Source organism: Micromonospora sp. CPCC 205554 (genome assembly GCF_036902745.1).
Lineage (GTDB): Bacteria > Actinomycetota > Actinomycetes > Mycobacteriales > Micromonosporaceae > Micromonospora > Micromonospora tulbaghiae.
This window is the reverse complement of the sequence record NZ_JBAKHP010000005.1, coordinates 1-57,671: the sequence shown is the minus strand read 5'-3', so window position 1 is coordinate 57,671 and position 57,671 is coordinate 1. Positions and strand designations below refer to the sequence as shown.

At 72.9% G+C, this 57,671-nt stretch carries 54 protein-coding genes (1 of these 54 running past the window's edge); 32 read left to right on the top strand and 22 right to left on the bottom strand.

Annotated features, from left to right (window positions below; genetic code table 11):
* The 7 genes in view from V6U82_RS09450 to V6U82_RS09420 are tightly spaced (at most 30 nt apart) and all read left to right on the top strand, a layout consistent with a single transcriptional unit that may run on beyond the window.
* On the top strand, nt 1–184 hold the 3' portion of the coding sequence (locus V6U82_RS09450; RefSeq protein WP_128136433.1) for a Na+/H+ antiporter subunit A. Its footprint begins 2,651 nt before the window's first position; only the last 184 of its 2,835 coding nucleotides appear in the window; its start codon lies beyond the left edge, outside the window; the stop codon is at nt 182–184.
* Nucleotides 181–642, top strand: coding sequence for a Na(+)/H(+) antiporter subunit C (locus tag V6U82_RS09445; RefSeq protein ID WP_334460533.1), 462 nt, complete (start codon nt 181–183; stop codon nt 640–642). Before V6U82_RS09450 ends, V6U82_RS09445 begins: the two co-directional genes overlap by 4 nt.
* Entirely contained in the window at nt 639–2,210 is a 1,572-nt protein-coding gene (locus tag V6U82_RS09440) for a Na+/H+ antiporter subunit D (RefSeq protein WP_013477154.1), read from the top strand. Before V6U82_RS09445 ends, V6U82_RS09440 begins: the two co-directional genes overlap by 4 nt.
* Nucleotides 2,207–2,809: a Na+/H+ antiporter subunit E gene (locus V6U82_RS09435; protein WP_334460530.1), complete on the top strand. Its 603-nt coding sequence runs from the start codon at nt 2,207–2,209 to the stop codon at nt 2,807–2,809. The genes V6U82_RS09440 and V6U82_RS09435 overlap by 4 nt, the downstream gene beginning before the upstream one ends.
* Nucleotides 2,806–3,069: a monovalent cation/H+ antiporter complex subunit F gene (locus tag V6U82_RS09430; RefSeq protein WP_091425167.1), complete on the top strand. Its 264-nt coding sequence runs from the start codon at nt 2,806–2,808 to the stop codon at nt 3,067–3,069. Before V6U82_RS09435 ends, V6U82_RS09430 begins: the two co-directional genes overlap by 4 nt.
* Nucleotides 3,066–3,464: a monovalent cation/H(+) antiporter subunit G gene (gene mnhG / locus V6U82_RS09425; protein WP_128136430.1), complete on the top strand. Its 399-nt coding sequence runs from the start codon at nt 3,066–3,068 to the stop codon at nt 3,462–3,464. The genes V6U82_RS09430 and mnhG overlap by 4 nt, the downstream gene beginning before the upstream one ends.
* Before the next feature lie 30 nt (nt 3,465–3,494).
* On the top strand, nt 3,495–5,087 hold the full coding sequence (locus V6U82_RS09420; RefSeq protein WP_334460528.1) for an amidohydrolase: 1,593 nt from the start codon (nt 3,495–3,497) through the stop codon (nt 5,085–5,087).
* A gap of 43 nt (nt 5,088–5,130) precedes the next feature.
* Here the strand turns inward: V6U82_RS09420 and V6U82_RS09415 are convergent, their stop codons facing one another.
* A complete protein-coding gene (locus tag V6U82_RS09415) occupies nt 5,131–6,885 on the bottom strand; it encodes an exo-alpha-sialidase (RefSeq protein ID WP_334460526.1) in 1,755 nt (584 codons plus the stop codon).
* A 332-nt stretch (nt 6,886–7,217) separates the two neighbouring features.
* Nucleotides 7,218–7,949, bottom strand: a complete 732-nt coding sequence (locus tag V6U82_RS09410; RefSeq protein WP_091425177.1) for a FadR/GntR family transcriptional regulator — start codon at nt 7,947–7,949, stop codon at nt 7,218–7,220.
* A 138-nt stretch (nt 7,950–8,087) separates the two neighbouring features.
* Between V6U82_RS09410 and V6U82_RS09405 the strand changes: the two genes are divergently transcribed.
* From V6U82_RS09405 to V6U82_RS09370, 8 genes are all read left to right on the top strand, one after another.
* Nucleotides 8,088–9,713, top strand: coding sequence for an ABC transporter substrate-binding protein (locus V6U82_RS09405; protein WP_128136428.1), 1,626 nt, complete (start codon nt 8,088–8,090; stop codon nt 9,711–9,713).
* Nucleotides 9,714–9,815: 102 nt separating this feature from the next.
* Nucleotides 9,816–10,772, top strand: a complete 957-nt coding sequence (locus tag V6U82_RS09400) for an ABC transporter permease (protein ID WP_120570310.1) — start codon at nt 9,816–9,818, stop codon at nt 10,770–10,772.
* Complete coding sequence (locus V6U82_RS09395; protein WP_334460521.1) at nt 10,772–12,730, top strand: dipeptide/oligopeptide/nickel ABC transporter permease/ATP-binding protein; 1,959 nt, start codon at nt 10,772–10,774, stop codon at nt 12,728–12,730. The genes V6U82_RS09400 and V6U82_RS09395 overlap by 1 nt, the downstream gene beginning before the upstream one ends.
* On the top strand, nt 12,727–13,794 hold the full coding sequence (locus tag V6U82_RS09390) for an ABC transporter ATP-binding protein (RefSeq protein ID WP_334460519.1): 1,068 nt from the start codon (nt 12,727–12,729) through the stop codon (nt 13,792–13,794). The genes V6U82_RS09395 and V6U82_RS09390 overlap by 4 nt, the downstream gene beginning before the upstream one ends.
* Complete coding sequence (locus tag V6U82_RS09385; protein WP_128136425.1) at nt 13,791–14,729, top strand: dihydrodipicolinate synthase family protein; 939 nt, start codon at nt 13,791–13,793, stop codon at nt 14,727–14,729. The genes V6U82_RS09390 and V6U82_RS09385 overlap by 4 nt, the downstream gene beginning before the upstream one ends.
* A 2-nt stretch (nt 14,730–14,731) precedes the next feature.
* Entirely contained in the window at nt 14,732–15,661 is a 930-nt protein-coding gene (locus tag V6U82_RS09380; protein WP_334460518.1) for an ROK family protein, read from the top strand.
* Nucleotides 15,658–16,347: an N-acetylmannosamine-6-phosphate 2-epimerase gene (locus V6U82_RS09375; RefSeq protein ID WP_334460517.1), complete on the top strand. Its 690-nt coding sequence runs from the start codon at nt 15,658–15,660 to the stop codon at nt 16,345–16,347. The genes V6U82_RS09380 and V6U82_RS09375 overlap by 4 nt, the downstream gene beginning before the upstream one ends.
* Nucleotides 16,338–17,306, top strand: coding sequence for an acetylxylan esterase (locus V6U82_RS09370; RefSeq protein ID WP_334460516.1), 969 nt, complete (start codon nt 16,338–16,340; stop codon nt 17,304–17,306). Before V6U82_RS09375 ends, V6U82_RS09370 begins: the two co-directional genes overlap by 10 nt.
* Here the strand turns inward: V6U82_RS09370 and V6U82_RS09365 are convergent.
* From V6U82_RS09365 to V6U82_RS09350, 4 genes are read right to left on the bottom strand one after another with little or no spacing between them, the layout of a single operon-like run.
* Nucleotides 17,303–18,346 carry a polyprenyl synthetase family protein gene (locus V6U82_RS09365; RefSeq protein ID WP_128136423.1) on the bottom strand — a complete coding sequence of 348 codons (1,044 nt, stop codon included), beginning with the start codon at nt 18,344–18,346 and terminating at the stop codon, nt 17,303–17,305. The genes V6U82_RS09370 and V6U82_RS09365 overlap by 4 nt on opposite strands.
* A gap of 7 nt (nt 18,347–18,353) precedes the next feature.
* The gene (locus V6U82_RS09360) at nt 18,354–18,764 is read right to left on the bottom strand and encodes a hypothetical protein (protein ID WP_013477142.1); all 411 of its coding nucleotides are present in this window, start codon (nt 18,762–18,764) and stop codon (nt 18,354–18,356) included.
* A 34-nt stretch (nt 18,765–18,798) separates the two neighbouring features.
* The gene (locus V6U82_RS09355) at nt 18,799–18,960 is read right to left on the bottom strand and encodes a hypothetical protein (protein WP_334460513.1); all 162 of its coding nucleotides are present in this window, start codon (nt 18,958–18,960) and stop codon (nt 18,799–18,801) included.
* Nucleotides 18,957–19,550: a DUF11 domain-containing protein gene (locus tag V6U82_RS09350; protein ID WP_334460511.1), complete on the bottom strand. Its 594-nt coding sequence runs from the start codon at nt 19,548–19,550 to the stop codon at nt 18,957–18,959. Before V6U82_RS09350 ends, V6U82_RS09355 begins: the two co-directional genes overlap by 4 nt.
* Before the next feature lie 105 nt (nt 19,551–19,655).
* Between V6U82_RS09350 and V6U82_RS09345 the strand changes: the two genes are divergently transcribed.
* From V6U82_RS09345 to V6U82_RS09325, 5 genes are all read left to right on the top strand, one after another.
* Nucleotides 19,656–21,218 carry a phenylacetate--CoA ligase family protein gene (locus V6U82_RS09345; RefSeq protein WP_334460510.1) on the top strand — a complete coding sequence of 521 codons (1,563 nt, stop codon included), beginning with the start codon at nt 19,656–19,658 and terminating at the stop codon, nt 21,216–21,218.
* 3 nt (nt 21,219–21,221) lie between these two features.
* On the top strand, nt 21,222–21,662 hold the full coding sequence (locus V6U82_RS09340; RefSeq protein WP_128136421.1) for a DUF4188 domain-containing protein: 441 nt from the start codon (nt 21,222–21,224) through the stop codon (nt 21,660–21,662).
* Nucleotides 21,659–22,741: a hypothetical protein gene (locus V6U82_RS09335; protein ID WP_334460509.1), complete on the top strand. Its 1,083-nt coding sequence runs from the start codon at nt 21,659–21,661 to the stop codon at nt 22,739–22,741. Before V6U82_RS09340 ends, V6U82_RS09335 begins: the two co-directional genes overlap by 4 nt.
* Nucleotides 22,742–22,743: 2 nt before the next feature.
* Nucleotides 22,744–23,760 (top strand): nitroreductase, encoded by a 1,017-nt coding sequence (locus tag V6U82_RS09330; protein ID WP_334460508.1) that lies wholly within the window; start codon nt 22,744–22,746, stop codon nt 23,758–23,760.
* Nucleotides 23,761–23,912: 152 nt separating this feature from the next.
* Entirely contained in the window at nt 23,913–26,723 is a 2,811-nt protein-coding gene (locus tag V6U82_RS09325; protein WP_334460507.1) for a glycosyl hydrolase family 95 catalytic domain-containing protein, read from the top strand.
* 55 nt (nt 26,724–26,778) lie between these two features.
* Here the strand turns inward: V6U82_RS09325 and V6U82_RS09320 are convergent, their stop codons facing one another.
* The gene (locus V6U82_RS09320; protein WP_334460505.1) at nt 26,779–27,492 is read right to left on the bottom strand and encodes a hypothetical protein; all 714 of its coding nucleotides are present in this window, start codon (nt 27,490–27,492) and stop codon (nt 26,779–26,781) included.
* Nucleotides 27,493–27,565: 73 nt separating this feature from the next.
* Here V6U82_RS09320 and V6U82_RS09315 point away from each other — a divergent pair, with 73 nt between their 5' ends.
* A complete protein-coding gene (locus V6U82_RS09315; RefSeq protein ID WP_334460504.1) occupies nt 27,566–28,393 on the top strand; it encodes a PIG-L family deacetylase in 828 nt (275 codons plus the stop codon).
* Between the two features lie 34 nt (nt 28,394–28,427).
* Here the strand turns inward: V6U82_RS09315 and V6U82_RS09310 are convergent, their stop codons facing one another.
* A complete protein-coding gene (locus V6U82_RS09310; protein WP_334460503.1) occupies nt 28,428–29,570 on the bottom strand; it encodes a carboxylate-amine ligase in 1,143 nt (380 codons plus the stop codon).
* 147 nt (nt 29,571–29,717) lie between these two features.
* Here V6U82_RS09310 and V6U82_RS09305 point away from each other — a divergent pair, with 147 nt between their 5' ends.
* Complete coding sequence (locus tag V6U82_RS09305; protein WP_334460502.1) at nt 29,718–30,689, top strand: hypothetical protein; 972 nt, start codon at nt 29,718–29,720, stop codon at nt 30,687–30,689.
* A 119-nt stretch (nt 30,690–30,808) separates the two neighbouring features.
* Here V6U82_RS09305 and glnA read toward each other — a convergent pair whose 3' ends face one another.
* Nucleotides 30,809–32,233, bottom strand: a complete 1,425-nt coding sequence (gene glnA, locus V6U82_RS09300) for a type I glutamate--ammonia ligase (protein WP_334460501.1) — start codon at nt 32,231–32,233, stop codon at nt 30,809–30,811.
* A gap of 233 nt (nt 32,234–32,466) precedes the next feature.
* Here glnA and V6U82_RS09295 point away from each other — a divergent pair, with 233 nt between their 5' ends.
* A complete protein-coding gene (locus tag V6U82_RS09295) occupies nt 32,467–34,251 on the top strand; it encodes an N-acetylglutaminylglutamine amidotransferase (protein ID WP_334460714.1) in 1,785 nt (594 codons plus the stop codon).
* 19 nt (nt 34,252–34,270) lie between these two features.
* The gene (locus V6U82_RS09290; RefSeq protein WP_128137076.1) at nt 34,271–34,531 is read left to right on the top strand and encodes a hypothetical protein; all 261 of its coding nucleotides are present in this window, start codon (nt 34,271–34,273) and stop codon (nt 34,529–34,531) included.
* Nucleotides 34,532–34,578: 47 nt separating this feature from the next.
* Here V6U82_RS09290 and V6U82_RS09285 read toward each other — a convergent pair whose 3' ends face one another.
* The 12 genes from V6U82_RS09285 to V6U82_RS09230 form a co-directional block, all read right to left on the bottom strand.
* Nucleotides 34,579–34,749 carry a hypothetical protein gene (locus tag V6U82_RS09285; RefSeq protein ID WP_162959107.1) on the bottom strand — a complete coding sequence of 57 codons (171 nt, stop codon included), beginning with the start codon at nt 34,747–34,749 and terminating at the stop codon, nt 34,579–34,581.
* Between the two features lie 104 nt (nt 34,750–34,853).
* Nucleotides 34,854–35,555: an aspartate/glutamate racemase family protein gene (locus V6U82_RS09280; RefSeq protein WP_334460498.1), complete on the bottom strand. Its 702-nt coding sequence runs from the start codon at nt 35,553–35,555 to the stop codon at nt 34,854–34,856.
* Nucleotides 35,552–36,832, bottom strand: a complete 1,281-nt coding sequence (locus V6U82_RS09275; RefSeq protein ID WP_334460497.1) for an NAD(P)/FAD-dependent oxidoreductase — start codon at nt 36,830–36,832, stop codon at nt 35,552–35,554. The genes V6U82_RS09280 and V6U82_RS09275 overlap by 4 nt, the downstream gene beginning before the upstream one ends.
* A 13-nt stretch (nt 36,833–36,845) precedes the next feature.
* Nucleotides 36,846–37,724: a family 3 encapsulin nanocompartment shell protein gene (locus V6U82_RS09270; RefSeq protein WP_334460496.1), complete on the bottom strand. Its 879-nt coding sequence runs from the start codon at nt 37,722–37,724 to the stop codon at nt 36,846–36,848.
* Nucleotides 37,725–37,738: 14 nt separating this feature from the next.
* On the bottom strand, nt 37,739–38,578 hold the full coding sequence (locus tag V6U82_RS09265; protein WP_334460494.1) for a methyltransferase domain-containing protein: 840 nt from the start codon (nt 38,576–38,578) through the stop codon (nt 37,739–37,741).
* 29 nt (nt 38,579–38,607) lie between these two features.
* Nucleotides 38,608–39,438 (bottom strand): SDR family NAD(P)-dependent oxidoreductase, encoded by an 831-nt coding sequence (locus V6U82_RS09260; RefSeq protein ID WP_334460493.1) that lies wholly within the window; start codon nt 39,436–39,438, stop codon nt 38,608–38,610.
* Between the two features lie 4 nt (nt 39,439–39,442).
* Nucleotides 39,443–40,414, bottom strand: a complete 972-nt coding sequence (locus V6U82_RS09255; protein WP_334460492.1) for a sulfotransferase — start codon at nt 40,412–40,414, stop codon at nt 39,443–39,445.
* Nucleotides 40,411–41,601, bottom strand: coding sequence for an MFS transporter (locus V6U82_RS09250; protein ID WP_334460491.1), 1,191 nt, complete (start codon nt 41,599–41,601; stop codon nt 40,411–40,413). The genes V6U82_RS09255 and V6U82_RS09250 overlap by 4 nt, the downstream gene beginning before the upstream one ends.
* On the bottom strand, nt 41,598–42,926 hold the full coding sequence (locus V6U82_RS09245) for a DegT/DnrJ/EryC1/StrS family aminotransferase (protein ID WP_334460490.1): 1,329 nt from the start codon (nt 42,924–42,926) through the stop codon (nt 41,598–41,600). Before V6U82_RS09245 ends, V6U82_RS09250 begins: the two co-directional genes overlap by 4 nt.
* A gap of 762 nt (nt 42,927–43,688) precedes the next feature.
* Nucleotides 43,689–44,426: a serine/threonine protein kinase gene (locus V6U82_RS09240; protein WP_334460489.1), complete on the bottom strand. Its 738-nt coding sequence runs from the start codon at nt 44,424–44,426 to the stop codon at nt 43,689–43,691.
* Between the two features lie 53 nt (nt 44,427–44,479).
* The gene (locus V6U82_RS09235; protein WP_334460488.1) at nt 44,480–45,475 is read right to left on the bottom strand and encodes an Acg family FMN-binding oxidoreductase; all 996 of its coding nucleotides are present in this window, start codon (nt 45,473–45,475) and stop codon (nt 44,480–44,482) included.
* A gap of 106 nt (nt 45,476–45,581) precedes the next feature.
* Entirely contained in the window at nt 45,582–46,805 is a 1,224-nt protein-coding gene (locus V6U82_RS09230) for a PucR family transcriptional regulator (RefSeq protein WP_334460487.1), read from the bottom strand.
* Between the two features lie 83 nt (nt 46,806–46,888).
* Between V6U82_RS09230 and V6U82_RS09225 the strand changes: the two genes are divergently transcribed.
* From V6U82_RS09225 to V6U82_RS09190, 8 genes are all read left to right on the top strand, one after another.
* On the top strand, nt 46,889–47,980 hold the full coding sequence (locus tag V6U82_RS09225) for a ferredoxin reductase (RefSeq protein WP_334460485.1): 1,092 nt from the start codon (nt 46,889–46,891) through the stop codon (nt 47,978–47,980).
* A 14-nt stretch (nt 47,981–47,994) separates the two neighbouring features.
* The gene (locus V6U82_RS09220; RefSeq protein WP_128138568.1) at nt 47,995–49,134 is read left to right on the top strand and encodes a fatty acid desaturase family protein; all 1,140 of its coding nucleotides are present in this window, start codon (nt 47,995–47,997) and stop codon (nt 49,132–49,134) included.
* A 168-nt stretch (nt 49,135–49,302) separates the two neighbouring features.
* Nucleotides 49,303–50,694, top strand: a complete 1,392-nt coding sequence (locus tag V6U82_RS09215) for a glycosyltransferase family 4 protein (protein WP_442933431.1) — start codon at nt 49,303–49,305, stop codon at nt 50,692–50,694.
* A gap of 468 nt (nt 50,695–51,162) precedes the next feature.
* Nucleotides 51,163–52,368, top strand: coding sequence for an alanine--tRNA ligase-related protein (locus tag V6U82_RS09210; protein ID WP_334460483.1), 1,206 nt, complete (start codon nt 51,163–51,165; stop codon nt 52,366–52,368).
* Nucleotides 52,369–52,554: 186 nt separating this feature from the next.
* The gene (locus V6U82_RS09205; protein WP_334460482.1) at nt 52,555–54,015 is read left to right on the top strand and encodes an ATP-binding protein; all 1,461 of its coding nucleotides are present in this window, start codon (nt 52,555–52,557) and stop codon (nt 54,013–54,015) included.
* Between the two features lie 16 nt (nt 54,016–54,031).
* On the top strand, nt 54,032–55,852 hold the full coding sequence (locus V6U82_RS09200) for an acyl-CoA dehydrogenase (RefSeq protein ID WP_334460481.1): 1,821 nt from the start codon (nt 54,032–54,034) through the stop codon (nt 55,850–55,852).
* A gap of 3 nt (nt 55,853–55,855) precedes the next feature.
* A complete protein-coding gene (locus V6U82_RS09195) occupies nt 55,856–56,425 on the top strand; it encodes a hypothetical protein (RefSeq protein ID WP_334460480.1) in 570 nt (189 codons plus the stop codon).
* Between the two features lie 59 nt (nt 56,426–56,484).
* A complete protein-coding gene (locus tag V6U82_RS09190; RefSeq protein WP_334460479.1) occupies nt 56,485–56,730 on the top strand; it encodes a hypothetical protein in 246 nt (81 codons plus the stop codon).
* Between the two features lie 323 nt (nt 56,731–57,053).
* Here the strand turns inward: V6U82_RS09190 and V6U82_RS09185 are convergent.
* Nucleotides 57,054–57,671: tetratricopeptide repeat protein (locus V6U82_RS09185; protein ID WP_334460478.1), on the bottom strand; the 618-nt coding region annotated here is incomplete at its 5' end.

Genomic DNA, 57,671 nt, shown 5'->3' with positions numbered 1-57,671 from the left:
CCTGCCGCTGCTGGGCCACGTGCACTTCGTGACGTCGGTCTTCTTCGACGTCGGCGTCTACCTCATCGTGGTCGGCCTCGTCCTGGACATCCTGCGCAGCCTGGGCGCCGAGATGGACCGCCAGGAGGAGGTCGACGAACAGGAGACCGAACCGGCCGGCGTACGGGAAGAGGAGCTGGTATGAGCCCGAACATCCCCAACCTGGTCTATGTCGTGGTCATCGGCGTCCTGTTCGCCACCGGTGTCACCCTGCTGCTGGAACGCAGCCTCACCCGCGTCCTGATGGGGGTCATCCTGCTCGGCAACGGCGCGAACCTGCTGCTGCTCACCGGCGGCCGGGCCGGTGGCCCGCCGATCGTCGGCACCTCCGCCCAGGAGGACATGTCCGACCCGCTGCCGCAGGCGATGGTGCTGACCGCGATCGTGATCACGCTCGGCATGACCGCGTTCCTGCTCGCGCTGGCCTACCGGAGCTGGCACCTCAACGGGCACGACGAGGTGCAGGACGACGTCGAGGACCGCCGGATCATGGAGCTGGCCGACCGGGACGAGGGCCCGGGCACCTCGGACGCCGTCGACGCCGCCGACGGCAGCCCCGAGGCCCGGGTGCTCGCCGCCGGTGAGGCGGAGGCCGTCCGATGACCTGGCTCGTCCCGCTGCCGGTGGTGATGCCGCTGCTCGGCGCCGCCCTCACCCTGCTGCTCGCCCGCCGGGCCCGCGCCCAGCGGTGGGTCAGCATCATCGTGCTCACCGCCACCGTCGCGGTGGCCGCGATGCTCCTGGTCCGCTCCTCGCTGGACGGCCCGCTCGTGGTGGAGGTGGGCGGCTGGGTGGCGCCGATGGGCATCGTGCTCGTCGCCGACCAGCTCGCCGCGCTGATGCTCGTGGTGTCCGCCTCGGTCACCCTCTGCGTGCTCGTGTACTCCATCGGGCAGGGCATGGCCGACGGCAACGAGGAGACGCCGCTGTCGGTCTACCACCCGACCTACCTGGTGCTGACCGCCGGCGTCTGCAACGCCTTCCTCTCCGGCGACCTGTTCAACCTCTACGTCGGGTTCGAGATCCTGCTGGTGGCGAGCTACGTGCTGCTGACGCTCGGCAGCACCGAGACGCGGATCCGGGCCGGCACCACGTACGTCGTGGTCAGCCTGCTCTCGTCGCTGATCTTCCTGGTGGCGATCGGCCTGGTCTACTCCGCCACCGGCACGCTGAACCTGGCGCAGCTCGCCGACCGCCTGGACGCGCTGCCCGACGACATCCGCCTGGTGCTGCAGGGCATGCTGCTGCTCGCGTTCGGGATCAAGGCGGCGGTTTTCCCGCTGTCGGCGTGGCTGCCGGACAGCTATCCGACCGCGCCCGCACCGGTGACGGCGGTCTTCGCCGGCCTGCTCACCAAGGTCGGCGTGTACGCGATCATCCGCACCGAGACGCTGCTGTTCCCCGGCGGCCGCACCGCCGACCTGCTCATGGTGATAGCGGCGCTGACCATGGTGGTGGGCATCCTCGGCGCGGTGGCCCAGTCGGACATCAAACGGCTGCTGTCCTTCACGCTGGTCAGCCACATCGGGTACATGCTGTTCGGGGTCGGGCTGACCACCCCGCTCGGCCTGTCCGCGGCGATCTTCTACGTGGTGCACCACATCACCATCCAGACCACGCTGTTCCTCGCCGCCGGCCTGGTCGAACGGCGCGGCGGCAGCACCGCGCTGGACCGCCTCGGCGGGCTGGCCCGGCTGTCACCACTGCTCGCCGTGCTGTTCTTCGTGCCCGCGCTGAACCTGGCCGGCATACCACCGTTCTCCGGGTTCCTCGGCAAGCTCGGCCTGGTCCAGGCCGGCGTGGACGACGGCGGGTTCCTGGCCTGGTCGCTCGTCGCAGGGGGACTGCTCACCAGCCTGCTCACGCTGTACGCCATCGCCCGGGTGTGGAACCTCGCCTTCTGGCGGGCCCCGCACGCGGACATGCCGGAACCCGGTGACGCCGACCAGGCGGCCCGCACCGACGGCGCCGAGCAGCCGCACGACGGCCCGGCCCCGGCCGGGGCGGTGCTGCCCCGGCTGATGACGGTGTCCACCGCCGCCCTCGTGGTGCTCGGCCTGGCGCTGACGGTGGTGGCCGGGCCGCTGTTCGACATCAGCACCGACGCCGCCGACGACCTGTTGCGCCGCGCCCCGTACGTCGAGGCCGTGTTCCCGGAGGGACCGCCGTGACCAGTCAGCCGAAAGCGCCACTGACCCGCCGTGACCGCTGGCGCAACCGGGCCGTCGCGGTGACCGGCCTGGTCACCGTCTGGGTGCTGTTGTGGGGCACGTTCAGCTGGGCCAACGTGATCAGCGGACTCGTGGTCGCGGCCGTGCTGCTGGTGGTCTTCCCGCTGCCCCCCGTGACGTTCGCCGGCCGGATCCGGCCGGTGCCGCTGCTGCGGTTCGTGGTCCGCTTCCTGTACGACCTGGTGGTGGCGTCCGCGCAGGTGGCCTGGCTGGCCGTCCGGTCCGAGCACCCGCACTCGGCGATCATCGCGGTGCCGCTGCGGGTGAACACCGACCTCAACCTCACCCTCAACGCCGAGGCCCTGTCGCTGGTGCCGGGCAGCCTGATCCTGGAGGCCGACCGGAGCACCGGCACGCTCTACGTGCACGTCATCGGCATCCGCAGCCTCGACGAGGTGGAGCGCTTCCGGCAGGGCGTGCTGGAGCTGGAGGAGCGCATCGTCGCCGCCGTCGGCTCGGCGGAGGAGCTGAGCCTGATCCGTCGATCCGTACCCACCGGCCCGTCCGGGTCGGTCGACCTGGAAGGAGCACCGACGTGACCGTCATCGCCGTGATCGTCACCGCGCTGCTCGTCGCGGCCGGTGGGCTCACCCTCGTCCGCATCATCCGCGGGCCGTCGATCCTCGACCGGGCCGTCGCCACCGACGTGCTGCTCGCCGTCGCGGTCGCGGCCATCGCCACCGAGGCGGCCTACAGCCGGGACGCCACAGCGCTTCCGGTCCTGGTGGTCCTCGCCCTGGTCGGTTTCGTCGGCTCGGTGAGCGTCGCCCGGTTCGCGTCCCGGAGAAGCTCGAAGTGATGATCGACGCCATCCTGGACACCGTGGCCGGCATCTGCCTGATCGCCGGCGCCCTGCTCTGCCTCGCCGCGGGCATCGCGCTGGTCCGCTTCCCGGACGTGCTGTCGCGGATGCACGCGGCCGCCAAGCCGCAGGTGCTCGGGCTGCTGCTGGTGCTGCTCGGCTGCGCGCTGCGGCTGCGTACCGGGGTGGACATCACCACGCTGGTCCTGGTGGGCCTGTTCCAGCTCGCCACCGCACCGGTCGCGGCGCACATGGTCGGGCGGACCGCGTACCCGCACGACGACATCCGGCGGGACCTGCTGATCACCGACGAGCTGACCGACCACATCGACCGGATCCGCGCGGACCGGGCCGGTGAGCCGGAGGAGACGTCGCCGGTCCGCACGTCCTGAGACTCCTACGAGCGCCGAGGCAGGGAGCCCATGAGCGGCACGGTCTACGAGAACGCCCGCATCCACACGCTCGACCCGGACCGCCCGTACGCCGAGGCGATGCTGGTCCGCGGCGAGCGGATCGTCGCCGTCGGTGACCTCGCCGAGTGCCGGGACCGGGCCGGCGGCGGCGTCCGCCGGGTCGACCTCGGCGGAATGGCCGTGCTGCCCGGGCTGATCGACAGTCACATCCACGCGGCGTCCTACGTGCGCGGGCTGGACCAGGTGGACCTGCGCGGCACGGCGAGCCTCGACGAGGCGCTGACCCGGATCGCGGGGCACGCCGCCACGCTGCCGCCGGACGCCTGGCTGTTCGGCGGCGGGTGGGACAGCAACAAATGGGTGCGGCCGGAGCAGCCGGCCCGCACCGACCTGGACCGGGTCTGCCCGGACCGGCCGGCGGCGCTGCCCAGCATCGACGGCCACACCATCTGGGTGAACACCGCCGCCCTGGCCCGCCTCGGCATCGACGCCGCCACCCCCGACCCGCCCGGCGGGCAGATCGCGCGGGACGAGCGCGGCGAGCCGACCGGCATCCTGCGCGAGGCGGCGGCCGACGCGGCGTACGCGGTGGTGCGCTCCCCGCACGCCGGTGACCTGGTGGCCCAGCTGCGCGCGCACCTGCCCCGGCTGCTCGCCGCCGGCCTGACCGGCATCCACGACCTCGACGGGCAGGACGCCCGCGCCGCCTACAAGACGCTGTACGCCCGGGGCGAGCTGCCGCTGCGGGTGCACAAGACGATCCCCGCCACCGCCCTGGACGAGGCGATCGACGCCGGCTGGGCCACCGGGGACGGGGACCGCTGGCTGAGCACCGGCCCGGTGAAGATCTTCACCGACGGCGCGCTCGGCTCACACACCTGCCTGATGACCGAGCCGTACGACGGCGAGCCCGGCAACCACGGCATCGCCGTCACCCCGGCCGAGGAGTTCGAGCGGCTGGTGGCGACCGCCGCCGGGGCCGGGATCGCGGTGGCGGCGCACGCCATCGGCGACGCGGCGAACCGGATGGTGCTGCGGGCGTACGCGCGCTGGCGCGAGTCGGCGGAGCCCGGCGCGGTGGCGCGGCTGCGGCACCGGATCGAGCACACCCAGCACCTGCTGCCGGACGACGTGCCGCTGCTCGCCCGCTCCGGCGTGATCGCCTCGATGCAGCCCACGCACTGCACCAGCGACATCCCGCTGACCAGCCGGATGCTCGCGGGCCGGGGCCTGGCCTCGTACGCCTGGCGCAGCCTGCTCGACGCCGGGGCCGTTGTGGCGTTCGGGTCGGATGCCCCGGTGGAGGACCCCGATCCGTTCTTCGGCATCCACGCCGCGGTGACCCGCCAGCAGCCCGGCGGCACCCCACCCGGCGGCGTCGACCCGCACGAGCGGCTCGACCTGGACACGGCGTTGCGCTGCTTCACCGAGGCGGGCGCGTACGCCTCGTACGAGGAGCACCTGAAGGGCCGGTTGCGCCCCGGCATGCTCGCCGACTTCATCGTGCTGCCCACCGACCCGTACCGGGTCGACGCGGCGGAACTGCGCGACCTGAGCGTGGCGCTCACTGTGGTCGGTGGCGTGGTCCGCTGGCAGCGCTGACCGTGTCCCGCCCGGACGCCGCTGTCCGGGCGGGACACGGCTCTCAGGCGCCCTTGACCCAGTCGAGGCTGAACCGGGCGAAGTAGATGCCGCCCGTGTCGCCCACCTCGTACAGGTTGCCCACAGTGCCGTCGGCCAGCACCGCCATCGTCGAGTAGCCGGCGCCGCCGGGCTTGACCAGCGCCCGCGCCGGCCAGGTCGCGCCGTCGTCGGTGGACAGCCGGACGGTGAGGTCGTTGCGCGCGCTCGGGTGCGCGTTGTTGCTGAACAGTGCCGTGCGGGTGCGTACCGGCGCCCGGTTGGCGCCGACCTCCGCGGGCCGCAGGTAGGACAGCTCGTCGGCGTTGCAGAGCGGGTCGGTCAGCACGGCGCTCGCCGTCGCCGGGCCGAACGTGGCGGCCCCGTCGGTGGACGTGGCGTAGAAGCGGCTGCGGGTCGAGTTGTGCCGCATGTTCTGCACCACCGCGCCGGTGCCGCGCTCGATGGCCTTGCTCTCGTTGATGGTCCCGCCCGCGGATCCGCCGCGCCGCCAGGTCGCGCCGTGGTCGTCGCTGTAGATGTTCGCGGCGTGGCTGGTGCCTGAGGCGTCCCGGTAGGCGATCGGCTGGATCAGGCGGCCGGTGCTGGTCTGGATGCCGTGGCCGGAGGAGAAGAACACCTGGCGCCAGGTGGGGTCCTTGACGGCCGGGTTCAGCTCCACCGGTGCGCTCCAGGTGGCGCCGTCGTCCCGGCTGGTGATGTAGCGCAGGTGCATGCTGTTCGGGTCGTCGGCGGTGTTCAGGCCGGAGCCGCCGGACCAGAAGCTGATGCCGGGCCGGGGGGAGTAGGTGAAGAAGCAGTAGACGACGCCGGTGGCGCGGTCCACGAGCAGGCTGGGGTCGCCGACGCCCTCACTGGTGGTGGGCGGGGCGTGGATGACGCGGGGCTGCTCGAAGGTGCGCCCGCCGTCGGTGCTGCGGATCATCACGATCTGGATGTTGTTGGTGCCGCCGCCGAGGTCGTACGAGCCGTTGACCCGGGCGTCGGCCACGGCGATGACGGTGCCGTTGTTGCTGACGGCCAGGCCGGGGATGCGGACCGAGGCGACGGTGCCGTCGTACCGGCCGTTCGCGCCGTTGAGGCCGCGGATCACGGTCTGCGTGGTCAGCAGCGTGGTGGTGGCGAGCTGCGGATTGCCGGCGGCCAGGTCGCAGGAGGTGGTGCCGCGCAGCGTGGTGTCGAAGCCGGGTGCGGTGACCCGCAGCGTGTACGGGGCGCCGGCGCCGACGGTCCAGTAGTGCAGGTAGTTGCCGCCGGCGGCGATGGTGCGGGTCCACGGTGAGCCGGTGCGTCCGGGCCAGGTGACGGTGAAGTCCCGGGCCGTCGTGGTCCGGTTCTCCAGGGCGAGCTGGAGGCGGCCGTTGGTGCAGTCGAAGCCGGCCAGCGCCGACATGCCGGTGCCGCAGTGGAAGAGACCGGAAGTGGTCTCGTCCAGGCCGGTCGGGGTCGTGGTGCGCAGCGTGTACGGCGTGCCGGGGGACAGCGTCCAGTACAGCTCGGCGCTGCCACCGGCGGCGACCGTGCGGGTCCACGGCGAGCCGGAGCGACCGGGCCAGGTGACGGTGTAGGTCTGCGTGGTGGTGCTGCGGTTGTCGAGGTCGAGCAGCAGCCGGCCGGCGGTGCAGTCGGCACCGACGGTGGCGGTCACGCCGGCGGGGGCGGCGGCCTGGGCCGCGGTGGAGGGCAGTACGGAGAGCAGGGTGAGGGCGGCCGCCGCGAGGACGGTTGCGCGGCGCGGTATGGCGCGGCGAGGGGACACGTGGTTCCTTCCGGGGACGGGGGAGGGGGAATCGGACGAGCTATCCGACGTCAGATGTCCGATGTATGCACGCTAGGCGGGTTCCCCCACGCCCGTCAAGGATCGGTTCCGGTCGACGTCCCCCGTCCGGTTCGCAAGCCGTCAGCGGTCCTGCCCGGGCGCCGCGCTCGCGACGCGCAGTCCGGCCAGGTCGTCCGCCACCATGACCGCGCTCGACGCGACACCACCACCCCGACATGCCGCCCGGGGCGCCCGCGAGGAGACAGCGGGGCGTGCCCCGGGAACAGGGACCTTCGGTCAGGCGCGAACGACGAATGCCGGCGTACGGCGGCTCAGGGCTGCGCGGCCCGGGCGATGCTCGCCCGGATGGGCGCGTAGTGCTCGGCGACGGCGGAGCGCAGCGCCGTCGCGTCGGCGGCGGTGAGGGCGGCGACGATCGCCTGGTGCCGCTGGGCGGTGATCACCCGGTCCTCCGGCTCGGTCTGCAGCGTGGGCGCGACGATGGCCTGCACCTGCCAGAACGCCTCGGTCAGCTGGACCAGCAGGTCGTTGCCGAGGGGCTCCATCAGCTTCAGGTGGAACGCCCGGTCGACGTCGAGGAAGTCCTCGCCCCGGGCGGCCCGGCTGTGCATCTCGTCGGCGAGTGCGGACAGCTCCGACCGGTGCTGCTCGTCGAGGGCGTCGATGACGGTGGCGGCCAGGCCCTGTTCCAGCGTCTGGCGGACGTCCACGACCTGGGCCAGTACGCGGTGGTCGTCCTCGCCGCTGAGCAGTCCCCGGAACGTCAGGCTCTCCACCAGGGCGTTGAGGGACATGCGGCCGACGAACGTGCCGTGGCCGTGGCGTACCTCCACGATGTCGAGCGCGGAGAGGATCTTGACGGCCTCGCGGACGCTGGAGCGGCTGGCACCGACGGCCTCACACAGTTCCGTCTCGGTGGGCAGGAGGTTCCCCGGCTTCAGGCGGTTGCGCAGGATGTACTCCTTGATCCTGGTGGCGACCTCCTGCCGGCGAGGGCTCGGCCGCTCGGCGCCGCGTAGCGGACTGGCGTCAATGGTCGTCATCTGCCCCTTGCCCTTCGTTCCCGAATCTGACACCCTCACCCTACCGGCATCAGACGTCAGACGTCATACACCTTATGCTTCACATCCCCGAGCGCGAGCGGTCACGCGAGCGCATGAAGAGCCTATGGAGGCAGCTACGTGAGCACCACCGGTAAGCCGTCGGGGAGCCGGCGCGTCCTGCGAGGCCGCGCCCGCTCCCTGGCCGTCGCCTCCCTCGCGGGAGGCCTCGCGGTCGCGCTGGCGGCCTGCAGTGGCGGTCCCGCCTCGACCAACGCCGTGGGCGACGGGAAGGGGGGCACGTCGATCGAGGCCACGCTGGCCTTCACGCTCTCCAGCGGTTTCGATCCCAGCAACGCCTCCTCGGCCGTGGCGACAGCGGTCAACCAGCACGTCTTCGAGGGCCTCGTCGACCTCGACCCGATCACGCGGGAACCCTACAACGCCCTGGCCAAGAGCGACCCGACCCCCGGGGCCGACGGCCGGACCTACACCGTCGCGCTGCGTGACGGGGCGAAGTTCTCCGACGGCACCCCGGTCACCGCCGAGGACGTGGCCTGGTCCTTCACCCGCGTGCTCAAGCCCGCGGACCCGAAGGCACCGCCGCTGATGCAGGGCTTCGTGTCGTTCCTCGACACCGTCACCGCCAAGGACGCGACGACCGTCGAGTTCAAGCTCAAGTACCCGTTCGCCCTGTTCAGCGAGCGGATCTCGGTCATCAAGGTCGTCCCCAAGGCCAAGACCGGTGACGCGGCCGCGGCCAAGGCGTTCGACACCGCCCCGATCGGCTCCGGCCCGTTCAAGGTGGACAGCGCGTCCAAGGAATCCGGCATCAAGCTGAGCAAGAACGCGAACTACAACGGCCCGCGCGCCGCCAAGGTCGAGACGATGACGTGGAACACCACCACCGAGGCGTCGGCCCGCGTGTCGGACCTGCAGGGCGGCCGGGTGCAGGCCATCGAGGCCGTGCCGTACCTGAACGTGGACTCGCTCAAGGACAAGTACACGATCGACGTGAAGCAGGCCTTCAACCAGGTCTTCCTCATGTTCAACAACGCCGCCGCGCCGTTCAGCGACAAGCGGGTGCGCCAGGCCCTGCACTACGCCATCGACAAGGACGCGGTCATCAAGACCGCGCTCAACGGCTACGGCAGCCCGGCGACCAGCTACCTCGACGAGGGCAACAAGGCGTACCAGAAGGCCGCCACGGTCTACGACTACAACCCGGACAAGGCCAAGGCCCTGCTCCAGGAGGCCGGCGTCACCAACCTGTCGTTCCGGCTCGACACCACCGACAGCTCGGTGGTCAAGGACGTCGCCCCGCTGGTCATCGAGCAGTGGAAGAAGATCGGCGTCAACGCCACGCTGAACACCGTGCCGTCCTCGGCCATCTACGGCGACATCGTCCCCAAGGACACCTTCCGGGTGCTCATGGCCACCGGTGACCCGAGCGTCTTCGGCGTCGACACCGACCTGCTGATGCGCTGGTACTACTTCGGTGAGACCTGGCCGGGCCAGCGCTACCGCTGGAGCGCCGCCGACCGCAAGGCCATGGGCGACCTGCTGGACAAGGCCGCGCAGACGTCCGACGAGACGGCCCGCAAGGCGCTGTGGAAGCAGGCCCTGGACATGGCGGCGGACCAGGTGCCGCTGTACCCGATCCTGCACACCAAGGTCGTCACCGCGTACGACCCGGCCAAGGTGGACGGCTTCTCCGGCGCCTCCACCACCGGCCTGTACTTCCTGGGCACCGGCCGGACCGGCTGAGCCCGCGCTCGGGGTTCCGGCCCCGCAGACGTCCCGCCCGGCCCACGTGACCCGTGCGGCCGGGCGGGTCGTCCCGGCGCCCCGCCACGAGAAAGAGAATCCATGCTGACCGTCCTGAACCTGGTCGCACGACGATTCCTGACGCTGATCCCCCTGGTGCTGGGCATCACGCTCTTCGTCTTCGTGATCATGCAGTTCTCCCCGATCGACCCGGCGTTGTCCGTCCTCGGTGACCAGGCCACGCCGGCGCAGGTCGAGGCGTTCCGCGCCGCCAACGGCCTGAACGACCCGCTGCCGCTGCGCTACCTGCACTTCCTCGGCGACCTCGTCCGCGGCGACCTCGGCATGACGTTCCCGCCGTCGGTCCCGGTCGCCGAGAAGATCGCCATGGCGCTGCCGCTGACCATCCAGCTGACCGTGCTCGGCGTCGTCGGCGCGCTCGTCATCGCGCTGGCGCTCGGCATCCCGGCCGCCCTGTACCGGGACCGCTGGCCGGACCAGGTCATCCGGATCGTCTCCATGGCCGGCATCGCCACGCCCTCGTTCTGGCTGGCCCTGCTGTTCATCCAGGAGTTCTCCGTCCGCCGCCCGATCTTCCCGACCGGCGGCTACGTCAACCCCGCCGACTCGGTCGGTCTGTGGTTGCAGTCGCTGGCCATGCCCGCGCTGGCGCTGGCCGTACCGGTCGGCTGCTCGCTGGCCCGCATCGTCCGGACGTCGATGGTCGAGGAACTCGACAAGGACTACGTCCGCACCGCGATCGGCGCCGGACTGCCGCCGCGCGTGGTGGTCGGCCGCAACGTGCTGCGCAACGCGCTGGTCAACCCGCTCACCGCGCTCGGCCTGCGGATCGGCTACCTCATCGGCGGCACCGTCGTCATCGAGGCCATCTTCTCGCTGCCCGGCATGGGCACCCAGATCATGAGCGCCGTCCAGCAGAACGACACCGCGCTGGCCCAGGGCACCGTCCTGACCATCGCGCTCTGCTTCGTCCTGGTGAACCTGGTCGTCGACATCCTCTACCTCTTCGCCAACCCCCGACTGCGCGGAGGCCACTGATGCGCCGGTCCCTCACCACGCGGCTGTCCCGCCCCGGCATGGCCTTCGCCCGGCTCGGTGTCGCGGCCCGGTTCGCGCTCGGCTTCGTCGCGCTCATCGTCGTGGTCGGAGTGCTCGCCCCGCTGCTGCTGCGCCACGACCCCACCCAGACCGGGCTCGGTCCGGCGCTGACCGGCCCGAACGGCGACTTCTGGTTCGGGCTGGACAAGCTCGGCCGCGACGTGTTCTCCCGGCTGGTGGCCGGCACCCGGCGCTCCCTGGTCGTCGGCTTCGGCGCGGCCGGCATCGCGCTGGTGCTCGGCGCGATCCTCGGCGCCGTCGCGGGAAGCAGCCGCACCGTCGTCGACGAGATCATCATGCGCTGCCTCGACGTGGTCATGGCCTTCCCCACGATCGTGCTCTCCGCGCTGCTGATCATCTCGTTCGGCAAGAACAGCCTGCTGGTCCTCGTGATCGCGATCGGTTTCGTGTTCACCCCGTCGGTCGCGCGCATCGTCCGCGCGAACGTGCTGTCCCAGTACGGCGAGGACTACGTGGCCGCCGAGCGCATCATCGGCGCCCGGCGACCGCACATCCTCTGGCGGCACGTCCTGCGCAACTGCGCCGCGCCGATCCTCGTCTTCGTCACCGTCATGGTCGCCGACGCGATCGTCTTCGAGGCGTCGCTGTCCTTCATCGGCGGCGGCCTCGCCCCGCAGGAGGCGGCCTCCTCGTGGGGCTCGGTGATCGCGTTCGGCAAGGAGATGGTGCAGATCGGCGGCTGGTGGGCCACGTTCTTCCCCGGCCTGCTGATCCTGCTCACCGTGCTGGCGCTCAACGTGCTCTCCGAGGGCATGTCCGACGCGTGGGCCGCCCCGGCGGCGCGCCGCGCCACCTCCACCACCAGGGGCGACGCGCTGGAGCAGGCGCAGCCCGGCACCGGTGAGGTGGTCGAGCTGCCCGGCCTCGCCGAGGCGGCGCGGCGGCTGCGCGAACGCGCCCGCCCGCTGCCGCAGGGCCGGCCCGTCCTTCAGGTCAGCAACCTGTCCATCGGCTTCGAGGGCCGCCACCGCGGCGTGGACATCGTCGACGGGCTCTCCTTCGACGTACGCCCCGGCGAGGTCGTCGGCCTGGTCGGGGAGTCCGGCTCCGGCAAGTCGCTCAGCGTCCTGGCCGTGATGGGCCTGCTGCCGAGGGGCGCCCGGGTACGCGGCGAGATCCGCTTCCAGGACACGAACCTGCTGACGCTGAACGCCAAGGGCCGCCGGGCCCTGATGGGCCGCGAGATCGCCATGGTCTACCAGGACGCCCTGTCGGCGCTGAACCCGGCGCTGCGCGTCGGCGCCCAGCTCGCCCAGATGATCCGCCGCGGCGGCACCCGCTCGGCCGAGGAGCTGATGCGGCTGGTCGGGCTGGACCCGCAGCGCACGCTCGCCGCGTACCCGCACGAGCTGTCCGGCGGGCAGCGGCAGCGCGTGGTGATCGCCATGGCGCTGTCCCGCGACCCGAAGCTGATCATCGCCGACGAGCCGACCACCGCGCTCGACGTGACGGTGCAGGCCCAGGTGATGAAGCTGCTGCTGGACCTGCGCGAGCGGCTCGGCTTCGCCCTCATCCTGGTCAGCCACGACCTCGCCCTGGTCAGCGACGTCTCCGACCGGGTCGTGGTGATGTACGGCGGGCAGATCGTGGAGACCGGCGTGACCGCCGACGTGATGGAGGCGCCCGCCCACCACTACGCCCGCGGGCTGCTCGGTTCCGTCCTGTCCCTGGAGACCGGCGCGGAACGGCTCACCCAGATCCGGGGCGTGGTGCCGTCACCGGCCGACTTCCCGAAGGGCTGCCGGTTCTCCGACCGCTGCCCGATGGCGACCGAGATCTGCCGGGACACCGCGCCCGCTCTGGAGGGCACGGACGGCCACGGGTACGCCTGCCACCACCCCGCCGTCACCGTCAGCGAGAAGGAGCCGGCCCGATGAGCGCCACCGCCGAGCACCGGCCGATCGCCGAGCTGAGCGACGTGCACGTGGTGCACGCCGCGCGCGGCGGCGGCATGTTCAGCCGGGAGAAGGTCTACGCCCTCACCGGCGCCGACCTGGTCATCCGGGCCGGCGAGACGGTCGGCATCGTGGGCGAGTCCGGCTGCGGCAAGTCCACGCTGGCCAAGGTGCTCGTGGGCCTGCAACGGCCGACCAGCGGCACGGTGTCGTTCGCCGGCAAGGACGTGTGGTCGATGAGTGCCGCCGAGCGGCGCGAGCACATCGGCGCCGGCGTCGGCATGATCTTCCAGGATCCGGCCACCTCGCTGAACCGCCGCATGCCGGTACGCGACATCCTGCGCGACCCGCTCGACGTGCACCGCCGGGGCACCCGGCAGCAGCGCGAGCAGCGGGTGACCGAGCTGATGGCCCTGGTGGGCCTGCCCCGCTCGGTCGCCGACGTGCTGCCCAGCCAGCTCTCCGGCGGCCAGCGCCAGCGGGTGTCCATCGCCCGCGCGCTGGCCCTGGAACCGGGACTGGTCATCGCCGACGAGCCGACGAGCGCGCTCGACGTGTCGGTGCGGGCCCAGATCCTCAACCTGCTGCTGGACCTCAAGGACCGGCTCGGGCTGGCCATGGTGCTGGTGTCGCACGACATCCAGACCGTCAAGCGGGTCAGCGACCGGGTCGTCACCATGTACCTGGGCCGCATCGTCGAGCAGACGCCCGCCGACCTGCTGCCCGAGGGCGGCCGGCACCCGTACACCCGGGCCTTGTTCTCGGCCACGCCGGGCCTGCTGTCCCCGATCGAGCCCATCCCGCTGGTCGGCCCGGTCCCGTCGGCCACCCGGCCGCCGAGCGGCTGCCCGTTCCGGACCCGCTGCTGGGCCGCCACCGACGGCTGCGCCGTGGACATGCCGGCGCCGCGCCTCGCCGAGGGCGAGGGCCACGAGTTCCGCTGCCACCACCCGGTGCCCGCCGGAACCGCGAACACCGAACTGGTCGCGCTCGCCACCCCGGCGACCGGCCGCACCACAACTGAGTCTGTCGAGGAGAACCTGTGACCACCCCAGCCCCGCGGTTCGCCGGAGTCGTGCCGCCGGCCGTGACCCCCCTGACCGAGGAGGGCGAGGTCGACGTCCGTTCCCTGGAACGGCTGGTCGAGTGGCTGCTCGACGCCGGTGTCGACGGCATCTTCGCCCTCGGCAGCTCGGGCGAGACGGTCTTCCTCACCGACCGGCAGCGGGACCTGGCCCTGGAGACCATCGTGAAGACCGCCGGCGGCGCCGTGCCGGTCATCGCCGGCTGCATCGAGCCCACCACCCGGCGGGTCGTGGAGCGGGCCGAGGCGTCCACCCGGCTGGGTGCGGACGGCCTGGTCGTGACCGCGCCGTTCTACGCGATCGTCGGCCCGCACGAGATCGAGCGGCACTTCCGCGCGGTCGCCGCCGCCGTCGAGCTTCCGCTGCTGGCGTACGACATCCCGGTCTGCGTGCACAGCAAGCTCTCCGTCGACCTGCTGACCCGGCTCGCCGCCGAGGGTGTGCTGGCCGGCGTCAAGGACTCCAGCGGCGACGACGTGGCGTTCCGCCAGCTCGCGCTGGCCGTCGCCGAGCACGCGCCGGAGCGCGACTTCAGCCTGCTCACCGGCCACGAGGTGGTGGTCGACGCGATGATGCTCGCCGGTGGCTCCGGCTCGGTGCCCGGACTGGGCAATGTGGACCCGGCCGGATACGTGCGGCTGCACCGCGCCTGCGTGGCCGGTGACTGGGCCGCGGCCCGCCGGGAGCAGGACCGCCTGACCCGGCTGTTCCGCATCGTCGACGCGGCCGACCCGGCCACCTCGGCGGGCGCCACCCGGGGCGTCGGCGCGTTCAAGACCGCGCTGTCCCTGCTCGGCGTCATCGCGGGCAACGCGGTGTCGTTGCCGCTGCGGCCGCTGGACGCCGCCGAGGCGGGCCGCGTGCGTACCCAGCTGGAACTGGCCGGGCTGCTCTGACCATGCCCGAGGTGAGCACGACCGGTCTGGTCGCCGCGCTCGACATCGGCGGCACCAAGACCACCGCCGCCCTGGTCACCGCCGGGGGAGAGGTCGTCGGCCGGTGCACCGCGCCGACACCTGGTCGCTCCGGTGCCGCCGCGGTGCTCGACACCGCGGCCGGCCTGGTGGAGAAGCTGCGGGCGGACGCGCCGGGTGTCGTACGGGCGCTCGGCGTCGGCAGCGCCGGGGTGATCGACAGCGGCTCCGGCCTGGTGCTGTCCGCCACCGACGTGCTGACCGGGTGGACCGGCACGGACCTGCGCGGCGACCTGCGCCGGCGCCTGGGCGTGCCGGTCACCGTGATCAACGACGTGCACGCCCACGCGCTGGGCGAGGCGCGTCACGGCGTCGCGGCCGGCTACGACACGGTGCTCTACGTCGCCGTGGGCACCGGTGTCGGCGCGTCGTTCGTCCTCGGCGACACCGTGCTCGCCGGTGCGCACAGCGCCGCCGGGCACGCCGGGCACCAGCCGTCGGCGTACGCCGGAACGCTCGCCTGCACCTGCGGCGGGCGCGGGCACCTGGAGGCGATCGCCGCCGGTCCCGCGCTCGCCGCCGAGTACGTCCGGCGTACCGGCCGGCCGGTGGCCGACCTGCGGGCCGTCGCCGCGCTCGCCGCGGACGGCGACGAGACGGCCCGGGAGGTCGTCCGGCTGGGCGGCGCGGCCGTCGGTTCCGCCGTCGGCGGCCTGGTCAACGTGCTCGACCCCGCCGCCGTGGTGATCGGCGGCGGCGTCACCGGCCTCGGCGAGCCGTGGTGGCGGGCGCTGCGCGACGCGGTGCCCGCCGAGACGCTGCCCGGCCTGGCCGGCGTGCCGGTCCTCGCCTCCACCCTCGGTCCCGACGCGCCGCTGCTCGGTGCCGCCTCGCTCGCCTGGAAGGTCTCATGAACACGCTCGTCGACCAGCTCCGTGACCGCCTGGTCGTCTCCTGCCAGGCGTACCCGGGTGAGCCCATGCGCGACCCGGACACCATGCGCCGGGTCGCGCTCGCCACCGCACGGGGCGGCGCCGCCGGCATCCGCGCGCAGGGACTGGCGGACATCGCGGCCATCCGCGCGGCGGTGGACCTGCCGCTGATCGGGCTCTGGAAGGACGGCGACGACGACGTCTTCATCACCCCGACGCTGGAGCACGCGCTCGCCGTCGCCGACGCCGGGGCGCACGTCGTCGCGCTCGACGGCACGTCCCGGCCCCGGCCCGACGGCCGTACGCTCGCCGAGACGATCGCCGCCGTGCACGAGCGCACCGGTGCACTGGTGATGGCCGACTGCTCCACCTTCGACGAGGGCGTGGCAGCCGCCGCTGCCGGCGCCGACCTGGTCGGCACCACGCTCGCCGGGTACACCGCGTACACCACCAAGGGCGACGGGCCGGACCTGGACCTGGTCGCCCGGCTCGCCGCCGCGGTCGACGTCCCGGTGGTCGCCGAGGGACGCATCCACACCCCGGAGCAGGCCGCGCAGGCGCTGCGGGCGGGCGCGTGGACGGTCGTGGTGGGCACCGCCATCACCCACCCGAGCACCATCACCGGCTGGTTCGCCTCCGCCGTGCGGGAGGCCGCGTCGTGCCGCTGACCGACCTCGACCTGGCCGGCTGCCTGGCGTACCGGCCGGAGCTGGACGTGCCGGCGGACCTGGACGCGTTCTGGGCGCGCACGCTGGACGGCGGCGACCCGGAGGCGGCGGTCTACGAACCGGTCGACACCGGCCTGACCCAGATCCGGACGTACGCCGCCACGATCCCCGGCTTCGGCGGCGAGCCGGTACGCGGATGGCTGCACCTGCCGGCCGGGGCCGACGGGCCGCTGCCCTGCGTGGTCGAGTACCTCGGCTACGGCCGGGGCCGCGGCCTGGCGCACGAGAAGCTGTTCTGGGCCGCGGCGGGCTTCGCCCACCTGATCATGGACAGCCGGGGCCAGGGGTGGAGCGCCGCCACCGGCGGCACGCCCGACCCGCACCCCTACCCGGCCGGCACCGTGCCGGGCTTCCTCACCCGGGGCGTCGACGACCCGGCCGACCACTACTACCGGCGGCTGATCACCGACGCGGTGCGCTTCGCCGAGGCCGCCCGGCGGCACCCGGCCGTCGACCCCGCGCGGGTGGCGGTGACCGGCTTCAGTCAGGGCGGCGGCCTGGCCCTCGCGGCCGGCGCGTTGTGCCCGGACGTCGTGGCCGTCATGCCCGACGTGCCGTTCCTGTGCGACATCCCCCGGGGCGTGCGCGTCGCCGGGCCGGACAGCCCGTACGCCGAGGTGGTCGAATACCTCGCGCTGCACCGTGACCGCGCCGACCGGGTGTTCCGCACGCTGTCCTACCTGGACGCCGCCGTGCTCGCGCCGCGCGCGACAGCGCCGGCGCTGTTCTCGATCGCGCTGCGGGACCAGGTCTGCCCGCCGTCGACCTGCTTCGCCGCCTACCATCGCTACGGCGGCGACAAGGACGTGCGGGTGTACGAGTTCAACGACCACGAGGGCGGCGAGGCGGCACACCAGCGCGAACAGCTCACCTGGCTGCGCGGGATCCTGGGCGCCTAACGCGCGCGTTCCACCACGTAGTCGGTCAGCTCCAGCAGGAAACGGCCGTCCTCGGTGTCGGCCGCGGCGCCGAGCGCCCGCTCACCCTCGCGGCGGGCGGCGAGCGCGAGGTCCCGGGCGCTGCGCCGCGCCGACTCCACGCAGTCGTACGCGAGCAGCCGCCCGTGCAGCCAGCGCACCTCGGCGGGGGTGCGCTCCGCCCGGGTCCGGCTCAGCAACCGCACGAGCCGTTCGCGTTCGTCCGGTGTGCACCGCCGCATGAAGTCGATCAGGATGAGTGTGCGTTTGCCCTCCCACAGGTCACCGGCGATCTCCTTGCCGTACCGGGCGTAGTCGCCGGTGAGGTTGAGCGCGTCGTCCTGGATCTGGAACGCCGCACCCAGGTACCAGCCGTACCGGTCCAGCACGTCGACCGCGTTCTCCCGGCCGGTCGCCGCGAGGATCCCGGTGCGGCACGGGTAGATGCACGTGTACCAGGAGGTCTTCTTCAGGCACATCCGGTAGTAGTCGTCCGCGTCCAGGTCGCACACGTTGTCCCGGATCCAGCCGATCTCGATCGCCTGACCCTCCAGCGAGTGGCGCATCATCAGCTCGGTCTCGGTGAACAGCCGCCACGCGATCCCGGAGCCGAGCGCCGCCCGGTTCGCCGCGAGCCGCCGCAGTGCCAGCAGGTTGGTCATGTTGCCGACGTTCAGCGCCACGCCGACGCCGTACTCGGCGTGCAGCGTCCGCCCGCCGCGCCGCTGCTCGCTTTCGTCCTGGATGTCGTCGTGGATGAGGAAGGCGTTGTGGAACAGCTCCACGGTCACGGCGGCGTTGAGGCCCACCGCGTCGCCGCCGCCGAACGCCCGGCACGTCGCCAGGCACAGCGCGGCGCGCAGCCCCTTGCCCCAGCGCCGCGGATACTCCGCGACCAGGTCGTAGAGGTAGCGCGGGCCGCCCTCGGGCACGTCGTCGAGCAGCGCGCCGAGGGCGAGCCCGCGATAGCGCTCCAGCATCCGTTCCACGTGCCCGCCGGCCACCCCGGTGGTCGGCGCCATCGCGCGGCTACCGGTCCGTCGGTCGCTTCGGGGCCGGCGACGCCAGCCGGTCCGCGAGGCCGTTGGCCACCTCCGGGGCCAGCCGCGCCAGATTGAGTACGGTGTCCAGCGCGTCGTGCGCGTCCGACGTGTACCGGCGGATCACCTCGCCGCGCTGGTCGTCGGCCATCTTCAGCTGTCCGACCACGGTGTCGATCAGGGCGTGCCCGTCGGTGCGGACCCGGGCGACGAGTTCGTCGAACGCCTCCGGGTCGACCCGCCGGCTCTCGGTCAGCTTCTCCTCGAGCCGCCGGGCGCCGGCCAGCCCAGCCGCGAGTTCCTCCTCCAGCACCGTGGCCGCGTGGGTCACGGTCTCCGAGGTCTCCTCGGCCACCTTCTCGAAGCGCTCGTTCGTGCGCTCACGCTCCACGTTCTCCATGCGGCGGAGTCTCCACCCGGCTCCGGACTACGGGCTAGGCATGTGTCGCGATGGTGACTGACGGTAATGACCGCAGGTGGTGGTCAGGGGTGTCGCCGTGAGCGGCGGCCAGGACCAGGCCGGCGATCAGGAGTACGCCGAGGGTCACGGCGGCGAGCCCGATCGAGGTGACGACCATCGTGCCACTGCCGGTCACCGGCAACGGTGGCATGGCTTGTGCGGCCCCGGCTTGGGTGGCTTCGGTGTGGGCGGTTCCGGTGTCGGCGGTACCGGGGTGGGCTGCACCGGTCCGGCGACGACCACCGTCGCCGAGCAGTTGGGTGTGCAGTCGGGGTCGGCGGCGCCGTCCGGTGGGGTGAGGACAGCGGTGTTCGTGAGGTCGCCGGCGGTGCTCGCCGGCACGGTGCCGGCGATCGTGTAGGTCAGCGTTCCCCCGGCCCGGACGGTGACGGTGTCATCGATGTCTCCGCTCCCGGAAGCGGTACACACGCTGCCGGTGGACGCCGCACAGGTCCAGGTGAACCCCTCCAGCGGCAGATCGTCCGCGACCGTGGCGCCGATCGCGTCCGAGGGGCCGGCATTGGTGACGGTGACGGTCCAGGTCAGCGATTCCCCCGGCACGTACGGGCCAGTACGGCGAGCACCGCCAGCGCCGACGCAGGTCGCCGCCATCCCTTGTGAACCATCTTCGTCGTCCCCCGTTGCGGCAGGCCGGGTCCGTGCGGGGCCCGACACCTCACAGCGGTAAAGGTTCCAGGCAGCCGTGCCATAAGTCTGGTCTTTCACGATTTACGGGTCGGATCCGGCGCGGTTCGCCTGGGTAGGGATACTCAGCGCATCACCGTCTCGCGGCTCAGGCGGCGGCGCCGAGGCGTCGACAGGATGCTTCTCATGGCCGAGACGCTGCACCGACACGCCGCTGCACGTACCGTCGACACGCCCCTGCCCGCCGAGGCCGCGCTGGCCCCCGCCGGCCGCGCGGTCGCCGCGCTGGCCCGGCTCGTCGCCCACCACCCCGCCGGCTGGCGGTGGCTGGCCCGGCGCCACCACCCGGTCCTCGACCGCCTCGCCGCCGCGAACGCGCGGTCGACCTGCGTGCGGGCGGCCCGGCGGGTGCCCGCCTACCAGGAGTTCCTGCGGGCCCGCCCGGGCGGCCTGCGCCGTCGGCTGCGGGACTTCCCGGAGACCGACAAGCACGGGTACGTCATGGCGTACGACGCCTCCGCCCGCTGCCGGGACGGGCGGATGCCGGATCGGGGCGTGGTGGTCGACGAGTCGGCCGGCTCGTCCGGGCGGCCGTTCAACTGGCCGCGCGGCGAGCGGGAACTGCGGGCGGTGCACCGGGACATCGCCGCCTACACCGGACTGGCGTTCCCGATGCGCCGGCCGTTCGTGATCAACGCGTACTCGATGGGCGCCTGGGCGACCGGCACCACCACCGGCGCGGCGATGGCCCGGATCGCGACCGTGAAGAACACCGGCCCGGACCTCGGGAAGATCGTCGACACGCTGCGCGAGTTCGGTCCCGGCCACGACTACCTGGTGACCGCGTACCCGCCGTTCCTCAAGCACCTGCGGGACCGGCTCGACGCCGAGGACTTCCAGTGGTCGCGGTACCGGATCTTCGCCAGCTGCGGCGGGGAGGGGATGACCGAGGCACTGCGCGACTACCTGGAACAGCGGTTCGTGCGGGTGCGCTCGGCGTACGGGGCGTCGGACCTGACCATCGGCATCGGCGCGGAGACCCGGTTCACGGTGTGGCTGCGGCGGCGGCTGCGCACCGACGCGGGACTGCGCGCGGAACTGCTCGGCCGCGGCGAGCAGCGGCTGCCGATGGTGTTCCAGTACAACCCGTTCGCCACCTACCTGGAGACGAACGAGCGGCGGGAACTGCTCTGCACTGTGGCCAGCCCGCACGTGCTCCAGCCCCGGCTGCGCTACAACGTCGGCGACGAGGCGCTGCTGGTGCCGTACCGGCGGATCGTCGAGCTGGCCAACGCCGACCCGGTACGCCGCGCCGAGTTCCGTACCGCGGTGGCGGAGGAGCGGATGACGCTGCCGCTGCTGCTGTTGTTCGGCCGCAGCGACTCCACCGTGTCCTACCTGGGCGCGAACCTCTACCCGCAGGACGTCGAGTACGGCCTCTACACCGGCAACCCGTACGCCGCCGAGATCAACAGGTTCTGTCTGACGCTGCACGAGGACGCGGCGCTGGAGACCCGGCCGGTGATCCACGTCGAGCTGCGCCGTCCGCTGGACGCCGCGGCACGCGCGGCGCTCGCCGACGCCTGCCGCGACGGGGTACGCGCGCACCTGACCTCGGTGTCGCGGGACTTCGCGCAGTCCCTGGTGGAGGACCCGACCGCCGGCGACCTGCGGGTCGAGCTGTACGAAACCGGCGGCGGCCCGTTCGCCGACATGCAGAAGCTCAAGAACGTCTACCTGGTGAGGTGAGCGATGCGTACCCGTGACTTCTCCCGCGCCCCCGCGCAGGCCCGCGCCGGCGCCATGTTCATCGGCGGCACCCGGTACGCGAACCCGCTGGTGCTGCTGCGCCTGGCCCCCGACTGGATCCGGATGGTGCGCGACATGCGCCGGATGTCCGGCTACTGCTGGCACACCGTCTACTGGCAGTTCCCGCTGACGCTCGGCACGATCGCGTTCTTCACCGACCGGGACGCGCTGCTGCGCTTCGCCCGGACCCGGCACCACCGCAGGCTGATGATGTGGCTGACCGACGGCACCCGCAACGCCACCGCCGGGTTCATCCGGCTCTACACCGCGTCCCCGGACGGCTACTCCAACGGCGCGTGGCGGGCCGAGGACGGCGCGATGGGCCACATCGAGCAGTTCACGCCGCTGGGCGCGGAGACGACCGGACCGGCGGTGCGCCGATGACCGGCCACCGGTTCGAGCGTGTCACCGGCCGGCGCGGCCTGCGCGACTTCCTCACGCTCACCGACCGGCTGTACGCGGACGAGCCCCGGTACGTGCCGACGCCCCGGCAGCAGATCCGCCGCTGGTGGCGCGACGGCGTGCCGATGTACGTGCTGCGCGACGCCACCGGCACCGTGGTCGCGCGCACCACGCTGCACACCGACGCGGACCTCGACGCGAAGCTGGGCCGCCGGTGCCAGCTGTTCGGGCTCACCGAGTTCACCCCGTCCGCCGCCCGGCCGCTGTTCGACGCGATCACCACGCACGCCACGCCCGGCCGGGACCTGCTGTTCGGGCCGGTGGCACTGCTGCCCAACCAGGCCGGTGGCGTGATCACCTCCGGGTACGCCGACCGGGGTTTCGTGGACAGCGCGTGGAACCCCCCGCACTACCCGGACGCGTACGAGGCGTACGGGTTCACCAGGCGGTTCGTCTCCGACACCTGGATCTGCCCGGTCCCGGCGCCGGCCGGGCCGGCCCCCGCCCCGGGCGTCCAGCCCGACGGCGCCCGGCTGGAACTGCACCGGGGGAACACCCGGCGGCTCGACGAGCAACTCGGCCTGCTGCGCGGGATGCTCAACGACTCGTTCGCCCAGCTCGGCTACTACACGCCGATCTCCGCGGCGCAGCTGCGGCGGCAGACCGACGGGCTGGCGTACCTGCTGGACGAGTCACTGCTGCTCTACCTGACCCGTGACGGGCGGCCGGTGGCGTTCGTGCTCTGCGTGCCGGACATCAGCGACTTCCTGGTCGCGGTCCACGGCGACCTGAACCCGGTCAACCAGCTCCGGCTGCTGGCCACCCGCCGCCGGTACCGCCGGGAGGCGGTGCTGATCGTCAAGGGCGTGGTGCCGGAGTTCCAGGGGCGCGGCTACCAGCGGCTGCTGTCCGAGCACCTGCACCGCAACCTGCACGCCGCCGGCTACACGGCGCTGCGCAGCACGTACGTCGGGCGGGACAACGCGGCGTCGGCGGCCCAGTACCGGCGCCTCGGCGGACGCCCGCTGCACGGCTACACGTTCTACGCGAGGGAGCGGTGAGCATGGACCTCGCCGCGTTCCACGCGCTGGAGCCGCTGTGCTGGCGGGCCCCGAGCGCGCACAACACCCAGCCGTGGCGGCTGCGCTACGAGCGCTGGGCGATCACCGTCGGCTGGGATCCGGCCGACGCGCTGCCCGCGGGCGACCCGACCGGGCGGGACCTGCGGCTGTCGCTGGGCGCGTTCGTGGAGACCTGCCTGATCGTCGCCGCCGACGCGGGGCTGCGGTTGGACTGGGCCGCCGACCACGACGAGGCCGACCGGCGGGTGGGGCGGCTGCGGCCGGCACGGCAGCCGTACCGGACGCCGTTCCGCGCCGCCGACGTGTGGGACCGGCGTACCCACCGGGGCCGGTTCACCGGCGGCCCGGACGCCGACGTGGTCGCGGCAGTGGACGCGGTCGCCCGCCGGGCCGGTGGCGCGGTCCACGCCGTGCCGGCAGCCGGGCGGCTGCGCGCGCTGCTGCGCACGGCCGACCGGCAGGTGTACGCCGACCCGGCGGTGGTCGCGGAGCTGCGCCGCTGGCTGCGCCTGGACCGGTCGGGCCCGCGCTACCGGGCCGACGGGCTCAGTGACAGCTGCCTCGGGCTGGGCCGGGCGGCGGCCACCGGGCTGCGGGCGGCGCTGGCGGCGTACCCGGCGTTGCGCCCGCTGGGGCTGCCCCGGCTGCTCGCCGCCGCGGGCGGCGATCCGCTCGCGCAGGGCGGCTCGGTGCTGGCGCTCGTCGCCCCGCCCGGTCTGGACGCGGCCGGTCAGATCGAGTTCGGACGCGTGCTGATGCGGACGTGGCTGACGCTGCACACGGCCGGGCTGGCCGCGCACCCGCTCAGTCAGCTGATCGACGTCGCCGCCACCCGGGACGCGCTCGGGACGCTGCTGGACGTGGCGCCGGAGCGGATCGTGCACGTGGCCCGGGTCGGCCGGCCGGCCGCTCCCGCGCCGCGTTCGGCCCGGCGAGTGAACCACGGATCGGATCTGTTAGCGGTAACACCACTTGACGCGGTGTCACTTCATCCATGAGAGTCCATGTTGGCTGATGTGTCGCCCGGTCGGGAGCCCTGGGCGCGTAGTGGCAGGGGAATGCGACGTCCGGGTGTGCGGGAGCGCTGTTAGCGATAACAGCACCGTCGTGCACCCGGGCCCGCCTCTGATGCGCGCGGTTGGGAGAAACCATGTCCGAAGTGACACGACGAAACGTCATCAAGGCCACAGCGGCGGGTGCCGGCGCCGCGCTGCTGCCGGCCGCCTGGAGCGCCGCCGCCCGGGCCGGCTCGGCGGCACCCCCGCAGGTGCTGGCCGCGAACGACCTGGCGCTCTGGTACGACGAGCCGGCCGGCACCGACTGGCTGCGCGCCCTGCCGATCGGCAACGGGCGCCTCGGCGCGATGGTGTTCGGCAACGTCGACACCGAACGGCTCCAGCTCAACGAGGACACCGTCTGGGCCGGCGGCCCGTACGACTCGGCGAACACCCGGGGCACCGCCAACCTGGCCGAGATCCGGCGCCGCGTCTTCGCCGACCAGTGGACCTCGGCCCAGGATCTGATCAACCAGACCATGATGGGCAGTCCGGGCGGCCAGCTCGCCTACCAGACCGTCGGGAACCTCCGGCTCGCCTTCGGTTCGGCGAGCGGGGCGACCCAGTACAACCGGACGCTCGACCTCACCACCGCCACCGTGACCACCACCTACGTGCTGAACGGCGTGCGGCACCAGCGGGAGGTGTTCGCCAGCGCGCCCGACCAGGTGATCGTGCTCCGGCTGACCGCCGACCGGGCGAACTCGATCACGTTCTCCGCCACCTTCGACAGCCCGCAGCGGACCACCGTGTCCAGCCCGGACGGCGCGACAGTCGCGCTCGACGGCATCTCCGGCTCGATGGAGGGGATCGACGGGTCGGTGCGGTTCCTCGCGCTGGCCCACGCCGCCGTCACCGGTGGCACGGTCAGCAGCTCCGGCGGCACGCTGCGGGTCTCCGGCGCCACCGGCGTGACGATCCTGATCTCGATCGGGTCCAGCTACGTCAACTACCGCACCGTCAACGGCGACTACCAGGGCATCGCCCGCAACCGGCTGAACGCCGCCAGGAGCGTCGCCGTCGACCAGCTCCGTACCCGCCACCGCGCCGACTACCAGGCGCTGTTCGACCGGGTCACGATCGATTTGGGCCGTACCGCCGCCGCCGACCAGCCCACCGACGTACGGATCGCGCAGCACGCGAGCACGAACGACCCGCAGTTCGCCGCGCTGCTGTTCCAGTTCGGGCGGTACCTGCTGATCTCCTCGTCACGGCCGGGCACCCAGCCGGCGAACCTCCAGGGCATCTGGAACGACTCGTTGACGCCGTCCTGGGACTCGAAGTACACGGTCAACGCCAACCTGCCGATGAACTACTGGCCGGCCGACACCACGAACCTGTCCGAATGCTTCCTGCCGGTCTTCGACATGGTCAAGGACCTCACCGTGACCGGCGCGCGGGTCGCCCAGGCGCAGTACGGCGCCGGCGGCTGGGTCACCCACCACAACACCGACGCCTGGCGGGGCGCGTCGGTCGTGGACGGCGCGTTCTGGGGCATGTGGCAGACCGGCGGGGCCTGGCTGAGCACGCTCATCTGGGACCACTACCTGTTCACCGGCGACCTCGGGTTCCTGCAGGCCAACTACCCGGCGCTCAAGGGCGCCGCCCAGTTCTTCCTCGACACCCTGGTCGCCCACCCGACGCTCGGCTACCTGGTGACGAACCCGTCGAACTCGCCGGAGCTGGCGCACCACGCCGACGCGAGCGTCTGCGCCGGTCCGACGATGGACAACCAGATCCTGCGCGACCTGTTCGACGCGGCGGCCCGGGCGAGCGAGGTGCTGGGCGTCGACACCACGTTCCGGTCCCAGGTGCGTACCGCCAAGGACCGGCTGCCGCCGAGCCGCGTCGGCTCCCGGGGCAACGTGCAGGAGTGGCTCGCCGACTGGGTCGAGACCGAACGCACCCACCGGCACGTCTCCCACCTGTACGGGCTGCATCCCGGTAACCAGATCACCAGGCGCGGCACCCCGGCGCTGTACGAGGCCGCCCGCAAGACGCTGGAGCTGCGGGGCGACGACGGGACCGGCTGGTCCCTCGCCTGGAAGATCAATTTCTGGGCCCGGCTGGAGGACGGCGCCCGCGCCCACAAGCTCCTGCGCGACCTGGTACGCACCGACCGGCTCGCGCCGAACATGTTCGACCTGCACCCGCCGTTCCAGATCGACGGCAACTTCGGCGCCACCTCCGGCATCGCCGAGATGCTGCTGCACAGCCACACCGGCGAGCTGCACCTGCTGCCCGCGCTGCCCACCGCCTGGCCCGCCGGGCAGGTCGCGGGCCTGCGCGGCCGGGGCGGCTACACGGTGGGGCTGACCTGGAGCAGCGGCCAGGCCGACGAGATCACCGTCCGCGCCGACCGCGACGGCACGCTGCGCCTGCGGTCCCGGCTGTTCACCGGCACCTTCACCCTCGCCGACGTCACCGACGGCAGCACACCCGCCACCACCCGGCCGGAGTCCGACGTCGTCGCGTTCACCGTCCGTGCCGGGCACACCTACCGGGCGGCCCGGCCCGGCGTGACGCCGTCGCCGACGGCCACACCCACGTCCACGCCGTCACCCACTCCGACCCCGACGCCGACCACCAGTTCCCCGGCACCGTCCGGCGCGCGTGCCACGTACGCGATCACCGGCTCCTGGTCCGGTGGCTTCCAGGCCGAGGTCACGGTGACCGCCGGCGCCACCGCGATCCGCGGCTGGACGGTGTCCTGGACGTTCCCGAACGGACAGGTGATCAACCAGATCTGGAGCGGTACGCACACCCAGAACGGCGCGAACGTGACGGTGCGCAACGTCGACTACAACGGCTCGCTGCCGGCCGGCGGCTCCACCACGTTCGGCTTCATCGGCACGGCCGGCGGCACCAACAACCCGCCGGCGAACCTCACCTGCACGACCACCTGACGCGCCCCGACGCGCCCCGCCGCGGCCAGCCGGCCGGGGCGGGGCGTACCGCCGGTCACGCCAGCAGCGTCTCGCGCAGCCGTGCGCCCAGGTTCAGCTCGCCGACCACGCGGGGACCGGCCGGGTCGTACACGGCGATGCGGTGGTTGCGGCGCATCATCTCCCGTACCGCCGGCGGCAGCCGGGGCGGGTCGTCCATCGTGGCGAGCACCCGCGCGGCGGTGCCCATCAGCCGCTCGACCAGCGTCGCGCTGTCGGCGTCCACCCGCACCCGGCCGAACTCCCAGCCGGCGGTGGTCAGGTCGAGCACCTCGAACAGGCGCGTCACGAACGCCTGCGGGTCGGTCACCCGGTCCAGCCGGTCGGCCCGCCCGCCGACCACCGCCACGGCGGCGCTGACCTGCGCGTACGGGTGCAGCCCGCTGGGCAGCGCGCCGAGCGGCCAGCGCAGCGCCGGCCCGGCCTCCTTCCACAGGGGCCGGTAGTTGCGGCGGTGCACCAGCAGCCGCCGCCCGGTGCGCCGGAACACCTCGTGCGCCTGGGCCAGCAGGTCGGCGTGCGCCTGGTCGGCGGCCTCGCAGACGATCCCGGCGGCCACCACGAGACCGTCGTCATCGGACAGCAGCCGGGTGATCGCGTCGGCCTGCTCCGGGAACCGGAGGCGGACGTGCGCCCCGTAGGACTGCCGGACGTCCCGCAGCAGCTCCTGCTGACGTGCGGGGTCCAGTTCGACCCGTCCGCCACCGAGCAACCGCTGGAGCCAACCCATCGCGCCTCGCTTCCGTCGCCGTCTGCGGACCGGGCAATGCTAGTTCGTCGGCCGATGCTCGTATGGTGACGGGGTGACCGATCGATCCCTGACCCTGATGGCGGTGCACGCGCACCCCGACGACGAGGCGACCAGCACCGGCGGCGTCCTGGCGCGTTACGCGGCCGAGGGCGTCACCACAGTGCTGGTGACGTGCACCGACGGGGGGTGCGGCGACGGCCCCGGCGGGATCAAGCCGGGCGACCCCGGGCACGACCCGCAGGCCGTGGTCGAGATGCGCCGCACCGAGCTGGCCGCGAGCTGCGAGGCGCTGAAGGTCACCCACCTGGAGACGCTCGGCTACGGCGACTCCGGGATGATGGGCTGGGCGACGAACGACGCGCCCGGCGCGTTCTGGAACACGCCGGTGGCCGAGGCGGCCGGCCGGCTGGCCGAGCTGATCCGGCGCTACCGCCCCGACGTGGTGGTCACCTACGACGAGAACGGCTTCTACGGCCACCCGGACCACATCCAGGCCCACCGGATCACCATGGCCGCGGTCGAGCAGACCGGCATCCCGGCCAAGGTCTACTGGACCACCGTGCCGCGCAGCGCGTTCCAGCAGTTCGGCACCGTCATGCGGGAGATCGGGGTGGAGTTCCCCGAGCCGGAGGCGACCGACGAGATGCCGGCGCTGGGCCTGCCGGACGACGAGATCACCACCTGGGTCGACACCAGCGGCTACGGCGGGCAGAAGTTCGCCTCGCTCGCCGCGCACGCCAGCCAGGCGGAGAACATCTTCTTCCTGCGTCTGGGGCAGGAACGGTTCACCGAGCTGATGGGCATGGAGACGTTCGTGCGGGTGCGGGACACCACCGGCGCGGCCACACCCGAGGACGACCTGTTCGCCGGTTTGCGCTGACCGGTCGCCGGTCCGGTCCGGGGAGGTCATCGACTCACGTCGAGACGGTCTGCGCGGCCAGGTGATCGAGCACGGCGCGGACGTCCCCGCCGGTCCCGGCCATGATCCGTCGTTGCCGGGTGGCGCCGGTGCCGTCCCGGCGCACCCGGTCCAGCTCGCGCCGGACGAGGTCCAGGTCGCCGTGGCGGGTCAGCGCGGGCGTGACGGTGACGAACAGGTCGTCGACGAGGTTCCAGGCGGGCCGGGGCCGCCCGGTGCGCAGGTCGACGAGCTCGCCGTCGACGCCGTCGTGGGCGGCCCGCCAGTGCGCGGCGGCGACCAGACAGTCCCGGATGCGCGGCGCGGGCACACCGGCGCGGACGTCGTCGATCAGGGTGGCCACGAGCGCCCGGACCAGCCCGGCGACCAGCAACGTGTCGTCGACGGTGGGGCAGACGTCGCCGACGCGGACCTCCACGGTGGGGTACGACGCGGACGGGCGGGCGTACCAGTAGACCATCGCGGCGTCGAGCATGATCCCGGCGGTGATCAGGTCCGCCACGGTGGCGTCATAGTCGGCGGCGGAGTCGAAGTGCGGCGTCGGTCCGATGCTCGGCCACCGTTCCAGCTGCATCGAGCGCCAGCTCGCGTGGCCGGTGTCCCGCCCGTCGTGCAGCGGCGAGTTCGCGGTGAGCGCCTGCACCACCGGCAGCCACTGACGCAGGTGGTTGCAGACCTGCACGGCCAGTTCCCGGTCCGGCACGCCGACGTGGACGTGGCAGCCGCAGACCGCCGGGTCGTGGGCCACCGGGCCGAACCGGCGGGACATGTCGTGGTAGCGCTGCTCGTCGGACACCGTGCGGTGGGCCTCGCAGACCGGGGTGGCGCCGACGGCGACCAGCCGCGCCCCGGCCGCGTCGGCCGCCCGCGCGGCCGCCCGGCGCAGCGTGACCAGGTGCTCCCGCAGCTCTCCGAGATCGGGGCTCACCGGCGTCACCATCTCGACCATGCTGTGCCGGAACTCCTGCCGGCTCTGCTCGCGTGCGGTGCCGGAGAGCGCGCCGCGTACCCGGTCGGCGACCGGCATGCTCTCACCGGTGGCCGGATCCAGCAGCAGGAACTCCTCTTCCACCCCGAGGGTCAGGACGGTGGGGATCTGCGGGGTGGTGGCGGTGGTGGTGGTGGGCCGCGGCCTCACCGACGGCTCCACCGGCACGGAACGGTCGGCGGGTCGACGTGAGGCGGAGTCATGTCTCGACGGTACGAGGGCGAGGGCCGGCCCGAGGCCGTTTCCGCCGACCACCGCCCCCGCGGGTGGCGGCACGCAGAGCGGCAGAATGACGGGGTGACCTCACCTGGTGTCTCATACGGCGACCTCGACCTGTTTGCCGACGCTGGACGCTGGCACGACCTGCTGAGATTCGCTGCCTCAGTCGAGGCGGGGCCGGTCGACGAGCGGCGGGAGACGGCCCACGTGGTGGCGTTGGAGGCGCCGGCCGGGATCGCCGCCGCCGCAGCCGAACTGTTTCCCGACGACGACGAGGGCTCCCCGGGGCCCCTGTGGGAGGTGGTAGCCCAAAACCACACGTGGCGAGAACTGACCCCACATCTGGCCGACCCACGCACGCGGCATCTGACAGCCCACACTCGCGTGCTGCACGGCGAGGATCTCCGGGCGGACGCCGACCTCGATCCACAGCTGCTCGATGCCCCGCTGTGCCTTCTGCCGTGGGAAGCCGCCAACTGGTACAGCACCTTGGACATCCCCGAGTACGACCGGTCCGGCAGCTCGGGATGCACCATCTGGGCCTGTCCGAGCCGGTTGGCCGACCCGAAGCCGCTACCCGTGACCACCGTACGGCCGGCACCGCACGCCGCGGTGGCACTCCTCGACGGCCTGTCACCGGCTACGCAGGCGTACGCGTTCCCCGGCACCGCATGGGAGGCGGCCTCGATGGTGGCCACCGACCAGGCCAGGATGCCCAGGGGCCGGCGGTGGCAGGGCCTGCGGGGCCGCGAGGGATCACAGGTTCGCTTCGCCGATGTCTACCCCAGCCTGGTGCACCTGGCCACCGGTGAAGGGCCTTACGCGCGCCGGACCGGACAGGCGCTCGGACGGACAGCTCTCTGGAAGGCACTCGCCGCCATGGCTGACGTGACCCCTTCCGCAGGCCCGGACAGCGTCAGCGCGCTTGTCGAACGCCTGCACTGCGTCGCGTGGCAGGAGCCGGACGACGAGATCTGGTACCTGCACCTGGCGATGGAAGACCCGGCACAGGGCATCGCCTGGATCCTCACCGGCAACGACTTCGACTGACCGGACAACGACCGTCAGCGCATCGGAGCGGCGGCCATGCCGGCTGTGAGCCGAGCATGACCGCCGTCCGTGAGGTCGTGCAGTGCTTCTGTTGATCCAGGTCAGCGCCGTGATCGGGCTCAGCAGTCGAAGTAGAGCGCGAACTCGTGCGGAGTGGGCCGCAGCCGGACCGGGTCGACCTCGTTGGCGTTCTTCCAGTCGATCCAGGTGGAGATCAGGTCGTCGGTGAAGACGCCGCCGTCGAGCAGGTAGTCGTGGTCGGTCTCCAGCGCCGCCAGCGCCTCGGGCAGCGAGCCGGGAACCTGCTTGACGTCGCCCCACTCCTCCGGCGGCAGGTCGTACAGATCCTTGTCGATCGGCGCCGGCGGCTCGATCTTGTTCTTGATGCCGTCGAGACCGGCCATGAGCATGGCGGAGAACGCCAGGTACGGGTTGCTCGACGGGTCCGGCACCCGGAACTCGACGCGCTTGGCCTTCGGGTTGCTGCCGGTCACCGGGATGCGGGTGCAGGCGGAGCGGTTGCGCTGCGAGTAGACCAGGTTCACCGGCGCCTCGAAGCCCGGCACCAGACGACGGTACGAGTTGATGGTCGGGTTGGTGAAGGCGAGCAGCGAGGGTGCGTGGTGGAGCAGGCCGCCGATGTACCAGCGGGCGGTGTCGGACAGGCCGGCGTAGCCGGTCTCGTCGTAGAACAACGGCTCGCCGCCGCGCCAGAGGCTCTGGTGGGTGTGCATGCCGGAGCCGTTGTCACCGAACAGCGGCTTGGGCATGAACGTCGCGGTCTTCCCGTGCGCCCACGCCTCGTTCTTGATCAGATACTTGAAGAGCTGGAGTTCGTCCGCCGAGTGCAGCAGCGTCGAGAACTTGTAGTTGATCTCGGACTGGCCGCCCGTGCCCACCTCGTGGTGAGAGCGCTCGACGGTGAAACCGGCGTCCACCATCCGGCGGACCATGCTGTCGCGCAGGTCGGCGTAGTGGTCGACCGGGGGCACCGGGAAGTAGCCGCCCTTGTACGCGGTCTTGTAGCCGCGGTTGCCGCCCTCCTCGATCCGGCCGCTGTTCCAGGCGCCCTCGATCGAGTCGATGTAGTAGAACGACTGGTGCGCCGAGGTCTCGTGGCGGATGGAGTCGAAGATGTAGAACTCCGCCTCCGCACCGAAGTACGCGGTGTCCGCGATCCCGCTGGCGGCGAGGTACGCCTCGGCCTTCTTCGCCACGTTGCGCGGGTCGCGGGAGTACGCCTCCCTGGTGAACGGGTCGTGGACGAAGAAGTTCAACGCCAGGGTCTTCTGCGTGCGGAACGGGTCGATGAACGCAGTCGACACGTCCGGCAGCAGCAGCATGTCCGACTCGTGGATCGACTGGAAGCCGCGGATCGACGAGCCGTCGAAGGCGAGGCCGTCGGTGAAGACGCTGTCGTCGAACGACTCGACCGGCAGGTTGAAGTGCTGCATCACGCCGGGCAGGTCACAGAAACGTACGTCGACGAACTTCACGTCCTCGTCGGTGAGGTATCGCAGGAGTTCCTCGGAATTGGCGAACACACGTCCTCCTGGCAGGCGTCGTTGATCCTGGCCACGTCCCGTGGCCGGACCGCCCGGGGACATGGCCCGTACCGCCACCGTACGACGGCACGCCGAGCACGGCTCGGCAACCGCCCATCCGGGTTTCCTTCGCCACATGCCGGGTAGTCGCCGTACCCGGCGGACCGCCCGGGAGACGACGCGGCGGGAGGTTGGCATGGTGAGTGCTCCGCGACCGACCGGTGGGCGCTGAGATGTGCGGGATCAGCGGTGAGGCCAGGTTCGACGGGGCCACCCCCGACACCGACGCGGTGAACCGGATGACCGCGGCCATGCGCTCACGCGGTCCGGACGGCGAAGGCGCGTGGAGTGACGGCTGGATCACCCTCGGGCACCGGCGGCTCACCGTGATCGACCTGTCCGAGGCCGGCGCCCAGCCGATGGTCCGCGAGGACCTCGGCCTGGCCCTGGTCTTCAACGGCTGCGTCTACAACTACCCGGAGCTGCGCGACGAGCTGCGCGCGGCCGGGCACACCTTCCACAGCACCAGCGACACCGAGGTGATCCTGGTGGCGTACGCGCAGTGGGGGGAGCGGTTCGTCGACCACCTGGTCGGCATGTTCGCCTTCGCCCTGGTGGACCGGCGGCGCCGCCGCCTCGTGCTGGCCCGCGACCGGCTCGGCATCAAGCCGCTCTACCTCACCGAGTCGCCCGGCCGGCTCCGGTTCGCCTCCACGCTGCCGGCGCTGCTGGCCGGCGGCGACGTGGACACCGGCATCGACCCGGTCGCGCTGCACCACTACCTGTCCTGGCACTCGATCGTGCCGGCGCCGCGCACGATCCTGCGCGGGATCCGCAAGCTGCCGCCGGCCACCGTCCGGGTGGTCGAAGCCGACGGGCGCAGCCGCGAGCGCGTCTACTGGCGGCCCGAGTACCGGCGCGACCCGGCCCACGACGGCATGGACGCCGCCGACTGGCGGGCCGCCGTCGGCGACGCGCTGCGCACCGCCGTACGCCGCCGGCTGGTAGCGGACGTGCCGGTCGGGGTGCTGCTCTCCGGCGGGCTCGACTCCAGCATGATCGTGGCGCTGCTGGACGGCGCCGGACAGCACCACCTCCAGACGTTCAGCATCGGCTTCGACAGCCGCGGCGACGAGACCGGCGACGAGTTCCACTACTCCGACCTGGTCGCCCGCACGTTCGGCACCGACCACCACCGCATCCGGCTCGCCGACGGCGACCTCGGCCCGGCCGTACGCGCCACAGTGGCGGCCATGACCGAACCGATGGGCAGCCACGACGTGGTGGCGTTCCACCTGCTCTCCGAGCAGGTCGCCCGGCACGTGAAGGTGGCACAGTCCGGGCAGGGCGCCGACGAGGTGTTCGCCGGCTACGGCTACCACCACCGGCTGGCCGCCTCGGCCCGCGAGGACGCGGCGGCCGAGTTCACCGCCGCGTTCTTCGACCGCGACCACGCTGAGCTGACCGAGGTGGTGGAACCGGCGTACGCCTGCGACGGTGACGCCAGCGGCGAACTGGTCGCCGCCGACCTGGCCGCGCCCGGCGCGCAGACCGCCGTGGACGCGGTGCTGCGCCTGGACACGCACCTGATGCTGCCCGACGACCCGGTCAAGAGGGTGGACAGCATGAGCATGGCGTGGGGGCTGGAGGTGCGCACGCCCTTCCTCGACCAGGACCTGGTCACGCTCGCCGCGGCGTGCCCGCCCGAGCACAAGCTGGCCCAGGGCGGCAAGGGCGTGCTCAAGGAGGTGGCGCGGGAGGTGCTGCCGGCCGAGGTCATCGACCGGCCCAAGGGCTACTTCCCGGTGCCGGCGCTGCGCAACGTAGACGGTCCCGTGCGAGAGTTGGTGGTCGAGGCGCTGGGTGCGCCCGAGGCGCGCCGGCGGGGGCTGTTCCGCCGCGCGTACGTCGACGAGCTGCTGGCCGAGCCGGACCGGGCCCAGGCCGCCGCCGGCAGCAACAAGCTGTGGCAACTGGGCCTGCTGGAGCTGTGGTTGCAGACGCACGGCGTGAGCTGAGCGGGGCGGGAGGAGCGCGGTGAAGTTCGTCATCGAGAGCGCGGCCGACGGGAGTGTGGGGTTCACCGTCGTCGGCGGCGACGGTCAGGTGCTCGCCACCGGGGCGCCCTGCCCGGACAAGGGCTCGGCGCTCGCCGTGGTCGGGGAGCTGATGCACGGGCTGGGCGGCGCCTGCGTGGAGGACCGGACCGAGGCCGGCGCCGGGCCGGTGGCCGGCACCCGGACCGAGATCGGGGACGACATGTCGGACATCGGCCGCTCCGGCATCCCGCCGGTCTGACCGCGACACGTCCCGGCCGGCCCGCGAGCCCGGGCGGGACGGTGCGCTCACTGCTCGTCGTCGAGCACCTCCGTGTGGCCGTCCCGGGTGACGGTGGGTGGCAGGTGCTCGTCCGGCTGAGGCGCCTCGGCCAGCGTGTGGTGCGGGTCGCCGTCGGGCGAGAACAGCACCCGATCGGTCTTGCGGGTCTTCTCCTGCTCCTCCTCCGGCTCCGTCACCGCGTTCTCCCTCCGCTCACCGGCGCCCCGGGCAGGCCGCCCCTCGTCCCACGCTAAGCGCCGGACGGGCGCCGGGAGCGGCTTTCCGCGCGACGGCCCCGCTGTCACACGGCCGGACGGTACGGCCGCCGGGTGAGGGTCGCGTACGCCATCGTGGTCAGCGTGACGATGTCGAACACCGGCACACCCAGCCGCGCCTGGATCCGGTGGGCGAACGGCACCAGGTCGGTGCACTCGACGACCAGCGCCCCCAGATCCGGGTGAGCACGGGCCAGCGCGTCGACCCGCTCGTCCACCTCGGCCGCCAGCCGCTCGACGTCGAGGGCGTCGCGCCGCCCCTCCAGCATCACCTCGCGGAACTCCGGCTGCCCCGCCATGCCGGTGACCGCCACCGGGACGTCGGCCGCGCCGATCGCGGCCAGGTGGCGCGGGGTCAGCGCCGCCTCGTCGGCGACCAGCAGCCCGACCCGGCGCCCGACCATCCGGTGCACCATCGGCAGTTGCACCAGGCTCGACGACCACAGCGGGACGCGCACCGCGGCGGCGAGTTCGGCCTGGAACAGCACGAGGAACCCGCACGCGCCGGTGATCCCGGCGACCCCGGCCGCCTCCAGGTCGCGGGCCGCGTCGACGAACGGTTGCAGCAGCGTCGGGTCGGCCTCGCGGACCAGCCGCCGTGGCGTGGCGCCCTCCACCACCCGGTAGCGCACCGGGAAGTCGAACGTGTCCGGGTTGCGGATGTGCCCGGGGATCTTGTCGAAACTGGTGTCGAGGCAGAGCACCCCGATCTCCGGCCGGTCGCTCACGAGATCCCCCTCTGGAAGCGGTCCAGGGCGAACGTGTCCAGCGGCAGGTCCGGCTCGGCGCCGGAGACGAGCTGGGCGAGCAGCTGCCCGCCGGCCGGGGCCAGGCCCATCCCGATGTGCCCGTGCCCGGTGGCCACGCTGACGTTGTCGTAGCCGTCGGCCCGCCCGATCAGCGGCAGGCTGTCCGGGGTGCAGGGACGCAGGCCGCTCCACACGTCGAGGCGCCGGCCGGTGTCCAGCGCCGGCAGGTACCGCCGCGCGGTGTGCAGGATCCCGTCGACGCGGCGCGGTGAGATCGACGCGTCCAGCCCGGACAGTTCCAGCGTGCCGCCGACGCGTACCCGGTCACCCAGCGGCATCACCGCGACCTTGCCCTCGCTGAGCAGCGCCGGCCGGGTCGGCGTGCCCGGACCGGCGGGCAGCGTGACGGTGTAGCCCTTCGCCGGTTGCAGCGTCAGCCCGACGCCGAGCATCCGGGCGCAGGCCGCCGACCACACCCCGGCGGCGATCACCACCTCGGCCGGGCGCAGCTCACCCCGCGCGGTGCGCACCGCGCGTACCCGCCGCCCGGTCACCTCGAAGTCGCGTACCTCCGCGCCGGTGACGATGTCCACGTCCCGGGCCCGCAGCGCCGCCGCGAGTGCCACCAGGAACGCCGGGATGCGCAGCGCGGCGCCCTCCTCGTTGAGCAGCGTCCCCGCCACCGCGAAGTCGACACCGGGTTCCAGCCGGGCCAGCTCGGCCCGGTCCAGCTCCCGCAGCGGCACCCCGCGCGCGGTCGCGGCCGGGATCGTCCGGAGCGCCTTCGCGTACCCCTGCTCGGTGTGGCAGGCGAGGATCATGCCGCGTTCGGTGAGCGTCCCGGCCAGCTCGTCCTCGGCGCAGATCTCGCGCAGCAGCGCGAGGCTGCGCTGCTTGAGCGCGAGCAGCGTCTCGAACCCGGCGCGGGCGTGCCGTTCGGTGCAGTGCCGGCGGAAGTGCCAGAGCCAGGCCAGCAGCGCGCCGTCGAGCCGGGGCCGGACCGCGAACGGGCTCTCCGGGCGCAACAGCCAGCGGATCCCGGTGGCCGGCACCCCCGGCTCGGCCAGCGGCGCCGAGCCCTGGGTACCGACGAAACCGGTGTTCCCGGCGGAGCAGGCCGCCGGGTCGCCGACCTCGCCCCGGTCCACCACCGTCACGGTGTGCCCGGCGCGGCGCAGGAACCAGGCGCAGCACAGGCCCACCACGCCCGCGCCGACCACCAGCACGTCGGGGTCGGTACGGGCCGGCGTCGTCATCCGTCGCCGCCGGTCAGAGCGTGACGACGAAGAAGCAGGTGGGCAGGTTCACCACGACCCGCTCCCAGATCTCGGCGCGCAGCGCCACCCCGGGTTCGGCGAACGTGCCCGGCGGCGGCTCGGCGAACCCGATGGCGGACCGGCCGGCGTCGAACAGCAGCGCGCCGTGGCCGAAGTCCCCGACGATCGCGGTGCCCGGGTCGACCAGCCGGGTACGCACGATGAACACGCCGTTGTCCTCCACGTCCCGCATCAGCGAGCCGCTGCCCAGCAACCGGTAGTAGTCGGCCGGGTTGATGATCAGCCCGTCGGCGGTGCTGCCCATCTGCTCGACCTCGTTGCACGCGGCCAGGACGGTGGACGCGAACGGTCCCGGGTCGGTGAGCCGGCCCAGGTCCGGCATCGTCAGCAGCCCGCCCTCGCCGCGCAGGATGGTGTGGTTCTCGGCCGTGGCCAGCCGCACCACCAGCCGGTAGTCGATGAACTGCGCGAAGCTGACCGGGTCCTCCCACAGCGTGTCCGGCACCTGCACCCACGCGGTGGTGGTGAGCAGCGGCGGAATGGGGGAGCGGTGGAAGCGGTTCGCCGCCTCCCGGCGCAGGTCCGCGCCGTCCACCGCCGGGTCGTCCGGCCGGGGCGGGCTCTCGTGCCAGTAGTAGTCCTGCGGATCCCGGGACAGGTCCACCACCTTGAGCATGTTCCGGGACGGGTAGCGCGGCTTGCGCCGGGAACTGGTGAGCGAGTCGGTGATCGTGACGTCGTAGTCGACGCTGGTGTCGAAGCCGTCCTTGGCGAACGCCTCGACGAACGTCGCGCCGGGCGACATCTGCGTCTTCCGTTCGGCGACCACCTCGGCGATCGTCCGCTTCACGGTGTCGGTGCGCTGTGGCATCTGCTGTCCCTCCCTCAGGCCGGCTTGCGGGCGACGAACATGCCCCAGCCGAACTCGCCCCTGTCGATCGCCGCCTGGATCTCGTCGCACGAGTCGGCGAAGCCGAGGATCCAGGTCCGCGCCGCCTCGTCCGCCGTCGTCTCCGCGCGCCCCCGGGCGGTGCGGCCCAGCACCCGGTACGTCTGCCTGATGTGCGCGTCGAGGCTGCGGGCGACCACGTCCACGAACCCGGCCTCCGCCAGTGCCCGGCGGTAGCCGTCGAGCGAGTAGCCGTCGTTCCAGCGCACCCGGTCGTAGACGTGCCTGCGGGCCGCCTCGCCGATCCGCTCGGTGGGCTGGAGGAAGTCGGACACCGCGAGCACCCCGCCGGGGGCGAGCACCCGGAACATCTCGGCGTGGCTGCGCGGCTTGTCCGGCACCAGGAACAGCGCGTCCTGACTGACCACGTGCGTGAACGTGCCGTCGTCGTACGGCAGGGCGGTGGCCGAGCCGTGCCGGAACGACACGGGAAGCGAGGCACCCCGCTCGGCGCGCCGCTGCTCGGCGAAGCGCACCCGCTCGATGCTCAGGTCCAGCCCTTCGCCCCGGCATCCGGTCCGGGCGGCCAGGCGCAGCAGGAAGTTGCCGCAGCCGCAGCCCACGTCGAGCACGTTCGCCGAGGCGTCGATGCCGGCGTCGGCGGCGAGGATGTCGGAGGTCCGGTCGGCCGCCGCGTGGTAGTCGGTGTCGTCCTCCCCGGTGAAGTAGCCGGTGTGCAGCACGCCCTCGCTGTCCCAGAAGCTGAGGTACGTCTGCGTGGTCTGGTCGAAGAACTCGGAGACGTCCCGCTCGGTGAACCGGCTGGTCGTGGACATGGGCACTCCCTCGTGCGGCGGTCGGTAGGTCAGGCGTAGGTGTCCTTGCGGACGCCGGTGAGGTGGGGCAGGTCGGGGCCGGTCGCGGCGGCGCCGCCGTCGATCAGGTGCACCCCGGCGGTCACGTACGACGCCCGCTCGCCGGCCAGGAACGCGGCCACCGCGGCGACCTCCTCGGGCCGGGCCAGCCGGCCGACGGCGCTGTGATGACCCATCGCGGCCAGCCGCGCCTCGACGTCGCCGTCCGTGCCGGCGAGCCGGGCCGCGGCGCGTTCCATCGGCGGCGTCCGCACCCCGCCGGGCGCGAGCACGTTCACGGTGATGCCGTCGCGGCCCACGTCGACGGCGAGACCCTGGGCGAAGCGGACCAGCGCCGCCCGGGTCACCCCGGACAGCACGAGCGGCCCGATCGGCACGCAGGCGGTCTCGGAGGCGACCAGCAGCAGCCGGCCCCAGCCCGCGGCGCGCATGTGCGGCAGCGCGGCCAGCGACACCGCGACCGCCGGCAGCAGCACCCGGTCGACGGCCGCCCGGTAGTCGTCGGCGCCGAACCCGGTGGCGGTGCCGACCGGTGGGCTGCCGCCGCTGACCAGCAGAACGTCCACCCCGCCGAGTTCGGCGGCGACCCGGTCCACCCAGCGTGCGGCGGCGCCGGTGTCGGTGAGGTCCACGCCGGTCGCGTTGACGCGGCCGGAGGCCACAGCGGTCAGCTCCCGCTCGGCGGCGGCGAGGCGCTGCGGGTCACGCCCGCAGACCGCCACGTGCGCGCCCTCGGCGGCGAACTCCTTCGCGCAGGCCAGCCCGATGCCGCTGGTTCCGCCGGCGACGAGCGCCACCCGGCCCTTGAGTCCCAGATCCATGTCCTCACCTCTCCGTCTCGCCGACGCGGGCCGCCGCGCCGGGATACGCCGGGTCGCCGTCCGTCCCGCCGGACCGGTAGCCGTACCGGGTGGACAGCGGCCAGGCCAGCGCCGCCACGGCGAGCCGCTGCCGGCCGCCCAGCGTGCGCCGCCACCCGTCGTCGCGGTCCCGGATCACTGTCGGGCCGGTCCGGAACCGGTCCGGGTTGCCGGTGACCGTGTGGTTGCCGCGCAGCTCGACGGTCCGCTCCCGCACCGGGTTGGCCGCCGGATCCACGCCCACCAGCTTCAGCAGGTCGCCGATCGTGCCGGCCGGGTCGGCGGTGAAGTCCTCGTAGCGCAGGAAGGCCGACCGGCCGGGATACCGCCGGTTGATCGCCGCCGAGGCCCGGTTGAACCCGTGCCAGTACGCGGTGCTGCGCACCGCCGACATCGCGTAGACGTACTCCTTCGGCTCCCGCCACGAGTGCGCCACCGCGCGCGGGTCACGCACCAGGTGCAGCCAGTACGCCTCGACGCCCGGCACGTGCGGCAGCAACGCCGACTCGCCGGGGATCTTGGTGCTGTCCACGATCACCCGGGCGCCGGTGCGCGCGGCCACCTCCCGGTAGACCGCGCCGAGCAGGTCGGCGTGCGCCCGGGTGTCCGCGTCGTACGCGCCGCGGCGCAGCACCCGCCACGTGTGCCGCGTCCGCAGCCGGGCGCGTTGCCGCCGGATCACCTCGGCGGCGTGCGCGTCGGCAGACATCCCGGCCGGGCGGCCCAGCGGCAGCACCGCCGACCACAGCGGACACGAGGTCAGCGCGGCGCCGCAGCCGCATCTGTCGTTCACCCCGCGCCCGGTCGAGTTCTTCCACAGGAAGTGCAGCTCACCGACGTGCACCACACCGGGCGCCTCGCCGAGGACGTTGCCGATGATGGTGCTGCCGTTGCGGCACCAGCCGTTGACGCTCAGGACGGTCACCGGTGCGCTCATGCCGCGCGTACCTCCGCCTCCGCCGCTGGCGCGGGCGCGGGCGCCGACCGGCCGATGCGCAGCGCCATCGCGGCGGCGACCGCCGCGCCGGCCGCGCCCGCGACGAACACCGCCGGATAACCGAGGCCGGCCGCGACCAGGCCGGTCGCCGGTCCCCACACCGCCAGCCCGAGATCCCAGAACGAGGTGTACGCCCCGATCGCCGCGCCCTGCCGCGCCGGGTCGGTGCGGTCCATCACCATCAGCGCCAGCGACGGGTGCAGCAGGGAGAACCCGACGCCCATCACCACGCTGCCGGCCACCGCCACCGGCAGGTTCGGCGCGACGGCGATGACCAACAGTCCGACCGCCTCGCCGACCCCGCACCAGGTGGCCACCCGGCGCGGGCCGAGCCGGTCGGGCAGGTGCCCGATGACCAGGCGGGTGCCGGCGTACACGGCGCTGAAGACGCTCAGCACCACCACGCCGTGGCCGATGCCCCGGGCGTCCAGGTGCAGTACGACGAACGCGGCCAGGCCCGCGTACCCGGCGGCGCCGAAGGTGAGCGCGATGCCGGGCAGCAGCGCCGGGCGCAGCAGCAGCCCGCCGCCCTTGGCCGCCGGTGCGGTACGCGGCGGCGCGGGCACCAGCGCGACGAGCGCCGCGCCGACCGCCGGAGCGACCGCGCTGAGCACCCACACCGCCGGATAGCCGGCCTGCTGCACGGTGGCGCCGAGGAACGTGCCGGCAGAGATGCCGCCCCACATGCTCACCCCGTACAGGCCGATGAGCTGGCCGCGCCGCTCGTGCGGGGCGAGCTGCACGATCCACACCGCACCGGCGGTGAACAGCGCGGCCTCACCGGCGCCGAGCAGCAGCCGGACCGCGACCAGCGCGGGCACGCCCAGCGGGGCCAGGTAGAGCAGGCCGCCACCGGCCACCACGAGCGCCCCGGCCAGCATCACCGTGCGGTGGCCGTGCCGGTCGGCGAGCGCGCCCGCGACCGGCCGGACCAGCAGCGCGGTCACCGCGGTCACCGTGACCACCACGCCGACGGTCAGGTCACCGGCGTCGTGCCGTTCACGCAGGAACCCGGGCAGCACCGGGATCACCGCGGTCAGCCCGAGGTAGCCGGTGAACAGCCCGCCGAGCAGGCCGGCGAGCGCGAGCCGGGGCAGGGGCCGGGCCGGGGTCTGCGCGCCGGTCACGACCCGACCAGCGCGGTCTCACGGGCGGCGGCGACCTTGCGGACCGCCCGGACCAGGTCGTCGCAGTCCTCGGGTGTGAGGTTCGACGACAGCGGCACGTCGACCGTCTCGGTGAGCAGACGTGCGGTGCGCGGCAGGGCCGCGCGGATCTCGCCGGGGTCGGCGCTGTCGTACAGGAACCGCCAGTTCCAGAACGCCCGGACGTTGAGGTCGTCGTCGGCGCCGATGTTGCGGGCGTCGATCCCCTCCGCGCGCAGCGCGCGGGCGAACCAGCCCGCGTCGCCCCAGCCCGCCCCGCCGCCGGGCACCCGGAACACGAACGCCTCCCCGAGGTACGCCCCGGGCGCGACCGGCCGCCGGACCGCGATGCCGCGCAGTCCGGCCAGGGCGGCGCTGACATGCGCGTAGTTGCGGTGGAACAGCGCCAGCCGTTGCGGCAGCCGGGTCAGCTCGGCGCGCAGCAGGGCCGCCCGGATCTCGTCCATCCGCAGGCTCAGCAGCGGCAGGTCCAGGCCGGTCAGCGGCGGCTCGCCGTGCGGGAAGTGCCGCCGCAGCCGCCCCTCGTACGCCCCGGACAGCGCCACCGCCCGCGCGAACAGCGTGCTGTCGTCGGTGATCAGGAAACCGCCCTCGCCGCAGTTGAGCGCCTTGTCGGACTGGGTGCTGAACGCCCCGGCGGCCCCGAACGTGCCGAGCTTGCGGCCGTTGAGTTCGGCGCCGAGCGCTGGTACCGCGTCCTCGATGAGCGGCACGCCCATCTCGGCGGCGAACGCGGACAGCGCCTCGACATCGGCGGCGAAGCCGCGCATGTGCACGACCATGACGGCGCGGATCTCCGGCCGCCAGCGGCGGCGCAGGTCGTCGAGGTCCATCCGCAGGTCGTCGTCCACCTCGACCAGGAATGGCCGGCAACCGGCCAGCACAATGGCGCTGGGGGTGGCGACGAAAGTGAATCCGGGGCAGGCCACCAATGACCCCGGCGGCACTCCGGCGCCCATCAGGGCGAGCGCCAGTGCGGCGGTCCCGCTGGAAACGGCCAGCGCGTGCCGGGTGCCGAAATAACGACACAGTTCGTCCTCGAACCGCCCGCATTCGGTTTCATTAGGTGGCCGGTGGTCATATCGGAAGTAGAGGTGACTGCGGACGGCGCGAATAGCCGCGTCCTCGTCCTCGGTGTGCACGAAGACCGCGCCCTTGTCGTACGTCGGCCAGGGCGTGCGCCGCACCGGTCGTCCGCCCTGCAGGGCGAGCTGTTCGGGCAGCTCAGAGCCGTTCTGCACCGGCCCCGGCGGGCTCGGTGCGGGAGCGTCGTTGTTCCCGTCCACCGGCGGACTCCTCGGGCGAGCGGCGACAATTCCTAGCGACTCGATAGGATTGGCCGGGCGTGCGCCGGGCGTGGTCGCCCGGCGGAATCGCAGTCCCGGCGCGATCCCGTCGAGGGGTAAGAAATGCCACCAGATCCGACATCGTTGGTACGTCGATCCAGCGAGAGTAATGATTGTCGTCGATCCCGTACGCGTCAACAGATAGACGTGAATATGTTCCGGCGCCCGTCCGTGCCGACAGTGGACTATGCGGAATTGTCGGGGCCGGCCCGCTGATCCGTCGGCACGCCGGTGTCTCGGGGCGGCGGCGCCTCGGGCTGGCCGTGTCAGCCCTTGATCCCGCCGGGCTTGGCCGTGTCGGCCCTTGGCGGCGCCGGGCTTGGCCGCGCCGGGCTTGGCCGCGCGGGGATGTCGTCACTGAGGGTAGTGCGAGAGCTTCCCCGGCGGAACTCATCTCGCGCCCTTTGCTCTGCAGCCATCGGCGCATTGGCCACTCAGGGCCACCGCCGCGTATGCGGCTGCAGAGCAAAGTGCGCGCGGGGGTATGGGTGCCGCCTTCGACTTCTCCGGTGTCTTCGCAGCTCAGGAGCGAGCCGCGAAGAAATGGGACCAATCGACCCGGGGTGCGCGCGTCACTCTACGTGACTTGATGCCCGACAAGGGAAGCCATGACGGAAAGCCACGCCCCGAAGCGGGCAGGGCACCGAAGTCCCGTCGGACGGCGGGCCGGGGGACCGAAAGCCCGGCCGGACAGCCAGCGGGTCAGGCGGCTCGCCAGTCGCGGACCAGAGCGGCCACTGTGGCGTACCGCTCCGCCGGATCGGGCCGGCCGGCCCGGTCGACGACCGCGCGCTCAGCGGCGGTGCCGCGCCAGCCGGACGGGCCGTCGAGCAGGTGGTGCAGCGTGCGGCCCAGCGCATGGACTGTGGTGCGCTCGTCGATCGTCGCGCCCCGGGTCAGCTCCTCCGGCGACAGGTAACGACGGGAGCCGGGCAGCCGCTCGGAGTCGAGCACGAACGGTCCCGGGCGGTACTCGTCCAGGTCGATCAGCCGCATCCGGCGGGCGTCGAAGTCGTAGAGGAAACAGCCGTCGTACAGGTCGACCGCCACGTACCCGGCCGCGCTCACGGCCAGGTGGGCGTCGAGGATCGCGTCCAGCGCCGCGCGTACCTCGGTGACCGGCAACCGCTGGAAACGCGCCAGGCCGCTCCGGTCGCTGCCACCGCCGGTGGTGGCGTGGTTGAGCACGAGGCCGTCGCACCACGGGTACACCAGCGTCGGGCCGTCGGTGCCGTCACGCACCAGCTCGGGCCGCACCACGGCGGGGTGCCGGACCGCGGCGTGCAGGCCCAGCGCACGGGTCAGCGACGCCCGCGCGTCAGGTGTGCCGGCCCGCTTGACGAACCAGCGCCGACCCGCCGACTCCACGCCGTAGGAGACGCACCCCGAGTCCTGGTCGCCGAAGACCACGAACGCGGCGGCCGGGTCCAGTTCCCACACGCGTCGAGGCTACGACGACCACCGCTCCGGCGGTGCCCCGCCGGGCGCACGGGTCACTGCGGCGGGGCCACCACCTCGATGACGTCGGCGGGCGCGCGGCGCGGCGCCGGCGGCAGCTCCGCGTCCGGGCCCCAGCCCACGCGCACCACCAGGTACGGGTCGCCGATACCGGCCAGCAGGTCGCGCATCATCCGGCGCGGCCAGGCCAGCTCCACGGCGTCGCTGAGCGGCGCGCTGGCCAGCCCTTCGGCGGTGGCGGTGAGCAGCAGCGCCGACAGCGCCTCGCCGCCGCGCAGCCACGCCGCCGGCTCGTCGGAGTCGCCGAACAGGATCAGGTACGCGGCGCCCCGGTCGAAGTCCGTGCCCGCGCTGAGCCCGGCCGCCCCGCCTGGGGCGTAGTCCCGCAGCGGCACCCGTCGCGGGGACGGCCGCACGGCGGTGGCGGCGGGCACCCCGTCGCCGCTGCCCGCCGGCCGGTGCGTCCAGTGGTGCAGCTCCTCCCGGTACGCGGGGTCGGCCAGCTCCGCGTCCGCCGCGCGGCCGGTGGAGACGGCGAGCATCGGCATCTGGTCCGGCCGGACCACGTGCAGGTGCGCGCCCTCGGCCTCGACGGCGTCCCCGAGCCGGGCCAGCACCGCCTCCGGCACCGGCCGGTCCCCGTACGCCCGGCGGTCCGTGCGGCGGCGCGGGATGGCGTCGACCAGGCGGCCCGCCGGCACGTCCAGGTCGGCCGGGCCGGTGGTACGCACCCGGGCCAGCAGCGACGGGCCGGGCAGCCGCTCCACGGTGACCGCCCAGCCGAACGCCGCCAGCGACACGCGCGCGTGGTGCAGGGCGGCGCCGCAGCTCAGCATCAGCAGCCGGCCGTCCGGGTCGGTGTGGGCGAGCTGCCGGTCCGGGTCGGCGCGCAGCTCCAAAGCCTCGCCGGTGACCCGCCAGCGCCAGGGCTGGGTGTTGAACACCGACGGGGCGTGCAGGGACTGCCGGGCGGCCGCCTCCAGCACCCGTACCCTCGGGTCCTGGTCGGTGCGGGTCGATGAGCTGTTCATGGCGGCCCTCCTGGTTGCTCGTCCCCTTCCGACCCTGCCCGCCGCCGCTGCGGGCGGACAGGGCCGGAGGTCCCGGCCGCACCGGGCCGTGCGCCCCGGCGCGGCGTCAGGCGCCGTCCGGCTCCGGGGGTACGGCCAGGGCGATGGTGAGGTCGAGGACCGTGGCGGGGTCGTGCAGCCGGTCGCCGAACAGCTCCCGCAGCTTGCCCATCCGGTAGCGGACGGTCTGCGGGTGCACGAACAGGTCGGCCGCCACGTCGTCGCGGCGTCCCTGGTGCAGCAGCCACGACCGCAGCGTCTCGGCCAGCCGGTGCGCGGTCGCCGGGGGTAGCGGGGCCAGCGGCGCGAGCGCCTGCGCCCGCAGGTCGGCAAGTGCTTCCGGGTCCATGCTGAGCAGCAGCGTCGCCAGGTGGCGTTCGGTGTCGACCGGTCCGGCGTCCGGCTCGCCGAGGCCCAGCGCGAGCGCCCGGGTGGCCCGCTGGTACGACGCGGCGACCCGGTGCCAGGGCCGGGCCGGGCCGAGCACCGCCCGGTGCCCGTGCAGCAGCCGGCTGAGCTGGCGGCGCCGGCCGCCGTGCATGTCCGGCACCAGCAGTACGGCCAGCTCCTCGACCGGGTTCATGCCGGGCAGGTCCTCGCCGCTCTCCAGCGTGTACGGGCTGAGCAGCGCCAGCACCGCGCGCAGGTGCCGGCGGGGCAGCAGCACCACCGTGAGCGTCTGCGGCGGCGGCCAGTCGGCGCGTTCGGCGCTGCGCCGCAGCGACTCCTCCGGTTCGCCCGCCAGCAACTGCTGGGTGAGCCGTTCCAGGCTGCGGCGGCGCATCCGGCCGGCGCTGGCCAGCTCGTCGGCGTGCCCGGCCACGCTCGCCGCGGACAGCTCGTCGATGTAGGCGAACATCAGCTCGGCGAACTCGGCCACCGTCTCGGCGGCGAGCCCGCTGCGGACCGTGGTGGTGGACACCTCGCGCCAGGCCACCCGGGCGCCCACCCGGTACGCGGCCAGCAGCGCGTCCATGCTGCGCCCCGAGCGGGCCTCGCCGCTGCCCAGCGCGTACGCGGCCTCCAGCGCGGGGGCCAGGGGAGTGCTCGGGTCGAACGCCTGGGTACCCTCGATGAGCTGGAGGAACGTGCCGAGCGCGATGCGTACCGCGTTTTCGATCTTCGCCCGCATGGCGCCGGTGAGCGCGCCCGAGTAGTCAGGCACCTCGGCGGTGATCGCGGAGACCGTCCGCTCGGCGACCATCGGCAGCCGGGCGCGCAGCGTCGCCGCCACCCCGGCGTCGAGGTTGAGGTGCGCGGCGCGCTGCCCCGTGCCGGCCTCGGACGTCATGTTGTTCCCTCCGAACAAAAAACCGCGACTGTTTCACCTTTGCCGGTCAAGATGTTATGCGATCGGGCGGTCACGCTGGTCATATGACCACAACTGCCTCCCGCCGCCCTCAGAAGGTCACCTTCCGGGACAGGCTGCTGCGGCTGGCCGGAGCGGTCACCACACCGGTGCTGCCCGACGACTATCTCGACCTGATCGCGCCGCTTCGCGCCGGCGCCCCGCTGCGCGGCCGGATCGTCGCCGTGCGGCCGCAGACCCGGGACGCCGCCACGCTGGTGATCCAGCCCGGCCGCGCCTGGCAGGGCCACACGCCCGGGCAGTACATCCGCCTCGGCGTGGACGTCGACGGGGTACGGCAGTGGCGCGCGTACTCGCTCACCTCGCCGCCGGGCGCCGCCGACGGCCGGATCTCCGTCACGGTGAAGGCGATCCCCGACGGCAAGGTCAGCAACCATCTCGTACGCCGGATCCGGCCCGGCACGATCGTGCACCTCGACCAGGCCCAGGGCGAGTTCGTGCTGCCCGCCGCGACGCCCGAGCGCGTCCTGTTCCTCACCGCCGGCAGTGGCATCACGCCGGTGATGGGGATGCTGCGCTCCGGGCTGGCCGACCGGGCCGACGTGGTGCTCGTGCACTCGGCGCCCACCCGCGACGACGTCATCTTCGGCGCGGAGCTGCGCGCGCTCGCCGAACGCGGCGCGCTGCGGCTGATCGAGCGGCACACCGACACCGACGGCCTGCTCGACGTCGCCGAACTGGCGGGGCTGGTGCCCGATCACCTCGACCGGGAGGCGTGGGCCTGCGGACCGATCGGCATGCTCGACGCGGTTGAGGGGTATTGGTCTGCCAACGGCCTCGTCGAGCGGTTGCACACCGAGCGGTTCCGCCCGACGGTGATCACGCCGGGCGAGGGAGGCACTGTGACCTTCACCGGGGCGGGGGTGACCGTCGAGTCCGACGGTGCCACCACCCTGCTCGACGCGGGGGAGAACGCCGGAGTGCTGATGCCTTCCGGATGCCGGATGGGCATCTGCTTCGGCTGCGTCGTACCGCTGCGTCAGGGCGCCGTGCGCGACCTGCGCAACGGCGACGTCACCACGGCCGTACCGGGGGACGGCGTGCTGGTCCAGACGTGCGTGTCGGCCGCCGCCGGTACTTGCGACATCGATCTCTGACAGGAGCCACCCACGTGACCGTCATCCAGAAGAAGGCCGTCAACCCGATCGCCCACCTGAGCGCCGAGGACATCGAGATCATCGGCAAGGAACTGGACGCGATCCGGGACCGGGTCCTCGCCGACCGGGGGGAGCGGGACGCCCGCTACATCCGCAAGGTGGTCAAGACCCAGCGGACACTGGAGATGAGCAGCCGGGCGGTGCTGCTGTTCTCGCTGTTCCCGCCGGCCTGGATCGTCGGCACGGCCGGCCTCACGGTCGCCAAGATCCTGGAGAACATGGAGATCGGGCACAACGTCCTGCACGGCCAGTGGGACTGGATGCGCGACCCGAAGATCCACTCCACCACCTGGGAGTGGGACCACGTCTCCCCGGCCGACCAGTGGAAGCAGTCGCACAACGAGCTGCACCACCGCTACACCAACGTGGTCGGCAAGGACAACGACCTCGGCTACGGCATCATGCGCGTCGACGAGGACCAGCCGTGGCACCCGATGCACCTCGGGCAGCCGCTGTGGAACCTGATCAACGCCATGTTCTTCGAGTACGGCATCGCCGCGTACGACATGGAACTCGGCGACCACCTCAAGCAGCGCAAGCTCAAGGACCCGAAGTTCCGGGCCAAGGCCAGGGCCGTCGGGCGCAAGATCCGCCGTCAGGTGCTCAAGGACTACGTGGTGCACCCGCTGCTGTCCGGCCCGTCGTTCCTGTCCACGCTCGCCGCCACGTTCACCGCGAACCTGCTGCGCAACGTGTGGAGCCACTCGGTGATCATGTGCGGGCACTTCCCCAACGGCGTGGAGACGTTCGAGAAGACCTCCATCGACGGTGAGACCCGCGGTGAGTGGTACCTGCGGCAGATGCTCGGCTCGGCCAACATCAGCGGTAGCCGGCTGCTGCACATCATGACCGGCAACCTGTCGTACCAGATCGAGCACCACCTCTTCCCCGACCTGCCCAGCAACCGTTACCAGGAGATCGCCCCGCAGGTGCGGGCGCTGTTCGACAGGTACGGACTGCACTACACCACCGGCCCGCTGCCCAAGCAGGTCGCCTCCGCCTGGTGGAAGGTCATCCGCCTGTCGCTGCCCAACCGCAACGACAGCCGGCAGCCGATCGCCCCGGCCCCGCTGGTCTCCTCCGGCACGGCCTGACCCGCCCGTCCGGTGCACGGCCGGTGAACGTTCACCGGCCGGCACCTGACCGTCCGCTGCACAGTCGGCATCACCGCAGCTCAGAGCGGTTTTCGCGGCCGTCGTGAGGACCCCGCGTCCCCGTACACTCGCGCCCGTCGGGGCGTTCGGGTGAAGGGGTGTTCGACGATGCGGCTTCGCCGACGCGTGGTCATGCTCGTCGACAACGCGGTCGAGGGTGACTCGCGGGTGCAGAAGGCGGCCCGCTCAGCCGCCGACGCCGGCTGGGACGTCACGCTGATCGGCTGCGCCCACGTCGACGCCGAACGCCGCTGGCGGCTCGGCGACGCCGAGGTACGCGTCCTGCCGCTCGCGGCTCCTCGCGCCACTCCACCGACCGTCTCCGGGCTGCGCGACGTGTCCGGTCTGCGGGCTCGGCTGGTGGCTCGGGGCGGGCTGCCGTTGCGCGCGGCGCGGCTGGCCCGGCGGCCGGTCGAGCATGCCGAGGTCCGCTACTGGCAGGCGCGGCTCGGCGACAGGGCGTGGCGGCGGCTGGAGCCGGGGCTCTGGGACTATGAACGGGTCGCCGGCCCGGTCGTCGACGCGCTGCGCCCCGACCTGATCCACGCGCACGACTTCCGCATGCTCGGCGTGGCCGCCCGCGCCGTGGACCGCGCCCGCGCCGACGGTCGCGACGTGAAGCTGGTCTGGGACGCGCACGAGTGGCTGCCCGGCGCGCGTCCCCGCCGCGACAACGCCCGCTGGCTGCCCGCGCACCTCGGCTACGTCCGCGAGTACGCCGGTCACGCCGACGCGGTCGTCACCGTCTCCGACACGCTCGCCGACCTGCTGGTACGCGACCACGCCCTGCCCGACCGCCCGACCGTCGTGCTGAACGCCCCAGTCACCGCCGCTCTCGAGCCGACCGCCTCCGAGCCGACCGCCTCCGAGCCGACCGCCTCCGAGCCCGCCGACCTGCCCGCTCCCGACCTGCGGAAGCGGTGCGGTCTGAGTCCGGACACGCCGCTGCTGGTCTACAGCGGGGCGATGGCCGTCCAGCGCGGCGTGGACACGGTGGTCGAGGCGCTGCCGCTGCTGCCCGGCGTACACCTGGCGCTTGTCGTCGCCGACCCGGCCGCCGCCTACGTCCGCAAGGTCGTCGTCCGCGCGGCCCGGCACGGGGTGGGCGACCGGGTGCACGTGCTGCCGTACGTGCCGCACCGGCAGCTCGTCGCGTTCCTCGCCACCGCCGACATCGGGCTGATCCCGCTGCACCACTGGCCGAATCACGAGATCGCGCTGATCACGAAGTTCTTCGAGTACGCGCACGCGCGGCTGCCGATCGTGGTCAGCGACGTCCGCACCATGGCCGAGACGGTCCGCGCCACCGGCCAGGGCGAGGTGTTCCGCGCCCGCGACGCCGCCGACCTGGCCCGCGCGGTCCGGGCGGTGCTCGCGGACCCGACCCGCTACCGCGCCGCCTACGAGGGCGAGGACTCCCCGCTCCCGGGGTGGACGTGGGAGGCGCAGGCCGAGCACCTGGACGCCCTCTACCGCCGCCTGCTCACCCCCACCCGCTGACGCCCACCGCCCACCACCCGCTACCCGCCCGGGTGGAACACCACGGGTGTCTCCGGCCCGTTTTGACACCCATGGCGTTCCACCCGCGCCTTCGGGAGGCATGGTCAACTCCAGCTCGGCGAAGTGGCGGCATCCGAGTGCCGGTGACCCCGCCATATCGGGGGAGCGGCGTTGATCTTGAGCGGGCGAGGGCGCGGGGGCGCGGGGGCGGGGGCGCGGGGGCGGGGGCGCGGGGGCGCGCGGAAAAGGGCTGGGCGGGACGCTGCGGACCGGGCTACCGTCGGGGTATGCAGAGCAGGCGCACCCTTACCGCTGCGGCCGCGCGAGCTTCCCGCTCGCCGGTTGCCGCCGCCTGACCTGCCCCACACCCACGCCGGCGACCGGAAACGGTCCGCCGGCGTCGTCGTGTCGACGCCGTGAACGCGCGCGGCGGGCCGTCCGGTCACCCGTACCCGGAAGGCACCCGCCATGACGCCCGACGAGATCATCAGGACGTTCCTCGACCACTACCGCCGGCACGGCCATCAGCCCGCGCCGGAGAGTTCACTGGTGCCGCCCCCCGGCGACCCGGTGCTGTTCACCACGTCCGGCATGCACCCGCTCACGCCGTACCTGCTGGGGCGCCCGCACCCGGGCGGACGGCGACTGGCGAACGTGCAGCGGTGCCTGCGCACCACGGACCTGGACGAGGTGGGCGACAGTACCCACCTGACCGTGTTCCAGATGCTCGGCTCGTGGTCGCTCGGCGACTACGACATCGCGACCAGCCTGCGGTGGGGCTTCGACCTGCTCACCGGCGGGTTCGGCATCCCGGTGGGGAGGCTGCACGCCACGGTCTTCGGCGGCGGTAACGGTGAGGGGCCGGACGACACCGCGCGGGACACCTGGACCGCGCTCGGCGTGCCGGTGGAGGCGCTGGGCGCGGACAACTGGTGGTCCAACGGCCCGACCGGCCCCTGCGGACCGGACTCGGAGATCTTCGTGTGGACCGGCGACGGCCCGCCCACCGGCACACCCAGCACCGACACGCGGTGGGTGGAGGTGTGGAACCACGTGCAGATGCGTTACCACCGGCACCCGGACGGCCGGCTCACGCCGCTACCGCTGTCCAGCATCGACACCGGCATGGGCCTGGAGCGACTGGAGATGGTGTTGCGCGGCGACCGGTCCGTGTTCACCGGCGACGGGCTGCGCCGGTGGGTGGACGAGGTACGCGACCGCTGGGGCCTGCACGGTGAGGACCTGCGCGTGGTCTCCGACCACCTGCGGTCCGCGGTGGTCGTGCTCGGTGACGGGGTACGCCCCGGCAACACCGGCCGAGGGTACGTGCTGCGGCGGCTGCTGCGCCGCACGCTCACCGTGTTGTGGCGCGACGACCCCGCGCGCACCCTGGACGACCTGCCGACGGAGCTGTACGCGGACACGCTGCGGCACTTCCGCCAGATGCCCGGCCCCAGCACGCCGCCCGGCGAACAGCCGGTCGACGTCGGCTCGCTGCATGCGACGCTCATGGACGAGGAACGCCGCTTCCGGGGGCTGCTGCGACGCGGACGGCCGCTCGTCGACCGGGTACGGGCGCGCGGGCCGCTGACCGAACGCGACTACCACTGGCTGCACGACACCCACGGGCTGCCCCGCGACCTGGTCGACGGCCTGCTCGCCGAGGCGAGCTGAGCGGCGGCCGGGCGGGCAGCGGCCAGGACGCCGGCCGGGCGGGCGGGGGCCAGGACGCCGGCCGGGCGGGCGGCGGCCAGGTCAGCGCCGACGGCTGAGCGGTGGCCGCCCGGCCGGGCCGGTGCCAGACTCGGAGGCGGACGCCACGCGAGGGAAGCGGACGCCGCCGCGAGGAGAGGGCTGCCGATGACCGAGGTACGGCCGGACGAGGAGACGGTGCCGCTGCTCGGTGCCGAGGTGCGCATCACCGACGCGGCCGGGCTGCTCGCCGCCGCCACCGAGGGGCCGGTGGAACTGCTGGCCAGTGGCGACTTCCCCGCCCCGGTGCGGGAGGTCCGCTGCACCGTGCGCACCGACGTCGCAGACGGGCAGCCGGTGCACCGCTTCGAGGCGTACCTCCGGGTGGAGGCCGCACCGGCGGGCCTGATCGCCCTCGGTCTGGCCGGGCCGGTCGGCCTGCTGCTCGCCGAGCGGCTGGCCGCCCGCGGCGGCGACGGCCCGGCCGCCGCGGTGGGCCGGATCGCCGCGGAGGCCGGGCGGCGCATCTGGCCGCGACCGGTCGCCACGCTCGTGGTGCCGCCGCGCGACCCGGCCGGGCGGGAGGTGCTGCGCGCCGCCGAGGCAGCCGGGCTGCGGCCCCGCGTCGACCAGGACAACGGCACGGTGCGCATCCGCGCCGACGTGCCCAGCGCCGACGTGGATCCGGCGCACCTGCGGGCGATGCTGGGCCTGCTGCTCCAGGCCGTACGCGAGCTGTCCGGCGACAGCGAGGAGCCGGCCGTGCTGCGCGGACGGACGTACCTCGTGGGGCGGCGACCGGTCGTGGTGGCCGGTCCGCGCAGCGCGGCGGTGACCCTCGACCAGGTCGGCGGCCTGCCCGACGTGGTCGCGCGGTTCCGCGAGGTGGCGGTGTCGTTCCGGCACCCGGCGGCGATGGCCCGCTGGGGCGCGCGCCGGCCGCAGGGCATCCTGATGTACGGCCCGCCGGGCACCGGCAAGACCATGCTGGCCCGGGCGCTGGCGAACGAGGTCGGCGCGGACTTCGTGGAGATCCGTACCCCGGAGATCCTGGACAAGTACCTCGGCGGCTCGGAACGCAACATCAAGCGCATCTTCCGGGAGGCACGCCGCTACCGGCGGCCCACGGTGATGCTGTTCGACGAGTTCGACTCGATCATCAGCTACGCCGGGGCGGGCGGCGACGCGGCCAGCCAGGCCGTCAACGCGGTCGCGGGCATCTTCAAGCAGGAGATGAACACGCTGTTCGAGGAGAACCCCGACGTCATCGTGGTCGCCACGACCAACTTCCCGCAGCGCGTGGACGCATCGCTGATCCGCTCCGGCCGCTTCGACCTGAAGATCGCCATTCCGGCGCCGGACGAGACCGGACGCGCCGAGATCCTCACCAAGATGGTCCGCGAGCTGATCGAACGGCACGAGCGGCCGGGCTTCCAGATGTTCGCCGACGACCTCGACCCGGCCGCGCTCGCCGCCGACACGGCCGGGCTGACCGGCGCGGACCTCCGCGAGGCGCTGCGCCGGGTGCAACTCGCCAAGGCGCTCCGGGAGGCGGCGGAGGGTGCGCCACCGGCTCCGATCGGTCAGGATGACCTGCGGGAGGCCGTCGCCGGGTTGCGCCGCGGCTGACCGGAAGGAGTCCACATTGTCCTCGTCCGATCTGCTGCTGTCCCGCCGTGACCTCGCGTTCCTGCTGCACGACTGGCTGGACGTGGCGCGGCTGGCCGAGCGGCCCCGCTACGCCGAGCACACCCGCGAGACCGTCGACGAGGTGCTGGACCTCGCCGCCCGGGTCGCCGCCGAACGGTTCGCCCCGCACAACCGCGCCGCCGACACCGGCGAACCCACGTTCGACGGGCAGCGCGTGCGGACCATTCCGCAGGTCAAGGCCGCCCTGGCGGCGTTCGCCGAAACCGGGCTGCTCGCCGCCACCATGGACGAGTCGGTCGGTGGCCTGCAACTGCCGCACACGGTGGCCGCCGCCGCGTTCGCCTGGTTCCAGGCCGCCAACGTGGGCACGTCGGCGTACCCGATGCTCACCCTGGGCAACGCCAACCTGCTGCTCGCCCACGGCAGCGCAGAGCAGATCGACACCTGGGTCCGCCCGATGGTCGAGGGCCGGTTCTTCGGCACCATGTGCCTGTCCGAACCGCAGGCCGGCAGTTCCCTGACCGACCTGACCACGCGGGCCGAGCCGCAGGACGACGGCACGTACCGGATCGTCGGCACCAAGATGTGGATCTCCGGCGGCGACCACGAACTCGCCGAGAACATCGTGCACCTGGTGCTGGCCCGCATCCCCGGCGCACCGCCGGGCGTGAAGGGGCTGTCGCTGTTCATCGTGCCGAAGGTGCTGCTCGGCGACGACGGCACCCTCGGGCCGCGCAACGACGTGGTGCTGGTCGGCCTCAACCACAAGCTCGGCTACCGGGGCACCACGAACACGCTGCTGAACTTCGGCGAGGGCGTGCACCGGCCGTACGGGCGGGCCGGGGCGGTCGGCTACCTGGTGGGCCAGCCGCACCAGGGGCTCGCGGTGATGTTCCACATGATGAACGAGGCGCGCATCGGCATCGGGGCCGGCGCCACGGCGCTCGGCTACACCGCGTACCTGAAGTCCGTCGCGTACGCCCGGCAGCGCCCGCAGGGCCGGCCGGTCGCCGACAAGGACCCGACGACGCCGCAGGTGCCGATCGTCGCCCACCCCGACGTACGCCGGATGCTGCTGGCCCAGAAGAGCTACGTGGAGGGCGCGCTCGCGCTCGTGCTCTACTGCGGACGGCTGCTCGACGAGCAGAAGACCGCTCCCGCCGAAGCCGACCGCGAACGGGCGCACCTGCTGCTGGACCTGCTCACCCCGATCACCAAGAGCTGGCCGGCGCAGTGGTGCCTGGCCGCCAACGACCTGGCCATCCAGGTGCACGGCGGGTACGGCTACACCCGCGACTACGACGTCGAGCAGCACTGGCGGGACAACCGGCTCAACGCCATCCACGAGGGCACCCACGGCATCCAGGCGCTGGACCTGCTCGGCCGCAAGGTCACCATGCGCGACGGTGCCGCGCTGGAGCTGCTGCTGGAGACCATCCGCGGCACCGTCACCCGGGCGTGGAAGGCGGAGGGGTTCGCCTCGGAGCTGGCCGGTCAGCTCGGCGCGGCGGTGGACCGGATCGCCGTGGTGACGCGGCGGTTGTGGGCTCCGGGCGACCCGGAGCTGGCGCTGGCGAACGCCTCGGTGTACCTGGAGGCGGTCGGGCACGTGGTGATCGCGTGGATGTGGCTGGAGCAGGTGCTGGTGGTGGAGGCGCTGGGGTCGCCGGAGGGGGCCGAGGGGGAGTTCCTGGCGGGGAAGAGGCAGGCGGCGCGGTACTTCTACCGGTGGGAGCTGCCGAAGGTGGGGCCGCAGTTCGACCTGCTGGAAGGGCTGGACCGGACGACGCTGGACATGCGGGAAAGCTGGTTCTGAGGGTTGTCAGCCGACGTCTGGGCCGTTCTGTCCGATGAACAGCGACTGCGCTGGACGTTCACACCGTTCGCGCACGTCGGCCCGCTGACATTCGGAATGACGCACGAGCAGGTGCAGGCTGCTGTGCACGGCGTCCTCGGTGTCGCGCTCTCCGAAGGCCCCGCGAGCGGCGACGGGTGGGCGGCGGAGTTCTGGCTTGAACAGGCTGCCGGCGAGGTGCCTGCCGGACCTGCGGTCACCACCTACTACGACGAGTCGAACGGCTTGGCCGGCGTCGCCGTCAACGCCCTTCGCGGGCCGCAGGTGACACTGGACGGATTGTGGTTGGTGGGACAGCGGCCCTCACGGCTGGAGCGCGATTTCACCGAGCACCTCGCGGCGCACAGCCTCGAATTGAGGTACTCGCAGGGCGCCGATCCGTGTTCGCCGCAGCTCGGGTTGGTGCTGCGGGTACAACGGGCCGGCGATGTGGTGCTGAGCCGCCCGGTGATGGTGGCGAAAGCACGGACCGAGGGCTGCTGGGACGTCAGCGAAGGCTGCATCCCGACTCGTGAATGGACGACGTTCGTGTGATGGGGCGGGTGCGAGCCTGAGCAGGTGACGAGATCATCCGTCGCGCACATACTTGTGGCGTGACCAACCAGAGCGACTGCCTTCCGGTGCTCGTCATCGACGGAGCCAGGTTCGCCGACTTCGGCGGCTTCGTACGCGAGTTCTCGCAACTGCTGTGTCACGGCACCTGGAACGGCCACCTCGACGCCTTAACGACATCCTTCGAGGAGGCTTCGGCACGCCCGACCCGGGGTGGGTGTTCAGGTGGATCAACTCTGACCGGTCTCGGGTCGCGCTCGGTCACGACGCGACGGTCCGATGGTTGAGGCAGGTTCTCCTCACCTGCCAACCGTCCCACCGCGCGAGCGTCGAGGCCAGGATCCGAAACGCGGAGCATGGCCAAGGGCCGACGCTGTTCGACATGATCGTCGAGATCATCCGCGATCACGGGCCGGGCGGTGAGGAATCCGAGGACGACGTCCGCCTCGAGTTGCTTTAGCTGTCGGGCGGAAGACTGGCTCCTGGCCGCTGCTGAGGCGCCCGCTGTTGGCCCGACCCTCGGCTGCCTTCAATTGCCAGCGATATGTTGATCGCGTCATTTCAATCACCAGGCTTGCGACTTCTGATTTCCTATTGGCTTGGAGTGAGTCTACTGGCTGTCTCCATTCTTGAGTCTTTCGACCCGGTTGAGCAGAGTGGTCAACGCTTGCAAGGATTGTTCGTCCAAGGCGGCGGTGACTGCATCGGAAAAGCTGTGTTCCCCGAGTCTAGTGCGCAGGTCACGGAGTCGGAAGATGTCGATACTGGCTTTGGGGGCGCCAATTTCGAGTCGTATCGCGAGGGCCTGGCAGTGGAAGGTCACTGCCTCGACGAGGTCGCCCGTTTCGGTACGGAGGGTTCCGAGTTGACTAGTCGAGCTGGCCATGCCGGCGCGGTTGCCGAGTTCCTCGAGGATGGTGAGGGCTTGCTGGTAGCGGCGTTCGGCTTCGGTGTAGTCGCCCCGGTTCTGGGCGAGGATGCCGAGTTGGTGGTAGCTGGTGGCCATGCCGGCGCGGTTGCCGAGTTCCTCGTCGATGGTGAGGGATTGCTGGTAGCGGCGTTCGGCTTCGGTATAGTCGCCCCGGTTCTCGGCGAGGATGCCGAGCTGGCCGTAGCTGGCGGCCAAGCCGGCGCGGTTGCCGAGTTCCTTATTGATGGTGAGGGCTTGCTGGTAGCGGCGTTCGGCTTCGGTGTAGTCGCCCCGGTTCTGGGCGAGGATGCCGAGTTG

Coding starts and splice junctions, on each gene's coding strand:
- V6U82_RS09340 (WP_128136421.1), top strand. CDS start 21,222: ATGCGTACCCGTGACTTCTCCCGCGCCCCCGCGCAGGCCCGCGCCGGC.
- V6U82_RS09235 (WP_334460488.1), bottom strand. CDS start 45,475: ATGAACAGCTCATCGACCCGCACCGACCAGGACCCGAGGGTACGGGTG.
- V6U82_RS09410 (WP_091425177.1), bottom strand. CDS start 7,949: ATGACGACCATTGACGCCAGTCCGCTACGCGGCGCCGAGCGGCCGAGC.
- V6U82_RS09445 (WP_334460533.1), top strand. CDS start 181: ATGAGCCCGAACATCCCCAACCTGGTCTATGTCGTGGTCATCGGCGTC.
- V6U82_RS09275 (WP_334460497.1), bottom strand. CDS start 36,832: ATGACGACGCCGGCCCGTACCGACCCCGACGTGCTGGTGGTCGGCGCG.
- V6U82_RS09230 (WP_334460487.1), bottom strand. CDS start 46,805: ATGACGTCCGAGGCCGGCACGGGGCAGCGCGCCGCGCACCTCAACCTC.
- V6U82_RS09205 (WP_334460482.1), top strand. CDS start 52,555: ATGACCGAGGTACGGCCGGACGAGGAGACGGTGCCGCTGCTCGGTGCC.
- V6U82_RS09325 (WP_334460507.1), top strand. CDS start 23,913: ATGTCCGAAGTGACACGACGAAACGTCATCAAGGCCACAGCGGCGGGT.
- V6U82_RS09330 (WP_334460508.1), top strand. CDS start 22,744: ATGGACCTCGCCGCGTTCCACGCGCTGGAGCCGCTGTGCTGGCGGGCC.
- V6U82_RS09265 (WP_334460494.1), bottom strand. CDS start 38,578: ATGTCCACGACCAGCCGGTTCACCGAGCGGGACGTCTCCGAGTTCTTC.
- V6U82_RS09210 (WP_334460483.1), top strand. CDS start 51,163: ATGACGCCCGACGAGATCATCAGGACGTTCCTCGACCACTACCGCCGG.
- V6U82_RS09395 (WP_334460521.1), top strand. CDS start 10,772: ATGCGCCGGTCCCTCACCACGCGGCTGTCCCGCCCCGGCATGGCCTTC.
- V6U82_RS09270 (WP_334460496.1), bottom strand. CDS start 37,724: ATGCCACAGCGCACCGACACCGTGAAGCGGACGATCGCCGAGGTGGTC.
- V6U82_RS09255 (WP_334460492.1), bottom strand. CDS start 40,414: ATGAGCGCACCGGTGACCGTCCTGAGCGTCAACGGCTGGTGCCGCAAC.
- V6U82_RS09380 (WP_334460518.1), top strand. CDS start 14,732: ATGCCCGAGGTGAGCACGACCGGTCTGGTCGCCGCGCTCGACATCGGC.
- V6U82_RS09295 (WP_334460714.1), top strand. CDS start 32,467: ATGTGCGGGATCAGCGGTGAGGCCAGGTTCGACGGGGCCACCCCCGAC.
- V6U82_RS09440 (WP_013477154.1), top strand. CDS start 639: ATGACCTGGCTCGTCCCGCTGCCGGTGGTGATGCCGCTGCTCGGCGCC.
- V6U82_RS09365 (WP_128136423.1), bottom strand. CDS start 18,346: ATGGCGCCGACCACCGGGGTGGCCGGCGGGCACGTGGAACGGATGCTG.
- V6U82_RS09360 (WP_013477142.1), bottom strand. CDS start 18,764: ATGGAGAACGTGGAGCGTGAGCGCACGAACGAGCGCTTCGAGAAGGTG.
- V6U82_RS09420 (WP_334460528.1), top strand. CDS start 3,495: ATGAGCGGCACGGTCTACGAGAACGCCCGCATCCACACGCTCGACCCG.
- V6U82_RS09345 (WP_334460510.1), top strand. CDS start 19,656: ATGGCCGAGACGCTGCACCGACACGCCGCTGCACGTACCGTCGACACG.
- V6U82_RS09390 (WP_334460519.1), top strand. CDS start 12,727: ATGAGCGCCACCGCCGAGCACCGGCCGATCGCCGAGCTGAGCGACGTG.
- V6U82_RS09400 (WP_120570310.1), top strand. CDS start 9,816: ATGCTGACCGTCCTGAACCTGGTCGCACGACGATTCCTGACGCTGATC.
- V6U82_RS09335 (WP_334460509.1), top strand. CDS start 21,659: ATGACCGGCCACCGGTTCGAGCGTGTCACCGGCCGGCGCGGCCTGCGC.
- V6U82_RS09215 (WP_442933431.1), top strand. CDS start 49,303: ATGCGGCTTCGCCGACGCGTGGTCATGCTCGTCGACAACGCGGTCGAG.
- V6U82_RS09320 (WP_334460505.1), bottom strand. CDS start 27,492: ATGGGTTGGCTCCAGCGGTTGCTCGGTGGCGGACGGGTCGAACTGGAC.
- V6U82_RS09225 (WP_334460485.1), top strand. CDS start 46,889: ATGACCACAACTGCCTCCCGCCGCCCTCAGAAGGTCACCTTCCGGGAC.
- V6U82_RS09375 (WP_334460517.1), top strand. CDS start 15,658: ATGAACACGCTCGTCGACCAGCTCCGTGACCGCCTGGTCGTCTCCTGC.
- V6U82_RS09260 (WP_334460493.1), bottom strand. CDS start 39,438: ATGGATCTGGGACTCAAGGGCCGGGTGGCGCTCGTCGCCGGCGGAACC.